Annotated in this window: 52 protein-coding genes (1 of these 52 running past the window's edge); 33 read left to right on the forward strand and 19 right to left on the reverse strand. The window is 72.0% G+C overall.

What is annotated here, in order from left to right:
- Positions 1-168: 168 nt before the first annotated feature.
- Positions 169-1,182, forward strand: coding sequence for a hypothetical protein (locus ACFPCY_RS35295; RefSeq protein ID WP_378262711.1), 1,014 nt, complete (start codon positions 169-171; stop codon positions 1,180-1,182).
- Here ACFPCY_RS35295 and ACFPCY_RS35300 read toward each other — a convergent pair.
- The 7 genes from ACFPCY_RS35300 to ACFPCY_RS35330 form a co-directional block, all read right to left on the reverse strand.
- Positions 1,156-2,259, reverse strand: coding sequence for an SDH family Clp fold serine proteinase (locus ACFPCY_RS35300; RefSeq protein WP_378262713.1), 1,104 nt, complete (start codon positions 2,257-2,259; stop codon positions 1,156-1,158). The two genes, ACFPCY_RS35295 and ACFPCY_RS35300, sit on opposite strands and share 27 nt — an antisense overlap.
- A 181-nt stretch (positions 2,260-2,440) precedes the next feature.
- Positions 2,441-3,064 carry a response regulator transcription factor gene (locus ACFPCY_RS35305; protein ID WP_378262715.1) on the reverse strand — a complete coding sequence of 208 codons (624 nt, stop codon included), beginning with the start codon at positions 3,062-3,064 and terminating at the stop codon, positions 2,441-2,443.
- Positions 3,061-4,143, reverse strand: a complete 1,083-nt coding sequence (locus ACFPCY_RS35310) for a sensor histidine kinase (protein ID WP_378262717.1) — start codon at positions 4,141-4,143, stop codon at positions 3,061-3,063. The genes ACFPCY_RS35305 and ACFPCY_RS35310 overlap by 4 nt, the downstream gene beginning before the upstream one ends.
- Positions 4,144-4,210: 67 nt before the next feature.
- Positions 4,211-4,966 carry an SDR family NAD(P)-dependent oxidoreductase gene (locus ACFPCY_RS35315; protein ID WP_378262719.1) on the reverse strand — a complete coding sequence of 252 codons (756 nt, stop codon included), beginning with the start codon at positions 4,964-4,966 and terminating at the stop codon, positions 4,211-4,213.
- A gap of 73 nt (positions 4,967-5,039) precedes the next feature.
- Entirely contained in the window at positions 5,040-5,618 is a 579-nt protein-coding gene (locus tag ACFPCY_RS35320) for a TetR/AcrR family transcriptional regulator (protein ID WP_378262721.1), read from the reverse strand.
- An 18-nt stretch (positions 5,619-5,636) separates the two neighbouring features.
- Positions 5,637-6,278 carry a hypothetical protein gene (locus ACFPCY_RS35325; protein ID WP_378262723.1) on the reverse strand — a complete coding sequence of 214 codons (642 nt, stop codon included), beginning with the start codon at positions 6,276-6,278 and terminating at the stop codon, positions 5,637-5,639.
- A 227-nt stretch (positions 6,279-6,505) separates the two neighbouring features.
- On the reverse strand, positions 6,506-7,018 hold the full coding sequence (locus tag ACFPCY_RS35330) for a hypothetical protein (RefSeq protein ID WP_378262725.1): 513 nt from the start codon (positions 7,016-7,018) through the stop codon (positions 6,506-6,508).
- A 251-nt stretch (positions 7,019-7,269) separates the two neighbouring features.
- Between ACFPCY_RS35330 and ACFPCY_RS35335 the strand changes: the two genes are divergently transcribed.
- The 13 genes from ACFPCY_RS35335 (at position 7,270) to ACFPCY_RS35395 (ending at position 20,390) form a co-directional block, all read left to right on the forward strand.
- On the forward strand, positions 7,270-8,538 hold the full coding sequence (locus tag ACFPCY_RS35335; protein WP_378262727.1) for a sensor histidine kinase: 1,269 nt from the start codon (positions 7,270-7,272) through the stop codon (positions 8,536-8,538).
- Positions 8,526-9,176: a LuxR C-terminal-related transcriptional regulator gene (locus ACFPCY_RS35340; protein ID WP_378262729.1), complete on the forward strand. Its 651-nt coding sequence runs from the start codon at positions 8,526-8,528 to the stop codon at positions 9,174-9,176. The genes ACFPCY_RS35335 and ACFPCY_RS35340 overlap by 13 nt, the downstream gene beginning before the upstream one ends.
- Positions 9,173-9,985 (forward strand): DUF4097 family beta strand repeat-containing protein, encoded by an 813-nt coding sequence (locus ACFPCY_RS35345; protein WP_378262731.1) that lies wholly within the window; start codon positions 9,173-9,175, stop codon positions 9,983-9,985. The genes ACFPCY_RS35340 and ACFPCY_RS35345 overlap by 4 nt, the downstream gene beginning before the upstream one ends.
- Positions 9,986-10,517: 532 nt before the next feature.
- Complete coding sequence (locus ACFPCY_RS35350; protein ID WP_378262733.1) at positions 10,518-11,525, forward strand: methionine ABC transporter ATP-binding protein; 1,008 nt, start codon at positions 10,518-10,520, stop codon at positions 11,523-11,525.
- Positions 11,522-12,178 (forward strand): methionine ABC transporter permease, encoded by a 657-nt coding sequence (locus ACFPCY_RS35355; protein ID WP_378262735.1) that lies wholly within the window; start codon positions 11,522-11,524, stop codon positions 12,176-12,178. The genes ACFPCY_RS35350 and ACFPCY_RS35355 overlap by 4 nt, the downstream gene beginning before the upstream one ends.
- A gap of 25 nt (positions 12,179-12,203) precedes the next feature.
- Positions 12,204-13,004, forward strand: coding sequence for a MetQ/NlpA family ABC transporter substrate-binding protein (locus ACFPCY_RS35360; protein WP_378262738.1), 801 nt, complete (start codon positions 12,204-12,206; stop codon positions 13,002-13,004).
- Positions 13,005-13,198: 194 nt separating this feature from the next.
- The gene (locus tag ACFPCY_RS35365; RefSeq protein WP_378262740.1) at positions 13,199-14,131 is read left to right on the forward strand and encodes an STM4015 family protein; all 933 of its coding nucleotides are present in this window, start codon (positions 13,199-13,201) and stop codon (positions 14,129-14,131) included.
- A gap of 4 nt (positions 14,132-14,135) precedes the next feature.
- On the forward strand, positions 14,136-15,056 hold the full coding sequence (locus ACFPCY_RS35370; RefSeq protein ID WP_378262742.1) for an STM4015 family protein: 921 nt from the start codon (positions 14,136-14,138) through the stop codon (positions 15,054-15,056).
- A 12-nt stretch (positions 15,057-15,068) separates the two neighbouring features.
- Complete coding sequence (locus ACFPCY_RS35375) at positions 15,069-16,241, forward strand: STM4014 family protein (RefSeq protein WP_378263152.1); 1,173 nt, start codon at positions 15,069-15,071, stop codon at positions 16,239-16,241.
- Complete coding sequence (locus ACFPCY_RS35380; protein ID WP_378262744.1) at positions 16,229-17,029, forward strand: STM4013/SEN3800 family hydrolase; 801 nt, start codon at positions 16,229-16,231, stop codon at positions 17,027-17,029. The genes ACFPCY_RS35375 and ACFPCY_RS35380 overlap by 13 nt, the downstream gene beginning before the upstream one ends.
- Positions 17,026-18,315, forward strand: a complete 1,290-nt coding sequence (locus ACFPCY_RS35385) for an STM4012 family radical SAM protein (RefSeq protein ID WP_378262746.1) — start codon at positions 17,026-17,028, stop codon at positions 18,313-18,315. Before ACFPCY_RS35380 ends, ACFPCY_RS35385 begins: the two co-directional genes overlap by 4 nt.
- Positions 18,315-19,223: an STM4011 family radical SAM protein gene (locus tag ACFPCY_RS35390; RefSeq protein WP_378262748.1), complete on the forward strand. Its 909-nt coding sequence runs from the start codon at positions 18,315-18,317 to the stop codon at positions 19,221-19,223. Before ACFPCY_RS35385 ends, ACFPCY_RS35390 begins: the two co-directional genes overlap by 1 nt.
- A 57-nt stretch (positions 19,224-19,280) precedes the next feature.
- Positions 19,281-20,390 carry an LCP family protein gene (locus ACFPCY_RS35395; RefSeq protein ID WP_378262750.1) on the forward strand — a complete coding sequence of 370 codons (1,110 nt, stop codon included), beginning with the start codon at positions 19,281-19,283 and terminating at the stop codon, positions 20,388-20,390.
- Positions 20,391-20,429: 39 nt separating this feature from the next.
- On the opposite strand, the gene ACFPCY_RS35400 is transcribed toward ACFPCY_RS35395, so the two are convergent.
- From ACFPCY_RS35400 to ACFPCY_RS35425, 6 genes are all read right to left on the reverse strand, one after another.
- Positions 20,430-21,506 (reverse strand): DUF6745 domain-containing protein, encoded by a 1,077-nt coding sequence (locus ACFPCY_RS35400; RefSeq protein ID WP_378262752.1) that lies wholly within the window; start codon positions 21,504-21,506, stop codon positions 20,430-20,432.
- Between the two features lie 44 nt (positions 21,507-21,550).
- Entirely contained in the window at positions 21,551-21,877 is a 327-nt protein-coding gene (locus ACFPCY_RS35405; protein ID WP_378262754.1) for a hypothetical protein, read from the reverse strand.
- Between the two features lie 42 nt (positions 21,878-21,919).
- Entirely contained in the window at positions 21,920-23,293 is a 1,374-nt protein-coding gene (locus ACFPCY_RS35410) for a threonine/serine exporter family protein (RefSeq protein WP_378262756.1), read from the reverse strand.
- Between the two features lie 43 nt (positions 23,294-23,336).
- Positions 23,337-26,087 (reverse strand): glycoside hydrolase family 95 protein, encoded by a 2,751-nt coding sequence (locus ACFPCY_RS35415; protein WP_378262758.1) that lies wholly within the window; start codon positions 26,085-26,087, stop codon positions 23,337-23,339.
- 207 nt (positions 26,088-26,294) lie between these two features.
- On the reverse strand, positions 26,295-26,618 hold the full coding sequence (locus tag ACFPCY_RS35420; RefSeq protein WP_378262760.1) for an L-rhamnose mutarotase: 324 nt from the start codon (positions 26,616-26,618) through the stop codon (positions 26,295-26,297).
- A complete protein-coding gene (locus ACFPCY_RS35425; RefSeq protein WP_378262762.1) occupies positions 26,618-27,334 on the reverse strand; it encodes a FadR/GntR family transcriptional regulator in 717 nt (238 codons plus the stop codon). Before ACFPCY_RS35425 ends, ACFPCY_RS35420 begins: the two co-directional genes overlap by 1 nt.
- 173 nt (positions 27,335-27,507) lie before the next feature.
- Here ACFPCY_RS35425 and ACFPCY_RS35430 point away from each other — a divergent pair, with 173 nt between their 5' ends.
- From ACFPCY_RS35430 to ACFPCY_RS35495, 14 genes are all read left to right on the forward strand, one after another.
- On the forward strand, positions 27,508-28,359 hold the full coding sequence (locus ACFPCY_RS35430) for a fumarylacetoacetate hydrolase family protein (RefSeq protein ID WP_378262764.1): 852 nt from the start codon (positions 27,508-27,510) through the stop codon (positions 28,357-28,359).
- Positions 28,356-29,639 carry an enolase C-terminal domain-like protein gene (locus ACFPCY_RS35435; protein ID WP_378262766.1) on the forward strand — a complete coding sequence of 428 codons (1,284 nt, stop codon included), beginning with the start codon at positions 28,356-28,358 and terminating at the stop codon, positions 29,637-29,639. Before ACFPCY_RS35430 ends, ACFPCY_RS35435 begins: the two co-directional genes overlap by 4 nt.
- Positions 29,639-30,388 (forward strand): SDR family NAD(P)-dependent oxidoreductase, encoded by a 750-nt coding sequence (locus ACFPCY_RS35440; RefSeq protein WP_378262768.1) that lies wholly within the window; start codon positions 29,639-29,641, stop codon positions 30,386-30,388. The genes ACFPCY_RS35435 and ACFPCY_RS35440 overlap by 1 nt, the downstream gene beginning before the upstream one ends.
- Positions 30,389-30,458: 70 nt before the next feature.
- The gene (locus ACFPCY_RS35445; protein ID WP_378262770.1) at positions 30,459-31,505 is read left to right on the forward strand and encodes a sugar ABC transporter substrate-binding protein; all 1,047 of its coding nucleotides are present in this window, start codon (positions 30,459-30,461) and stop codon (positions 31,503-31,505) included.
- Positions 31,505-33,040, forward strand: coding sequence for a sugar ABC transporter ATP-binding protein (locus ACFPCY_RS35450; protein WP_378262772.1), 1,536 nt, complete (start codon positions 31,505-31,507; stop codon positions 33,038-33,040). The genes ACFPCY_RS35445 and ACFPCY_RS35450 overlap by 1 nt, the downstream gene beginning before the upstream one ends.
- Complete coding sequence (locus ACFPCY_RS35455) at positions 33,040-34,140, forward strand: ABC transporter permease (RefSeq protein WP_378262774.1); 1,101 nt, start codon at positions 33,040-33,042, stop codon at positions 34,138-34,140. Before ACFPCY_RS35450 ends, ACFPCY_RS35455 begins: the two co-directional genes overlap by 1 nt.
- Before the next feature lie 31 nt (positions 34,141-34,171).
- Positions 34,172-35,077, forward strand: a complete 906-nt coding sequence (locus ACFPCY_RS35460) for an aldo/keto reductase (RefSeq protein ID WP_378262776.1) — start codon at positions 34,172-34,174, stop codon at positions 35,075-35,077.
- A gap of 59 nt (positions 35,078-35,136) precedes the next feature.
- Positions 35,137-35,946: an amidohydrolase family protein gene (locus ACFPCY_RS35465; protein WP_378262778.1), complete on the forward strand. Its 810-nt coding sequence runs from the start codon at positions 35,137-35,139 to the stop codon at positions 35,944-35,946.
- Positions 35,947-35,953: 7 nt separating this feature from the next.
- Positions 35,954-36,658 (forward strand): (Fe-S)-binding protein, encoded by a 705-nt coding sequence (locus ACFPCY_RS35470; RefSeq protein ID WP_378262780.1) that lies wholly within the window; start codon positions 35,954-35,956, stop codon positions 36,656-36,658.
- Positions 36,655-38,067: a lactate utilization protein B gene (locus tag ACFPCY_RS35475; protein WP_378262782.1), complete on the forward strand. Its 1,413-nt coding sequence runs from the start codon at positions 36,655-36,657 to the stop codon at positions 38,065-38,067. The genes ACFPCY_RS35470 and ACFPCY_RS35475 overlap by 4 nt, the downstream gene beginning before the upstream one ends.
- Positions 38,064-38,660, forward strand: a complete 597-nt coding sequence (locus ACFPCY_RS35480) for a LutC/YkgG family protein (RefSeq protein WP_378262784.1) — start codon at positions 38,064-38,066, stop codon at positions 38,658-38,660. The genes ACFPCY_RS35475 and ACFPCY_RS35480 overlap by 4 nt, the downstream gene beginning before the upstream one ends.
- Positions 38,661-38,842: 182 nt before the next feature.
- The gene (locus tag ACFPCY_RS35485) at positions 38,843-40,702 is read left to right on the forward strand and encodes an alpha-L-fucosidase (protein ID WP_378262786.1); all 1,860 of its coding nucleotides are present in this window, start codon (positions 38,843-38,845) and stop codon (positions 40,700-40,702) included.
- Between the two features lie 144 nt (positions 40,703-40,846).
- A complete protein-coding gene (locus ACFPCY_RS35490; RefSeq protein ID WP_378262788.1) occupies positions 40,847-43,066 on the forward strand; it encodes a RecQ family ATP-dependent DNA helicase in 2,220 nt (739 codons plus the stop codon).
- A gap of 101 nt (positions 43,067-43,167) precedes the next feature.
- Positions 43,168-43,830, forward strand: coding sequence for an HAD family hydrolase (locus ACFPCY_RS35495; protein WP_378262790.1), 663 nt, complete (start codon positions 43,168-43,170; stop codon positions 43,828-43,830).
- A gap of 46 nt (positions 43,831-43,876) precedes the next feature.
- Here ACFPCY_RS35495 and ACFPCY_RS35500 read toward each other — a convergent pair whose 3' ends face one another.
- Together ACFPCY_RS35500 and ACFPCY_RS35505 are read right to left on the reverse strand one after the other, a co-directional pair.
- Positions 43,877-44,803 (reverse strand): aminoglycoside phosphotransferase family protein, encoded by a 927-nt coding sequence (locus ACFPCY_RS35500; protein WP_378262792.1) that lies wholly within the window; start codon positions 44,801-44,803, stop codon positions 43,877-43,879.
- A gap of 40 nt (positions 44,804-44,843) precedes the next feature.
- Positions 44,844-45,767 carry a carbohydrate kinase family protein gene (locus ACFPCY_RS35505; RefSeq protein WP_378262794.1) on the reverse strand — a complete coding sequence of 308 codons (924 nt, stop codon included), beginning with the start codon at positions 45,765-45,767 and terminating at the stop codon, positions 44,844-44,846.
- 198 nt (positions 45,768-45,965) lie between these two features.
- On the opposite strand from ACFPCY_RS35505, the gene ACFPCY_RS35510 reads away from it, so the two are divergent.
- The 4 genes from ACFPCY_RS35510 (at position 45,966) to ACFPCY_RS35525 (ending at position 51,977) form a co-directional block, all read left to right on the forward strand.
- A complete protein-coding gene (locus tag ACFPCY_RS35510) occupies positions 45,966-48,614 on the forward strand; it encodes a bifunctional acetate--CoA ligase family protein/GNAT family N-acetyltransferase (RefSeq protein ID WP_378262796.1) in 2,649 nt (882 codons plus the stop codon).
- Positions 48,615-49,069: 455 nt separating this feature from the next.
- A complete protein-coding gene (locus tag ACFPCY_RS35515) occupies positions 49,070-49,651 on the forward strand; it encodes a DUF5998 family protein (protein ID WP_378262798.1) in 582 nt (193 codons plus the stop codon).
- A gap of 317 nt (positions 49,652-49,968) precedes the next feature.
- Positions 49,969-50,955 (forward strand): alkaline phosphatase family protein, encoded by a 987-nt coding sequence (locus ACFPCY_RS35520; protein ID WP_378262800.1) that lies wholly within the window; start codon positions 49,969-49,971, stop codon positions 50,953-50,955.
- 182 nt (positions 50,956-51,137) lie between these two features.
- On the forward strand, positions 51,138-51,977 hold the full coding sequence (locus ACFPCY_RS35525) for a sulfurtransferase (protein ID WP_378262802.1): 840 nt from the start codon (positions 51,138-51,140) through the stop codon (positions 51,975-51,977).
- 9 nt (positions 51,978-51,986) lie between these two features.
- Here the strand turns inward: ACFPCY_RS35525 and ACFPCY_RS35530 are convergent, their stop codons facing one another.
- From ACFPCY_RS35530 to ACFPCY_RS35545, 4 genes are all read right to left on the reverse strand, one after another.
- Positions 51,987-54,548, reverse strand: a complete 2,562-nt coding sequence (locus ACFPCY_RS35530) for a CHAT domain-containing protein (RefSeq protein ID WP_378262804.1) — start codon at positions 54,546-54,548, stop codon at positions 51,987-51,989.
- A 40-nt stretch (positions 54,549-54,588) separates the two neighbouring features.
- The gene (locus ACFPCY_RS35535; protein ID WP_378262806.1) at positions 54,589-55,077 is read right to left on the reverse strand and encodes a hypothetical protein; all 489 of its coding nucleotides are present in this window, start codon (positions 55,075-55,077) and stop codon (positions 54,589-54,591) included.
- Positions 55,074-55,784, reverse strand: a complete 711-nt coding sequence (locus ACFPCY_RS35540; protein ID WP_378262807.1) for an RNA polymerase sigma factor — start codon at positions 55,782-55,784, stop codon at positions 55,074-55,076. Before ACFPCY_RS35540 ends, ACFPCY_RS35535 begins: the two co-directional genes overlap by 4 nt.
- Positions 55,785-55,889: 105 nt before the next feature.
- A complete protein-coding gene (locus ACFPCY_RS35545; RefSeq protein ID WP_378262808.1) occupies positions 55,890-57,059 on the reverse strand; it encodes a S8 family peptidase in 1,170 nt (389 codons plus the stop codon).
- Here ACFPCY_RS35545 and lnt point away from each other — a divergent pair.
- Positions 57,015-57,095, forward strand: partial view of an apolipoprotein N-acyltransferase gene (lnt, locus tag ACFPCY_RS35550; protein WP_378262809.1) — the 5' end (the start) only. It continues 2,037 nt past the right edge of the window; the window shows 81 of its 2,118 coding nt (coding positions 1-81); the start codon lies at positions 57,015-57,017; the stop codon falls past the right edge of the window. The genes ACFPCY_RS35545 and lnt overlap by 45 nt on opposite strands.

Consider the following 57,095-nt stretch of genomic DNA (forward strand, 5'->3'; position numbering starts at 1 on the left):
ACGACCTCGCCGGGCGGCTGGAGGGTGTAGACAACTCGATCCAACGCCCGGCGAGGCCCCTGTCAACACCCCGCGCCGCTGCGATCTCACGCCAGGTTACGAACAGAACCTATGGAATGGCGCTTAGGACCCTTACTTCTCCGATGAACGGCCGAAAGACTCGATGGCATGTGGCTACGTCTGGCCATCGCCCTGGACCGTGTCCGGCCACGCCATGTCATCCAGCGCATTCGCCTGAACTGGCCCTATTACACGCTCACCTTCTTCGTCGTCCTGCCTTTGTGGTACATGGCGGCGTCGCTGGCGTGGCGGTCCCATCTCTATTCGTTCCGCGGCGGAAGTCCCAGTCCCGATCAGCTGAAGGTGTTCCTGACGTTCATCGGCGGCGGTCTGGCCACGGCGGTCACCATGTACGGGGCTCTGCTCACGCGCGCCCATAACATGCGGGAGCACAGATCACTCCAGTTGAAGGCCGTGCTGGACAGCCTGGGAACGTTGCCGCCGTCGAGTTCTCCGGAACGGATGTCCGCAGTGTTCTCAGCCATGGTGCTGCTCGGGCAGCAAAGGGTGGCCCTTCGGGCGCTTGATCCGGCCGTTCGGAAAGGGACGCTGGAGATGGCGACGGCGACATGGGTCATCGACCAGGTGTTGACGAGCGCCGACAGCCGCAAACCGCTGGATGGTGGCCGCGTCGACGACCAAGCCGCCGTCGAGGCGGCCATCCTGCTGAGCAACTATGCCCAGCAGGGGAGGTTGACGGCTGACGAAGACGGGGGATACTGCTTCGCCGACCATTTCATGCGAAACTGGAACCGGACCCTTCCGCATGACGCGAGGCTGTGGATCCTGCGGGCGATCTCGCACATGCTCCTGTCGAGGGACAAGAATTGGTGGAGCGTCAGCGGACGCATTCCGGATTTCCCGACGTACACCTTACTCAGATGTGCCGCAGGCGATCTGGAGCCCGTCGTCCGAGCGACCGCCGCGGTTCCTCTGGGCGTGATTCTGGACTGCTTCCGCGCTCCGGCCGAAGGGCCGAAGCGTGATCTTTACGACGAAGCCGATCGTGTCCGTAGGAAGAGGCGGACGACGGCTGCAGCGAGCAGGGTATCCGAGGTGGATCGCGACCTCGCGGCGCGAATAGCGAAGCGATGGTCAGATGGGAGTGCCGGTGCCGGTTGACCCGGCGTCCTGCTCGGGTGACTCGGTGTCCCGCTCCTCCGCTTTGACCGCATCGTTCTGTTCCTTGTTCAGGAATCCGACGAAGGACTTCTTGTGGCAGGCCCTCACCACCTTGATGGCACCTTCGTACACCTTTTCGTCCATCGCATGGACGTTGAGACCCAGGCGTTTCCCCTCGTTCAGGTCGATGGGGAAAAGGTGGTGGGTGTAGCCGTAGACGAGCTCGAAGGCGGTTTCGTCGATCCGGGATGCGTGGCCGTTGACCGCCTTGGCCTCGAGCAGCTTGCGCGCGTAGTGCTCTCCGATGCGGAGGGTGCGGCCCCAACCGCCGAAGTCCAGAGCCGTGACGCTTTGCAGGACCGGACCGATCGTCCCCAGAGCGAAGGTGGACGCTGCGGCCAGGAGCTCGTTCACCGAGATGCGCCGCTCGGTGGCCTCCACGAGTTTGGGCAGCACCGAGATGACCGTCCTGAAGCCGAAGTCGCGGACGTAGTCGACGCTCTGGTAGCAGTCCAGCGCCGACACGTCGTTGGCCGGGTTGCGGGGATTGGGAATCTGCGTGTCCAGCGGTCCGAGCTGTCCGAACGGCGACAGGAACACGCGGTCCGCGCCGACGGCCACCAGGGTGCCCGCACTCTTGGCCCGATCCGGGACGTAGACGTTCAGGGTCTTGGCGTAGGCGGAGAGGTAGAGCACCGTGGTGTACGCGCTGTCCAGGTTCCCGCCGGACGAGTCGAGCAGGACGTTGAGCGTGTGGGCGGGACCGTCCACCTTGGGATAACCGAAGGCAGTGTGCAGGATGTCGCGAACCTGACCTTCGGTGCTGACGTCGCCGTTCGAAGTGAACTCGCCGCTGATGAGGATCCAGATGCCCTCGGTCTGGTCGGTGAAGGCGGCGCCGAGTTCGCTCACCGCGTCGCGTTCGCTGGAGGTCATCTCCTCCCGGACGCGCACGCCGCCGGCGGGCGCGAAGGCCGTCACGGCCTCCCTCGGATGAAATGCTCGCGCGCCCAGATCCTTCCCCGCTCCGCGCAAGTTGGAAATGCCTCCGCGAGTGGGATCGTCAGTGTGGTCCATGAGTCCTCCTCCGCTCGAGGCCTTGCTCTTCGTATTCGACCTCGGACGCTGCGGAAGGCCGAGGGGCATAGGTCCCTCGCCGGTGGGACCATCGTCCGCGTCCACCGGACGGCGGGATGCGCGCGGCGGGTCAGGCGTCGCCGGGGGTGATCAGGCCGGATTCGTAGGCGAAGACGACGGCCTAGACGCGGTCGCGGAGGCCGAGCTTGGTCAGGACGCGGCTGACGTGGGTCTTCACCGTGTACTCGCTGACCACGAGCGACTCGGCGATCTCCAGGTTCGACAGGCCGCGGGCGAGGAGGCGGAGGATCTCGGTCTCCCGCTCGGTCAGGCCGTCCAGGCGGGCGGCGAGGACGGGGGCGACGCCGTGGCCGGGGCGGCGCACCAGGTCCTCGACCAGGCGGCGCGTCACCGTGGGGGCCAGGAGCGAGTCGCCCCGCGCCACGACGCGCACGGCGTTCGCCAGCTCGTCGCGCCGGATGTCCTTCAGCAGGAAGCCGCCCGCGCCCGCGCGCAGGGCGTCGTAGACGTACTCGTCCAGGTCGAACATGGTCAGGACCAGGACGCGCACGCCGGGCAGTTCGGAGCGGATCCGGCGGGTCGCGGCGACGCCGTCCAGGACGGGCATGCGGACGTCCATGACCACGACGTCGGGACGCAGCTCGGCGGCCCGTCCGACCGCCTCGGCGCCGTCGGCGGCCTCCCCGACGACGGACATGTCGGGCTGGGCGTCGAGGATCATGGCGAACGCGGCGCGGAAGAGGTCCTGGTCGTCGGCGACGAGCACGCGCAGCACGCCCTTCATCCAACCGGAAGGACGGCCTCGACCGCGAACCCGCGCCCGCCCGCGGCGGGGGCGGCGCGGAGCGTCCCGCCGCAGGCCGCGGCGCGTTCCCGCATGCCGATCAGCCCGTGCCCCGAGCCGGTCGAAGAAGGCCCGGTCCCGTCGTCGAGGACCTCGACCCGCAGGGCGCCCGCCGTGAGGCGGAGCCGCACCTCGACGCGCGTCGCGCCTGCGTGGCGGACCGTGTTGGTCAACGCCTCCTGGACGATCCGGTAGGCGGCGACGGCGACGCCGGGCGGGACGTCCGGCACCGGGTCCGGCAGGTCGAGGACGGCCTCCAGCCCGGCCCTGCGAGCGCCTTCGACCAGGTCGGGAAGCGTGTCCAGGCCGGGCGCGGGGCCGCTCGGTTCGGCCGGACGCAAGGTGCCGAGGACCGAGCGGAGCTGCGTCAGGGCGTCGCGTCCGGTGTCGGCGATCGAGTCGAAGACCGCCTCGGCCCGCGCGGGCGACGCGGCCAGCACGACCGGCCCCGCCTCCGCCTGGACGACCATCAGCCCGACCGAGTGCGTGACGATGTCGTGCATGTCGCGGGCGATGCGCGCGCGCTCGCGTTCCGCGGCGGCCTCGCGTTCCCCGGCGAGACGGCGTTCGCGTTCGGCCAGCTCGGCGGCGCGCGCTCGGCGGGCGCGCGTGTTGGTGCCGAGCGCGTAGGCCGCGACGAACACCGCCGCCAGCGAGCGGTACACGTCGGTGTCCTCGTGGGGGAGGGCCAGGGAGACGTAGACGTCGGCGGCGATCAGCGGGATCGACGCGATGCGCGTGCGGGTGTCCGACTGCTCGGCGATCGTGTAGACGGCGACGAGCGGCCCGTACGGCAGGAACGGCTTCTCCCACAGGACGAGCCCGGTCATCGCCGCCCCGACGACGATCCCGACCGGGAGCGGCGCGCGCCGGCGCCACAGCACCGGCGCGGACGCCAGCAGCGCGAGCAGCGCCACGACCGGGCCGCGGGGCAGCGCCGGGACGACCGTCGCCGCCGTGACCGCGACGGCGACCGCGAGGTCCGTCCGGTTCGTCCCGCTCAGGGCCCGTTCCGCCATCGCACGAGTATCGGCGGCGGAGCGGGCCGTCCGCATCGTCCGCGGGAGTGACCCGCCGTGTCGTCCGTCAGGCGGTGACGCCGCCGTCGATGACCATGTCGTGGCCCACCACGAACCCGGCCTCGTCGGACGCCAGCCAGAGGACGGCGGCGGCGATCTCCCCGGCCTCGCCGAGGCGGCCGAGGGGGATCGCCGCGCCGAGGCGGGCGGCCCGGTCGGCGCGGGACTCGCCGGGTTGGAAGGACATCGGGCCGTCGGCCGCGCCCGGGCTCACGGCGTTGATCCGGATGCCGTCGCCCACGTGGTCCAGGGCGGCGGCGCGGGTGAGCGCGCTCACCGCGGCCTTGGCGACGGCGTAGCCCGCGAGGCCCGGACGGCGGCCGTGCACGCCGATGTTGGACGCCATGTTCACGATCGCCCCGCCGCCGTGCGCCCGCATGTGGGCGATCTCGTGCTTCATGGACAGGAACGTGCCGGTGGCGTTGATCTCCAGCCCGGCCCTCCAGTCGTCCTCCGCCAGGTCGGCGGCCGGAGCGAACGGGACGAACGCTCCCGCGTTGTTGAACGCGACGTGCAGGCCGCCGAAGCGCGCGACGGTCTCGGCGACCATGCGGGCGGTGTCGGCGGAGTCGGTGACGTCCGCGCGGACGTGCGCGGCGGTCCCGCCCTCGGCCTCGATCAGCCGGACGGTCTCCTTGAGCGCCTCCTCGGTGCGCCCGGCGACCATGACGGACGCGCCCTCGCGGGCGAAGGCGAGCGCGGTGGCGCGGCCGAGGCCGGTGCCGCCGCCGGTGACGAGGACGGCGCGGTCGGAGAAACGCATGGGGGCTCCTATTTGAGAATGATCGGTCTTGAATGAGGGTAAAGAAAAGACCCCGCGAGGGGGCGTAGGAAAGTCAGGCGAGGACGGCGAGGGCCTGCTCGGCGGCGTCGCGGAGGCGCTCCTCGCCGCCCGGGGCCCGGCCGAGCACGCGCATGCCCTGGAAGAGCACCAGGAGCAGCCGCGCCAGGGCGCGCGGATCGCGGTCGGACGGCAGCTCGCCCTGCGCGCGGGCGCGGATGAGCGCCGAGGTCAGGGCCGTTTCGAGGTGCGTCCAGCTGGCCTCGACGTACCGCGCCGCGACGGCGTCGCGGCCCGCCATCTCGACGGCCGCGTTGACCACCATGCATCCCCGCAGCGACGGCCCGGACGACTCGGCCGCGTACCGCTCCACGAGCGCGCGCAGCGCGGGCAGGACGGGGCCGGGCCGGGACAGCTCGTCCAGGAGGCCCGGGTCGGTGGCCCGCGCGTACAGCTCCAGGGCCTTCACGTACAGATCGTGCTTGCCGCCGAAGGTCGCGTAGAGGCTGGCCCGCGCCACGCCGGTGCGTTCCACGAGGTCGGCCATCGAGGTGCCCTCGTAGCCGCGCTCCCAGAACAGCTCCAGCGCGGCGCGCAGGGCGGCGTCGGGATCGAACTCCTTGATCCTGGCCATGCCGGGACTCTAGGGCTTTCAGGAACGGTCGGTCAAATTTGGAGCGGTCCCAACCGGGGCCAGGCGCGGGCCCGAGGGGAACGGGTGCTCCAGGTCGAGCACGCCCCGGACGCCGCCGTCGGCGTCCAGCGCCTCCAGCACGGGCGCGCGGCGGGTGCCCCAGACGATCGCCAGATGCCCGTGCTCGGGCACCCGCAGCAGCCGGGAGCCGACCCGCACCGTGGCCACCCCGGCGGCGGCCCGCAGCCGCGCCTGGTTCACCCACTTGGCGCCCCACGGCAGCAGCCGGTCGGCGTTGCGGACCGTCCGGCCGGAGCCGTAGACGCGCAGCGCGCCGCCCAGCTCCTCCTCGGAGCAGCGGTCGAGCGGGCGCGCCGGCGCCGAGCCCGAGCCGCCGCCCAGCTCCATCCACTCGCCGCCGCGGAACTGGAAGGTCAGGCCCTCGATCATGACCTCGTCCGGCAGCAGCATCCCACCGCCCCGCCGCAGCACGCTCACCACGGCGATGTCGCCGTCGACGTCGTGGGACAGCAGGGCGTCGCCCTCGGGGTCGGCGGGCGCGCCGGGGACGGCCGGATCCGCCGCACCGGGGCCGGACGGGTCGGACGCGCCGTCGCGCAGGAGGCGGAGGCACTGCTCGCGCACTTCGCGGTCGTTCATGATGCGGACCTCAGATCGTGCCTTCAGGTCGAAGGGCCGAGCCTCCGGGAGCGGAGGACCGGCCCTGCGTCCCAGCCATGCTAGAGGCCCGGACGGGATGTCATCACCGATCTTGGGCGAATGTGGCGAACGAGTCGTTATACCCCAGGTCAGCGCCTTGTAACCACGACGTTCCGCCGAGGTCGTCCCGCCGTCGCCCGAGAGGCGCCCGGCCGGGCACCCGCCGGTCAGGCGGACGGCTTCGGGAACGCCCGGACGGCCAGCACCGCGCACACCACCGCCAGCGGGATCTCGATCCCCGCCGCGAGCACCGCCGCGACGGCGCGGTCCGGGCCGGAAGCCGAGGTCAGGACGTCGAACCAGGCGTCCATGAACAGCAGGGCCGAGGTCGCGACGGCGGGCAGGCAGAGCCGCGGGTCCCGGCGGGCGGCCAGCAGGCCGGTGCCGATCAGGCCCGCCGCGAGCGCCGCGTCCAGCCCGATCCAGGCCGCCGACCAGTTCGTCACGTGCGCGCTGGACGGCGTCCGGAACGCGAGCAGGGCCATCCAGGGCAGCAGCGCCACCCCGGCCCCCGCCAGCACGTGGCCCGCGCGCATCCGCCGCAGGACCCGGAGCGCCGAGGGCACGGCGGCGGAACCGGGAAGGACCGCCGGCCGCGGGGCGTACGCGCTCCGACGGCCACGGCCGCGGGGACGGGCGATCGGGCTGACGCTGGCGACCATGACGGGTTCCCTTCTCATCGACGGTCTTCTCGACCTCGTGCGGTCTTCTCGACCTCGTCGGCGGCCTCCGACCGCGTCGGCGATCTTCGGGACCGCTCCGGCGATCTTCGTGACCTCGCCGGCGGTTTCGCCGACGTGATCAAGCCTGGCCGAGCCGGGGCTCCGGGGCAGTAGCGGCGCTTTCCGAAACGGGGTGGTGCTAACACCACCCCCGGAGCGGAAAACCGCTGCATGGCGGCCGGGTCTCCGGCGGCCTTACCGTCTTGGGCATGGTGTCCAGTTCCGTAGGGCGGCGTGTCCTCACCCACGCGCCGTGGTCGCGGGCGACCTGGCGGGAGACCGTCTTCGTCGCCTCGGGGGTGCCGCTCCAGCTCGCCGGCTGGGCGATCGTCGCGCTGCCGTGGGTGGTCTGGCCCGCGTCGGACGTGTCGGTCATCCTCCTGTGGCTGGCCGTCCCCGTGGTCGGCCTCGTGCTGGTGGCGCGCCCGCTCGCGGCCGCGCACCGGGAACGCTGCTGGGCCGTGCTCGGGGTGGACATCCCGCCGCTGCCCCCGCGCGGCGAGGACGCGGGCCCGCTGGACGCCCTCCGCGACCTGCGCTCGCCCGAGCTCTGGCGGCTGGTCCGCTACCACCTGCTCGTCGGGCCGCTGATCGCGCTGGCCGGTCTCGCCACGGTCGCGTGCTGGCTCGCCGGGGCGGCGCTGACGACCGTCGGCGCCTACGCCTGGGCGCTGCCCCCCGACAGCCCGCTGTCGCTGACCGGGCACGCGATCCGCATCGGCGTCCTCACGGCGGGCGGGGTCGTCCTGCTCGTCGGGGCGCCGTGGCTCGCCGACGGCGTCGCGCGCTGGGACGCCGGGGCCGTCCGGTCCCTGCTCGGCCCGGACGTGACCAGCGAGCTGCGGCGGCGCGTGGAGGACCTGGCCGAGAAGCGCGCCAGCGTCGTGGACGCCGCCGACCTGGAGCGCCGCCGCATCGAGCGGGACCTGCACGACGGCGTCCAGCAGCGGCTGGTGTCGCTCGCGATGAACCTCGGCCTCGCCCGGGAGACGATGCGCGACCTGCCGCCGGAGGCGCTGAAGGTGATCGTCGAGGCGCACGAGGAGTCCAAGGAGATCCTCACCGACCTGCGCAACTTCATCCGCGGCCTGCACCCGGCCGTGCTGGAGGACCGGGGCCTCGACGCGGCCCTGTCCGGCGTCGCGGCGCGCGTGCCGCTGCCGGTCCGGCTGACCGTGGACGTGCCGCGCCGCGCGTCCTCCACGGTCGAGGCCGTCGCGTACTTCGTGGTGTCCGAGGCGCTCACCAACGTCGTCAAGCACGCGGGCGCGACGTCGGTGGACGTCGCGGTGCTGCGCCGCGGCGACACCCTGCACGTCACGGTCTCCGACAACGGGAAGGGCGGCGCGTCGTTCGGCGGCGGCACCGGCCTGCGCGGGCTGGCCCGCCGGGTCGGCTCGGTGGACGGTACGTTCCGCATCACCAGCCCCGACGGGGGCCCGACGACCATCGACGTGGAGTTGCCGTGCGCATTGTGATCGCCGAGGACTCGGTCCTGCTGCGAGCCGGACTGATCAAGCTGCTGGAGACCTCGGGCTTCGAGGTCGCGGCCGCGGTGGGCGAGGCCGACGGCCTGCTCGCCGCCGTCGCCGAGCACCGCCCGGACGCCGCGATCGTGGACGTCCGGATGCCGCCCGGCTTCACCGACGAGGGCGTCCGCGCCGCGCTCGTGCTCCGCCGGGAGTACCCGGACGTGTCCGTCCTGCTGCTGTCCCAGTACGTCGAGGAGCGGTACGCCGCCGACCTGCTCGCCGCGCACACCAGCGGCGTCGGCTACCTGCTGAAGGACCGGGTCGCGGACGTGTCGGGCTTCCTCGACGCCCTGCGCCGGGTCGCCGCGGGCGGCACGGCGCTCGATCCCGAGGTGGTCTCCCAGTTGCTCCTGCGCCGCAACACCGATCCGCTCGAACGGCTCACCCCCCGCGAACGGGAGGTCCTCGCGCTGATGGCCGAGGGCCGCTCGAACGCCGGAATCGCCGCCGCGCTCGTGGTGAGCGAGAGCGCGGTCGCCAAGCACATCAACAACATCTTCGCCAAGCTCGACCTTCCCCACGCCGAGGCCGACCACCGGCGCGTCCTCGCCGTGCTGCGCTTCCTGGACGGAGACTCCACATGAGCGTCACCGACGAACGCCCGAGCCGCGCCGCCTCCCCGGAGCGCCCGCGCCGCAGGGGACCCTGGTACGGGCTGGCCGCGTTCACCGCGCTGCTCGTCGCCGTGCCGACCGGCCTGGAGATCGTGGGCGTGCAGCTCCGGCACGGCTCCGACACCACCGAGGGGCTGGCCCGTCCGGTGCGGGCGGTCGAGATCGAGGGGACGTCGGCGAGCGTGACCGTCCGGGCGACGGCGGGGCCGCCGCGGATCCGCAAGGAGCTGCACTGGCTCATGGCGAAGCCGCGCGTCCGGGCCGAATGGGACGGCGCCACGCTGAAGCTCAGGGTCACGTGCGGTGACGGCGGTTTCGTCGGCTTCCAGATGTGCGACGCGACCGTCACCCTGGACGTCCCGAAGGACGTCCCGGTCAGCGGCCGGATGAGCTCGGGCACCCTCGCCGTCACCGGGGTCACGGGGCGGGTGGACGTCCGGAACAGCTCCGGGACGCTGGACCTCGCAGACCTGGGCGGGCCGCTCCGGGCGCGGGTCGGCAGCGGTTCGATCAACGGCGAGCGGCTGAGCGACGGCGAGGCGGAGGTCGCGTCGGGCTCCGGTGCGATCGAGCTGGGCTTCGTGAAGGCCCCCGCGCGCATCGTCGCCCGGACCGGATCCGGGGCGATCGACCTCGGCCTTCCCGCCGGCTCGCACTACCTGGTCAGCGGCCACAGCGGGTCGGGTTCGCGCGACATCGCGGACGGCGTCCAGGGCGCGCAGACGACGAACACGCTGGACGTGACGTCCGGTTCCGGCGCCGTGAGCGTGCACTACTGACCTCCTCCGCCCGTCCCCCCGTTCGTGTGATCTGGCGCACGTTTGTGCAGGTCGTCGGCATGTACCGATTTGCGTCAGGACCCACCACCGGGTTTACTTCTGGACCATGACCGCCGTTCACCCGTGCCAGCCGCGCCGACCGCAGATCATGCGGGCCATGACGCGCGCCCTCGGGTGTCCGCGCCGGTGTCGAATGTGTGACCGCTGAGGGCCCCCGCCGACCCGTCTCGCGCCCCGAAGCGAGCGACCTCCGACGATCTCCGGACCGGAAGCCGCACCTGCACATGATCTTCCAACGCCACCTGCTGAGCCACGCGCCCTACCCGCCCGGCCGCGCCTGAGTCGCCGGGCGAACCCGGGGACCGAGCCCCGGGGCTCCGGGCCGCGCGCCTGACCGGCGTCCCGCAGCCGCCCGCGTCCGACCGCCCCGCCGCGCGCGGGCCGCCCCGCGGACCCGCGCGCACGCGTCACCACCCCTCTTCCGCCATGCCGACGCCCGGACCGGGCGCGGTCGCCTGCACGGACTATCCCTGTGATCCAGATCGAGAAACTTCGAAAAACCTACCGAGCCCGCGGTCGCGAGCTGACCGCCGTGGACGGCGTCGACCTCACCGTCCGCGAGGGCGAGATCTTCGGCGTCCTCGGCCGCTCCGGCGCGGGCAAGAGCACCCTGCTGCGCTGCGTCAACCTGCTGGAACGGCCCGACTCGGGCCGCATCGAGGTGGCCGGCCGGGATCTGCTCGCCCTGTCCGGCGGCGAGCTGCGCGAGGCCCGGCAGGGCATCGGCATGATCCACCAGCACTTCGGCCTGCTCTCCAGCCGGACGGTCGCCGGGAACGTCGCGTTCCCGCTGGAGGTCATGGGCGTCCCGCGCGCCGAGCGGTCCGAGCGGGTGGCCGAGCTGCTCGACCTCGTCGGCCTGACCGAGCACGCCGGGGCCTACCCGGCGCAGATCTCCGGCGGGCAGAAGCAGCGCGTCGGGATCGCCCGCGCGCTGGCGGGCCGTCCCAAGGTGCTGCTCTCGGACGAGGCGACCTCCGCGCTCGACCCCGAGACGACCGCGTCGATCCTGGCGCTGCTGCGCGACCTGCGCGACCGGCTCGGGCTGACCGTCCTGCTCATCACCCACGAGATGGACGTCGTGAAGCGCATCTGCGACTCGGCCGCGATCATGCGGGACGGCCGCGTGGTCGAGTCCGGGACCGTCCGCGAGCTGCTGCTGCGGCCCGGCTCCGAGCTGGCCCGGGACCTGTTCCCGCTGCCCGCCCCCGACGTCCGGCCCGGCACGACCGTCGTGGACGTCACGTTCGAGGGCGACGCCGCCGACCGGCCGTTCGTGTCGTCGCTCGCCCGCACCTACGCCATCGACGTCAACATCCTCGGCGGCGCGGTCGAGGAGGTCGGCGGCACCCGGATCGGGCGGCTGCGCATCGAGCTGCCCGGCGCCCCCGACCTCAACGCCGCCCAGCTCGCGCACCTGCGCGACGCGGGCCTGACCGTCGAGGTCCACCCGACCCCCGGCGCGGAGGTGGCGGCATGACCTGGGACGAGATCTGGCCGCTGCTGCGGCAGGGCACCGTCGAGACGCTCCAGATGACCGTCTGGGCCACCGTGATCACCGCCGTGCTCGGCACGCTGCTCGGCCTCGCGCTCGTGGTCACCGACCGGCGCGGGCTGGCGCCGCTGCCGGCCGTCCACCACCTGATCGGGCTGGTCGTCAACGTCGGCCGGTCCATCCCGTTCATCATCCTGCTGGTGGCGCTGCTGCCGGTGACCCGCGCGATCGTCGGCACCACCATCGGCACCACCGCCGCGATCGTCCCGCTGGCGGTCTCGGCCATCCCGTTCTACGCCCGGCTCGTGGAGACCTCGCTGCGCGAGGTGGACCCCGGCGTGGTCGACGCGGCCCGCGCGATGGGCGCGTCCCGGCCGCAGATCGCGTGGAAGGTGCTGCTCCGCGAGGCGCGGCCCGGCCTGATCGCGGGCCTGGTCGTCACGTTCGTCGCGCTGATCGGCTACTCGGCGATGGCCGGGGCGATCGGCGGCGGCGGCCTCGGCGACATCGCCAACCGCTACGGCTACCAGCGCTTCGAGACCAACGTGACCTACGCCGTCGTCGTGGCGATCGTCGTGCTCGTCCAGATCGTCCAGCTGCTCGGCGACCGGCTCGTCCGGCGCCTCTCCCACCGCTAGAACCGAAATGAAGGGGGCACTCTTCGTGCTTCGCAAGATCACCGCCACCGTGGCCGCCGCCGGACTGCTGTTCGGGCTGGCCGCCTGCGGCTCGGGCAAGGACAAGGACACCCTCGTGGTCGGCGCGACCTCCGTGCCGCACGCCGAGATCCTGGACTACGTCAAGAAGAACCTCGCCGACAAGGCCGGGCTCAAGCTGGAGGTCAAGGAGTTCAGCAACTACGAGCAGCTGAACCCCGCCCTCAAGGACGGCCAGCTCGACGCCAACTACTTCCAGCACAAGCCGTACCTGGACGAGTCGAACGCCAAGCTCGGCGCCAAGCTCGTGTTCGTCGCCGGGATCCACCTGGAGCCGCTCGCCGTCTACTCCAAGAAGGTGCACAAGCTCTCGGAACTGAAGCAGGGCGCGACCGTCGCGCTGCCGTCCGACCCGTCGAACGAGGCGCGGGCGCTGAAGCTGCTGGTCGCCAACCAGCTGATCACCCTCAAGCCGGGCAGCGAGGAGAAGGCCACGCCGAAGGACGTCGCGTCCAACCCGAAGGGCCTGAAGTTCAAGGAGACCGACGCCGCCGCGCTGCCGCGCCAGCTCGGTGACGTGGACGCCTCGGTGATCAACGGGAACTACGCGCTGGAGGCCAAGCTCGACCCGGCCAAGGACGCCCTTGCGACCGAGTCGGCGCAGAACAACCCGTACGTGAACGGCATCGTGACCACGCCGGAGAAGAAGGACGACGAGAAGGTCAAGAAGCTCGTCGAGCTGCTGCGCGGGCCGGAGGTCAAGAAGTTCATCCAGGACAAGTACCACGGTTCGGTGCTGCCCGCCTGATCCGGCTTCGGGTCGTCCACCCGTTCCCCGTAACCCTCGGACGGTTCCGTCCGAGGGTTACGCATTTGCCCGAGGTGTGCGCGTCCGCCCGAGGGCACGCGTTCGTCTGAGAATTACGCATTTGCCCGAGGGTCACGCATTTGTCGGGTGGTCCTGGTAGGAACTGGTCCCGACAGTGATCCGGAAGGGACCCGATGATCATCCTCGACCACCTCACCGACTACGCCGGGCTGCCCGTGGCGGAGTTCGGCGTCGCCGACGACCCGCCCGCCGCGGCGCTGGCGTCGCCCGCGGACCACGCGTGGGCCGTCCGCACCGAGTTCGACGAGGAGCCCTTCGAGGAGGTCTGGTCGCGGTTCCGCGAACAGGTCGACACGAGCGGGATCACGGCGCTGGTCATCGGCTACTGGGGCGCGTCCTACGACGAGCACGACCTGAGGATCGCCGACCTGCTCGCCGAGTCCGCCGCCGGGTTCCCCGAGCTGCGCTCGCTGTTCGTCGGCGACATCGTGATGGAGGAGTCGGAGATCTCCTGGATCGAGCACTCCGACATCACGCCGCTGTTCGCCGCCTTCCCGAAGCTGGAGTGCTTCGAGCTGCGCGGTTCGCAGGAGCTCACGCTCCGGCCGTTCGCCTCGGAGACGCTCCGGACGCTGCGGTTCGAGTCGGGCGGGCTGCCGTCCGGGGTCGTCCGGGCGGTGGGCGCGAGCGACCTGCCGAACCTGCGCCGGCTCGACCTCTGGCTCGGCACGGAGAACTACGGCGGCGACTCGACGGTGGCGGACCTCGCGCCGATCCTGTCCGGCGAGCGCTTCCCGGCCCTGCGCCACCTCGGCCTGGAGGACTCCGAGAACCAGGACGCCATCGCCGAGGCCGTCGCGGGCGCGGCCGTCGTGGCGCAGCTGGAGACGCTCAGCCTGGGCATGGGCACCCTCACCGACCGGGGCGCGGAGGCGCTGCTGTCCGGGCAGCCGCTCACGCACCTGAAGACGCTCGACCTGCACCACCACTTCCTGTCCGACGCGATGATGGAGCGCATCCGCACCGCCCTGGACGGCGTGGACGTCCGGCTCGACTTCCAGCAGAAGCCGCACGGCGACTGGTTCTTCATCGAGGTCTCGGAGTGACGCCATGACCGTCGACCAGCATCTGACCGAGTTCGCCGGCCTGCCCGTCCGGCAGTTCGAGGCGTCCGGCGCGGGCGGCCTGCCGGACGCGGCGTCGGTCGCGTGGCGCGTCGCCTTCGACGGCACGACGAGGTGGCACGACGCGCTGCTCGCCCTGCTGGATTCCGTCGACGCGGAACGCATCACCGCCCTCGTCGTCGGCTGGTGGGGCCACGACGGAGAAGACCGCTACCCGGCGGACGTCCTGGTCGAGGTCGCCGACCGGCTGCCCGGACTGCGCGCGCTCTTCTTCGCGGACGTCGTGGTCGAGGAGAACGAGATCTCCTGGATCCAGCACTCCGACATCACGCCGCTGCTCGCGGCGTTCCCGCAGCTCGAACGCTTCGAGGTGCGCGGCGGCGACGGCCTGACGCTGGAGCCGCTCGCGAGCACGTCGCTGCGGGCGCTGCGGTTCGAGTCCGGCGGGCTTCCGGGCGAGATCGTCCAGGCGGTCGTCGCGAGCGACCTGCCGAACCTCGCGCATCTGGACTTCTGGTTCGGCGAGGAGAACTACAACTACGGCCGCGAGTTCCGCGTCGAGGACCTCGCGCCTCTGCTGTCGGGCGAGCGGTTCCCCGCGCTCCGGCACCTCGGCCTGGAGGACTCCGAGCTCCAGGACGAGATCGCCGCCGCCGTGGCCGGCGCGCCGGTCGTCGCGCAACTGGAGTCGCTGAGCCTCGCCATGGGCACGCTCACCGACGAGGGCGCGGAGGCGCTGCTGTCCGGGCAGCCGCTGACCCACCTGAAGAGGCTCGACCTGCACCACCACTTCCTGACCGACGAGATGATGCGGCGCGTGCGCGACGCGCTCCCCGGCACCGAGGTCGACCTGGACGAGCAGCAGGAACGGGACGAGGACTGGCTCTTCGTCGCCGTCTCGGAGTGAGCCGCCGTGCCCATGCCGTTCGCCGTCGTCGGGTGTCCGGGTGACCGGCGGGTCACGCTCTTCGCGTCCGCCTGCCGGGCCGCCGGGCTCCCCGAACCGCAGGTCATCGGCTGGCCCGCGGTCCTGCGCGGTGACGTCCGGCTGCCGGACGGCGTGCCGGTCCGGATCGACTCGCCGGGCGAGGATCCGGAGGCCGACGCGTTGCTGCGCGGCGGCGTCGCGCCGACCTCCGTCGGCGGCGGAGCCCGCTGGTACGCGGGGTTCGTCGCCGGGCTCCGGCGGATCGAGTCCGCCGCGCGGGACGCCGGGGCTCCGCTGCTGAACGACCCGTCCGAGATCGCGGTCATGTTCGACAAGCGGCTCTGCCACGCTCGGCTCGCCGCCGCCGGCGTGCCGGTGCCGCCCGCGCTGCCCGGGATCACCGGCTACGCGTCCCTGCGCGCGCGGATGGCGGAGGCGGGGGAGCGGCGCGTCTTCGTCAAACCGGCGCACGGGTCGTCCGCATCGGGGGTCATCGCGCTGGAGGTCGCTCCGGCGCGGTCTCCGGGCGTGCGGTCTTCAGGCGCGCGGTCTCCGGGCGCGCGGTCTCCGGGTGTGAGGGCGGGGATGGGAGACGGGGTTCGGATCAAGGCCGTGACCTCGGCGGCGCGGCGTCCGGACGGGTTCCACAACTCGCTGCGCGTCCAGACCTACCGGTCGGAGTCCGAGGTCGCCGAGCTGGTCGACACGCTCGCCCCCGACGGTCTGCACGTCGAACGCTGGATGCCCAAGGCCGCGCTGAACGGTCGCGTGCTCGACCTGCGGGTCGTCGTGGTCGCGGGCGTTCCGACGCACGCGGTCGTGCGGACGAGCACCGTCCCCATGACGAACCTGCACTTGGGCGGACGGCGCGGAGACCTGGCCGCCGTCCGGAACGCGCTCGGCGAGGACGGCTGGCACGAGGCGATGGACGTGTGCGCGCGGGCCGCCGCGTGCTTTCCGGGCAGCCTGATGGTCGGCGTCGATCTGCTCGTCGGCCTCGGCTGGAAGCGGTTCGCGGTCGGCGAGGTGAACGCGTTCGGCGACCTGCTGCCCGGGCTCCCCGGCCTTCCGGACGGCCCCGCCGCCGGAGCCGACACCTACACTGCCCAGGTCAGAGCCGCTTTGTCTGCCTTGTCGGGAACTGGGGCCGTATGCGCGACATGAACGCGGTCGTCGGCACCCACGACGTGGTGCTGGTGACCCTGGACACCCTGCGCTTCGACGTCGCGTCCGAACTGCTCGACGCCGGGGAAACACCGCATTTCGCGTCCGTTCTTCCCGGTGGACGCTGGGAGCGGCGGCACACCCCCGGCAGCTTCACTTACGCCGCGCACGCCGCGATGCTCGCCGGATTCCTGCCGACGCCCGCCGGGCCGGGCCCGCATCCCCGGCTCTTCGCGGCAGCTTTTCCAGGCAGCGAAACGACGGCTTCCGGCACCTTTGCTTTCGACGCCGCGACCGTCCCGGAAGGGCTCGCCGAAATCGGCTACCACACGGTGTGCGTGGGCGGCGTCGGCTTCTTCAACAAGCGGACCGCGCTCGGCTCGGTCCTGCCGTCGCTGTTCGCCGAAAGCCATTGGGAGCCGTCCTTCGGCGTCACCGATCCGACCAGTTTCGACAACCAGATCGATCGGGTCGAGAAGTCGATCGCCGAACTGTCGCCGGATCGGCGGCTTTTCCTGCTGCTGAACGTGTCCGCGCTGCACCAGCCGAACTGGTTCCACCTGGACGGCGCGACGCGCGAGTCCGGCGACACGCGGGCGAGCCACGCCGCCGCGCTGCGCCACGTGGACGCCCGCCTGCCCCGGCTGCTCGGCGCGCTCCGCCGCCCGTCCCTCGTGATCATCTGCTCTGACCACGGCACCGCCTACGGCGAGGACGGCCACGTCGGGCACCGCGTCGGCCACGAGGTCGTCTGGACCGTCCCCTACGGAGAGTTCGTTCTTTCATGATCAGCCCGTATCAGGGTTACGTTTACGCCTACCCCCACAAGACCGCGTATCGGCCGCTGGATCCGGCGCCGTCGTTGCGGTCGGTATGGGCCTACGAGGACAAGAGCGCGCTCTTCCTCTATCTGCACATCCCGTTCTGTGAAATGCGCTGCGGCTTCTGCAACCTGTTCACGCGGACGGGCGCGTCCGAGGACCTGACCTCCGCATATCTGTCGGCCTTGTCGCGGCAGGCTGATGCGGTGGCCGATTCCTTGGGTGACGCTTCCTTCGCCACCGCCGCATTCGGGGGCGGAACGCCGACGTATCTGACGGCCTCCGAACTCGACCGGCTGTGCGACATCGCGTCCCGGTTCGCCCGGCTGGACGCCGTGCCTCTGGGCGTCGAGACGTCCCCGGCCACGGCCACGCCCGACCGGCTGCGGGTCCTGCGCGACCGCGGGACGACGCGGATCTCGATCGGAGTGCAGAGCTTCGTCGACGCCGAAGCGCGCGCCGCCGTCCGTCCGCAGAAGCGAGCCGAGGTCGACGCGGCGCTGGACGCCATCCGGGACGCCGCGATCCCCGTCCTCAACATCGACCTGATCTACGGCATCGCGGGGCAGACGGCGGAGAGCTGGGCCTACTCGCTCGACACCGCGCTGCGCTGGAAGCCCGAGGAGGTCTACCTCTACCCGCTGTACAAGCGGCCCCTGACCGGCCTGTTCCGGCTCGGCCGCGACTGGGACGACCACCGGCTCGCGCTCTACCGGCAGGGACGCGACCACCTGCTCGCCGCCGGTTACGAGCAGGTCTCCATGCGCATGTTCCGCCTTCCCGGCTCCGGCTCCGGCGCCGGCGGGACGGAGTACTGCTGCCAGACCGACGGCATGGTCGGTCTCGGCTGCGGCGCCCGCTCCTACACCTCCGACCTGCACTACTCGTTCGAGTACGCGGTCGGCGCGACCGAGGTCCGCGCGATCATCGACGGCTACGTCCGCGCCGACGACTTCACGACCGCGCGCGTCGGCTTCCGCCTGGACGACGCCGAACGCCGGCGCCGCCACCTCGTCCAGTCGCTGCTGCAAGCGTCCGGCCTCGACCGGGCCGGCTACCGCGCCCGCTTCGGGACGGACGCGATGGACGACTTCCCGGACGACCTCAAAAGCTTCGCCGACCACGACTGGCTCTCCGTCCGGCCCGACGTGCTGCGCCTGACACCCGAGGGGCTCGCGTACTCCGACGCCATCGGCCCCGCGCTCTTCTCCTCCGGCGTGCGCGCCCTCATGGACGCCTACGAGGCCCGCTGATGGCCGCCGTCCCCCTCCCCGACCCGGTAGTGCGCGGATTGCCCGAGGGGTCGGAATCGAGTGGCGAGCACCTCACGATCCTCTATCGCGGGCCGTTGGCGAGCTGCGACTACGACTGCCCGTACTGCCCGTTCGCCAAGCGGCGCGACAGCCCCGAGCAGCTGCGCGCCGACCGGGCCGCGTTGGAACGCTTCACCGCCTGGGTCGCGGCTCAGGACCATCCGGTATCCGTGCTGTTCACGCCGTGGGGTGAGGGGGTCGTGCGCTCCTGGTACCGGCGGGCGCTGGTCGAGCTGAGCCACGTCCCGCACGTCCGGCGCGTCGCGATCCAGACCAACCTCAGCCACCGGACGGCCTGGACCTCGGACGCCGACCTGTCCAGACTCGCGCTCTGGGCGACCTACCATCCCGGCCAGGTCCCCTACGAGCGCTTCCTCGGCAAGGCCCGTGACCTGGCCGAACGCGGCGTCCGGTACTCGGTCGGCGTCGTCGGGCAGCCCGAGCACCTCGCGGACGCCCGCCGCCTGCGCGCCGACCTGCCCGACCACGTCTACCTGTGGGTGAACGCCGCCGAAGGACGTGCCTACACCGACGCCGAAGCCGCCGACTGGACGGCCCTCGACCCGCTGTTCGGCTACAGCCGCGACCCCCATCCCAGCCTCGGCCGAGCCTGCCGCACGGGCGAGAGCGTCGTCTCGGTGGACGGCGACGGGACGGTGCGGCGCTGCCACTTCGTCCCGGCCGTCCTGGGCAACCTCTACGACGGGACGTTCCGCGCCGGACTCCGCCCCCGGCCCTGCCCGCTGGACGTCTGCGACTGCCACATCGGCTACGTCCACCTGGAACCGCTCGGCCTCTACGACGTGTTCGCGGGCGGGATCCTGGAGCGCATCCCGAAACTCGCGTGAACCCGATCGGGCGGCCGTGGCAAGACACTCCCGGAAGATCGTCTTTTGGGAGGCCTGATGACCCTCTGGCGCACGCTCGCCGTGGTCTCCGTCGCCGGCGCGACGCTCGCGGTGTCCGGGAGCCTGGGCGCCTACGGGTACTACTACAGGCTCCAGTCGAGCATCCACCACGAGGACCCGGACACGCTGCTCGGCAAGGACCGGCCGAAGAAGCTGAACCGGTCGGTCAACGTGCTGCTGATGGGCTCGGACTCGCGCGCGGGCGCCAACGCCAAGTACGGGCGCGGCCACCAGAACGAGGCCCCGAAGGCGGACACCGTGATCCTCGTCCACATCGCGGCGGGCGGCGGGCGCGCCTACGGCGTCAGCCTCCCGCGCGACCTGATGGTGCCGATCCCGTCCTGCCCGCGGGAGAAGAGACCGTCCACGCCGCCCCTCGGCCTCGCCATGTTCAACTCGGCGTTCGCCCGGGGCGGCCCCATCTGCACGATCCGGACGGTCGAGAAGTTCTCCGGCGTCCATATCGACCACTTCGTCGAGGTGAACTTCACCGGCTTCAAGGGCCTCACCGAGGCGGTCGGCGGCGTCCCGATCTGCCTGCCCCAGCCCGTCCACGACGCCAAGTCCGGCCTGAACCTGCCCAAGGGGACGAGCGTGGTGAAGGGCGAGACCGCGCTGGAGTTCGTCCGCGCCCGCTACTCGCTCGGGGACGGCACGGACACGCAGCGCATGAAACGCCAGCAGCAGTTCATGGCGTCCTTCGCGCACCAGGCCATGCAGTCGGGCGTGCTCGCCAACCCGTCCCGGCTGAACAAGCTGCTGACCTCGGGCGCGAAGTCGATGACCACCGACCGCGCGCTGAGCCTGTCGGAGATGCTGCGGCTCGCCCAGGGCGTCCGAGGCATGTCGGCGGGCTCGCTGAAGTTCACGACACTGCCCTCGGCCCCGTGGGCGCGGGACAGGAACCGCGTGGTCATGACCCCTGCGGCCACCCCCTTCCTGGCCGCGATCCGCGACGACCGCGACCCGTTCGCCACGCTCAAACCCCAGGGCGGGCCGTCCCAGCCCCGGACGAAGCACCCGGCGGCGAACGCGAAGGCGCCTCAGCCCCCGCAGGGCGATGAGATCCGGGCCAGCGACGACATCTGCCGCAAGACCTGGGGCTGAACGCCGTAGCGGACGAGCGACGGCGGGCGCGGCCGCGCATCACGTCTGCTTGAGGGGGTTGTAGTCGGCGGCGTCGACGCCGAACGTCCAGGCCACGCCCTCGCGGGCGGTGCGGGTGGACGGCGGGACGCGCAGGTAGTACTGCCGGTAGGCGCCGTCCGGCTCGGGGGTGGAGTTGACCACCTCGACCATGACGACCGGTTCGTCACCCGCCAGGTCGATGCGCCACAGGACGCCCGTCTCGTCCCGGTGCAGGGGCTCGGCCCCGGTCTCGGCGAGGTACCGGTCGTAGCCGAAGATCTCCAGCATGACGCGGCGCAGCTCGGCGTTCGACTCCAGGCCGATGCGCTCGGCGGTCAGGCCGCCGAGCGAGGAGACGAAACCGGGCGGGATCGGCATGCCCCGCCACGCGTGCAGCGCGAGGCCGTCGGGGAACGCCAGCGCGGGACCGTCACCCCGGTGCAGCCGGCCCGGCTCGTCGCGGTGCAGCTCCGACGGCCGCTCGGACACGATCACGAGCCGCTCGTACGGCCACCACCAGCCCGCGTTCCGCGCCGCCTCGGCGAGCCCCGGCGGCAGCGCGCCGAGCGCGTCGAACTGCGCCAGCCACGGCGCGTCGTGCTGGCCGAGGACAGCGTCGAGCGTCGCCGAGCGCAGCACCGACTCGGCGCGCGATCCCTCCTCGCCCGCGATCGCGCCGACCGCCTGCCGGACGCGGACGACCAGCTGCTGCACCCGGTCCCACAGCGGCGCGGCCGTCCGCGTCCAGGACCGGGCCCACTCGCGGTTGCCCAGCCGCTCGTACGCGGCCGTGCGCGCGGCCTCCCACGGGCGCGTCCGCACGGCGTCGCGCACGCTCGCGCCCGCGTCGGACGGCACGTCAGGGACGTCGAGCCCGGCATCACGCAGCACCTGCGCGTGTCCGGCGATGACGGCGGCGGCGAGCGCCCCCTGCGCGGGGGAGTCCACCCACAGGAACCGCTCCGGCGCGGCCAGCCCTGCGGCGACGTAGGCGGCGGTGATCCCCGCCTCGGCCCGCGCCCGGTCGCCCGGCCCGGTGGCGAACGCCGCCGACTCCCAGGCCAGCATCAGGTTCGCGTGGTCCAACTCGTTCACGGCACTCCAAAAGGGGGGGTGAGGGGAGGACGTCGCCCGGCCGGTCAGTCGGCGACGACGCGGACGGCGCCGGGCACGTACTCACGCTGCCGGATCACGCGGTACCAGCCCTTGGGCAGGGCGATGGCCGCGTGCTCCTCGTGCCCGAGCCGTCCGCCCGAGGGCAGGTGCAGGTAGTCGGGGGCGAGCGGGTCCGGATCGCGGAGCAGCGTCCCCTCGCAGGTCAGGGCGTGCGCGTGGCCGGTGGCCTCGCCGAGCGCGAGCACCATCCGGCCCCGGCCGTCGCGCGCCGCCGGCGGCAGGTCGCGGACGCGCCGCGGCACCGCGTCCTCGGCCACCGGGACGATGAGGATGTCTCCCTGTCGGTACATGCCGACGACGCTAGACAGCGCCTCCGACAATTCCCGCCGGGGTCAGAAACCGCGCGTCCGGCGCGCGGCGGGACGGGCCCAGCGCCCGGACGCGCTCAGCCCGACGCTCTGGAACGCCCGGACGAGTTCACCGCCGAGGTTGACGCCCGCGCCGAGCGCCAGCGCGACCGACAGCGCCGCGACCAGGCTCAGCGCCCCCTGCTGCGCGGCCCCGGTGTTCAGCTCGACCATGCCGCGATAAAGGAGCGTTCCAGGCAGCAGCGGCGAGATCGCCGGGACGATGTATGGCAGCGACGGAGCGTGCCTGCGCCGCGCGAGCATGCTCCCGAGCATCCCGACGATGACGGCCGACACCGCCGACGCCAGGACGGGCGTGACCTCCCAGTTCAGCAGTAGCGCGTACAGGACCCAGATGAGTCCGCCGCTCACCCCGGCCGGGATCAGCACGTCGCGCGGGACGGCCAGGCAGACCGCGAACGTCAGCGCCACCACCGCCGCCGCGAGGACCGGGAGGGGCTTCAGTAGCGCCGGGGACACCGGAAGGTGCCCGACGTTGATGTCCACGTTCAGCCGGACGGCCGTGTAGACGACGACGCCGAGCCCCGCGACGATCGCGGCGATGATGAAGAAGACCTCCAGCAGCCGCGCCCCGGCGCTGACCAGGTCGCCGGTGATGCCGTCCTGGATGGACGCGACGAGCGGGCGGCCCGGCAGCAGCGCCAGGATCGCGCCGGTCACGATCGTGGAGGCGTGCCCCTGGTGGCCCGCCGCGACGACCAGCGCGGCGGCCGTCGCGGCGATCGCCGCGGCCACCGTGTTCTGGAAGAACTCCGCGATGCCGCGGCGGGCGAGCGCCGCCGCGGCGCGGTCCCCGAACAGCGTCGCCACGAACGCCGTCGCCGCGACGAGCGGCCCGCCGCCGACCAGGATCGACGCCGACCCCGCGATCAGACCGAGGCAGACCACCATCAGCCAGGGCGGATACGGCGCGCGTCCGCGCTTGATGTCGTGCAGCCGCCGCAGCGCGTCGTCCAGCGCCAGCATCCCGATGGACGCCTCCTGGACGAGCTTGTGCAGCTCGGTCAGCCGCCAGTAGGCCGGGGTGCGGCGCCGGATGGACCGCGCGCCGGTGACCGGCGGCGCGCCGTTGCCCGGATGCGCCGACACCAGCAGGCTCGTGAAGGTGACCTGGACCTCGGCGCGCGGCAGCTCGTAGGCGACCGCGAGGCTCAGCATCGCCTCGTTCACCCGCTCGGTGGACTCGCCGCTCGCCAGCAGCAGCTCGCCCACGCGCAGCGTCAGCCCGATCGCCCTGGGGTCGAAGGTGTCCGCGGGCTCGTCCTCGGGCGGTTCGGGCGGCGTCCCGTCCATGAGGACCTGCCAGCTCCGCCGGACCCGCTCCACGGTACGACCCATGCCCGTACAAACCCTCCCGCCCGCGACCAACCTCGCACGCAGGCTACCCAGGCCCCATGCGTGCTATACCGCCCCGGGTGCCCCAAACGGAAAACCGGTAACGGTGATTCGAGCGTGCCCGGAACCCGATCGCCTCCGGGCCCCGCCGCGTCCCGAACGTTGCGCCGTCCGCTGGGTCGATGTCTTCGGTGCTCGCCGTGTGGACGGCTCGGTCGGCCGTCGTTACGCGGACGCGGAAGTCGGTGGCGAACATCTGGCTCGCGACGGTCAGCTCTCCGTCGCGGCCGGTCAGAAGGGTGATCTCGACGGCGCGACCGTCGCGCCACGTCACGTCCACGGTGACGTCGCCTCGCGCGCGCAGGCCCGCGACCGCTCCGTCCGGCCAGCAGGAGGGCAGCGCCGGGAGAACGTCGATCACGCCGTGGTGGGACTGGAGGAGCATCTCCGCGATCCCGGCCGTCGCGCCGAGGTTGCCGTCGATCTGGAACGGCGGATGGGTGTCCCAGAAGTTCGGCAGGGTGGACTCGCGGAGCTGCCGGGCCAGCGTCCGGTGCGCGCGGTCGCCGTTCCGCAGCCGCGCCCAGAAGTTGGTCTTCCACGCCTTCGACCAGCCCGGACCGCCGTCGCCGCGCGCGGTTAGAGATACCTCGGCGGCCTTCGCCTCGGGCGTACCGGGCTTGATCTGCCGTCCGGGGAACAGCGCGAACAGGTGGGACGCGTGCCGGTGCCGGTCGGACGGGTCGTCCAGGTCCCGCTTCCACTCCTGGAGCTGGCCCCAGGAGCCGACGCGGAGGCCGGTGTCCAGCCTGACCAGCGTCTCCGCGATTTCTTCGCGGAATTCGGGATCGACACCCAACGTTCCGGCGGCCTCACTCGTGTTTATGAGTAGGTCCCGGACGATCTGCTGGGACATCGCGGGACCGGCGGAGAAGTCGCCGTGCTCGGGAGAGTAGCCGGGCGAGACCACCAGCGTTCCGTCGCGGGGATCGGGGCGCAGGTTGTCGAGCCAGAACTCGGCCGCCTCCCGCATCGCGGGATACGCGGTCGTCCGCAGATAGGAGGGGTCCGCTGTGAAGAGGTAGCGCTCGTAGAGCTGCCGCGTGAGCCAGGCCGCCGCCTCGGGGAACCAGAACGCGGTCGCCCAGTCGTGCACGCCCGTGAACCCGAACGGGTTCGTCTCGTTGTGGACGACCCAGCCCCGCGTCCCGAACAACTCGCGCGCGGTCACCCGGCCGGGCTCGCGCAGCCCGTCCACGAACGCGTCATGCGCCCCCGCGGTCTCGTCGAGATTCGTCGTCTCCGCAGGCCAGTAGTTCATCTGGAGGTTGATATTGGTGTGATAGTCGGCGCTCCACGGCGGCTGCACCAGCCCGTTCCACACACCCTGGAGATTGGCCGGCAACGACCCGTCGCGCGAAGACGCGATGAGCAGGTAACGCCCGTAAGCGAAGAACAGCGCCTCCAACTCCCGATCCGAGGCGCCGTCACCCTGCCCGTAGGACGCCAGCAGCCGATCAGTGGGGAGGCCGCTGCGGGGCGGCCGGGGCGGCCGGGGCGCGGACGGAGCAGCGGCGCGAGGGGCCGCTGTATCGGACGACGCGAGGGAGGTAGGTGAGCTGGAACTTGGTCGGTGCTCACGTCCGCCGGGAGAAGGTGGCGCGCTCTGGAGATCGTCGGCGCTCAGGGAAAGAGTGACGCGATCGAAAAGGCGGCGATGGTCGCGAACATGCTCGGCACGCAGCCGCGCGTAAATGCCGACCCGCCCCGCCTGAGCCGTGACATCGGCGTCGCCTCGCCCCAGGTGCCCGTCGGCTCGCCTCGCGTGCAGGTCGGCTCGCCCCGTGTGCGGGTCGGCTTGGTCCGCGTGCGGGTCGCCTCGCCCCGCGTGCGGGTCGGCTCGCCCTACGTGCAGGTCGGCTTGTCCCGCGTGCGGAGGGGTGTCGGCTCGCCCCGTGTGCGGAGGGGGGTCGGCTTGGTCTGCGTGGGGTGGGGGGCTGGCTTGGCCGGCGGGGTGGAGGGCGGCGTCGACGGCCTTCGTGACTCGGGCGTGGGGGCCGTCGCCGCGGTAAGCCGGGTAGGCGTTGGCGTAGTCGGTGGCCGCCGAGAGGACGAGCAGCGCGCTGTTCGCGCCGGTGACGGTGACTTCGCCGTCGCCGTCCAGGCGGGTGCCGCCCTCGGTCACGACCTGGATCTGGAGTTCGAAGCGCAGGCCGTTGTCGGCGAGCGCGCCCCGGACGGTCAGGCGGCCGTCCCGGACGGAGATCGTCTGGTCGTCGCGCGGTGAGGTCTCGCGCAGCGTGAACGAGACCGCGCCGGGTGCGTCGGCGCTCAGCCGTCCGACGACCACGTTCGCCGGATGTGAGGCGAAGTATTCGCGCTGGTGACGCACGCCGTCCGAGAGGTAGGAGACCCGGGCCGTGGCGTCCGCGAGATCCAGCTCGCGCCGGTACTGCGCCGCCGCGGAGTGAGGGAAGAGGAGGTGAAGGGTGCCGAGGGGCTGGTAGGAGCCGTAGCCGGTGCGGGGGCGGCCCAGGTGGGCCGCGACCTCGTCGGGCGAGAGGTGCTGCTTCTCGTCGAGAAGGCGTTGGACGGTGCGGAGGGCGTCCGGTCGGTGCCGGTTGCCGAAGTCGTAGCCCTCGCGGGAACCCGGCCCGCCGGTCCAGAGCGTCTTCTCGTTGAGGAGGAGACATTCGGCCTGGACGCCGCCGAAGACGCTCGCGCCGAGCGCGCCGTTGCCGATGGGCAGCGACTCGCTCTCCCAGTCGGTGGCAGGGGAGTCGTACCAGAGCTTCATGCGGCGGTACCGATGATCCTTCGAAGCGGGGAGGAGAGCCTGCACGGAGCGCCGGCCAGCGGAGGCGCCTGCCAGGCGAGCGGGTCGGCGGAGGTGCCTGGCAGGCCGAGCGGGTCGGCGGAGGTGCCTGGCAGGCCGAGCGGGTCGGCGGAGGTGGCTGGCAGGCCGAGCGGGTCGGCGGAGGTGGCTGGCAGGGGAGCGGGTCGGTCATGCGATGGGTGGGAGGTGCCAGACGGTGGGGAGGCCGGCGGTCGCGCCGGATGCGGAGTAGTCGTGGACGACGTCCAGGTAGCCCGCCATGCGGGCCTGCCAGGCGATGTTCACCGGGAGGTCCTCCAGGGCGGCCAGGAGCGCCGGGTAGTCGTCGCAGTCGATGACGTGGAAGAGGTCGAGGCCGCTGCGCCAGATCGTCCATTCGTGGGCGCCGGCGGCGCGGATGGCGGCGGTCAGCTCCTCCGGGACCTCGCGGTGCGCCTGTTCGTAGGCGCGTTCGGCGCCGGGCTTCAGGCGGGTGTGCAGGGCGATGCGCATCATTGCTCCTCGGGTTCGGCGTCGGCCTGGCGGCGCGCCCAGTCCTCGACGGCGCCGATGTGGACGGCGGCGGCGGTGCGGGCGGCCTCGGGGTCCCGTTCGGTGAGCGCGCGGTAGATGGCGTCGTGCTCGTGGAAGGTGCGCGTGAAGGCGTTGGCCTCCTGGAGGCCGCGCCAGACGCGGGCGCGGAAGGTGCGGGTGTTCAGCCCGCGCAGGATGGCGGCGAGCACCGGGTTCCCGGCGGCCTCGTTGATGATCCGGTGGAACTCCATGTCGTGCCCGACGATCTCCTCGGAGTCCACGCCGCGTTCCATCGCGCGCATCTCGGCGCGCAGCAGCGCGAGGCCCGCCTCGTCGATGCGCGCGGCGGCGGTCGCGGTGGCGGCCGGTTCGAGGATCTTGCGGACCTGGACCAGGTGCAGCAGCGTCCGGCCGCGGGACATCTCGGCCACCGCGCCGAACGTCTCCAGCAGGTCGTCCGGGCTGAGCCGGGTCACGTAGACGCCGGCGCCGTGCCGGGCGTCCAGGACGCCGAGCGTGGTCAGCGCGCGGATCGCCTCGCGCATCGAGCTGCGGGAGAGCCCGAGCTCGGCGGCCAGCTCGCGCTCGGTCGGCAGCCGCTGGCCCGGAAGCAGCTCCCCGGCGGCGAGCTTGGCCTTGATCTGCGCGATCGCCCGCTCGGTGACGGTGGTCCTGGCCGTCGTCTCCTCGGTCACGCGTGGTTCTCCCTTCCCCCGATGCCGGGACCATCCTGATCTGGTCGGACCAATCAACGCAAGTAACGACTTCATTACGAGGTATTGCCAGCACCCACCGGACGAGTGGTCTGATGACTTCACGATTGGTCGGATGAATCACCAGCAAGATCGAGAACGAGGGGGACGCCTCAGTGAAGCTGCTGCGCGTGGGACCGGCCGGCGCCGAGCGGCCCGCGGTCCTGGCCGGGGACGGCACGGTGCGCGACCTGTCCGGGATCACCGCCGACATCGACGCCGCCTTCCTCGCCGGGGACGGCCTCGACCGGGCGCGGAGCGCCCTGGCGGACGGCCGCCTCCCGGTGCTGGACGCCCCCGGACGGGTCGGGCCGCCGCTCGCGCGCCCCGGCAAGATCGTGTGCGTCGGCCTCAACTACCGCGACCACGCCGCCGAGACGGGCGCCGAGCCGCCGGCCGAGCCGGTGCTGTTCATGAAGGCGCCGAACACGGTGGTCGGACCGGACGACGAGGTGCTCGTCCCGCGCGGCAGCGTCAAGACGGACTACGAGGTGGAGCTCGCGGTCGTCATCGGCCGCACCGCCCGCTACCTGGACTCGTCCGAGCGGGCCCGCGAGGTGATCGCCGGGTACGCGATCAGCAACGACGTCTCCGAGCGCGCGTTCCAGCTCGAACGCGGCGGCACCTGGGACAAGGGCAAGTCCTGCGAGACGTTCAACCCGTTCGGCCCGTGGCTGGTCACCGCCGACGAGATCGCCGACCCGGGCGCGCTCCCGCTCCGCCTGTGGGTCAACGGGGAGCTGCGCCAGGACGGCTCGACCAAGGACATGATCTTCGGGATCGAGGACGTCGTCCGGTACATCAGCCGGTTCATGGTGCTGGAACCCGGCGACGTGATCAACACCGGCACCCCGGCGGGCGTCGCGATGGGCCGTCCCGGCGAGCCGTACCTGCGCGCCGGCGACGTCGTGGAGGTCGAGATCGAGGGCCTCGGACGCCAGCGGCAGACGGTCGGGAGCGCCGCGTGAAGATCGTCGCGCTGGAGGCGCACGACGTCCGCTTCCCCACCTCGCGTGAGCTGGACGGCTCGGACGCCATGAACCCCGACCCCGACTACTCGGCCGCCTACGTCGTGCTCCGCACCGACGACGGCCTCGAAGGGCACGGGTTCTGCTTCACCATCGGCCGCGGCAACGACGTGTGCGTGGCCGCGATCGAGGCGCACGCGCCGCTCGTCGTGGGCACCGACCTGGACCTCGGCGACCTCGGCGGGTTCGCGCGGCGGCTCGTCCACGACTCGCAGCTCCGCTGGCTCGGCCCCGAGAAGGGCGCGGTGCACATGGCGGCGGCGGCCGTCGTGAACGCCGCGTTCGACCTGGCCGGACGCGCCGCGGGACTTCCCGTCTGGCGGCTGCTCGCCGAGATGTCGCCTGAGCAGATCGTCGACCTCGCCGACTGGCGCTACCTCACCGACGTCCTCACCCCTGCGCGCGCGTTGGAAATCCTTCAGGACGCCAAGACCGGCCGAGCCGAACGCACGGAAAAGCTGCTCGCGACGGGTTATCCCGCCTACACGACCACGCCCGGCTGGCTTGGCTACAGCGACGAGAAGCTCGTCCGCCTCGCGCGCGAGGCCGTCGCGGACGGTTTCACCCAGATCAAGCTGAAGGTCGGCGCGAACCTCGACGACGACATCCGCCGCATGCGTCTCGCGCGCGAGGCGGTCGGCCCGGACATCCGGATCGCCGTCGACGCGAACCAGCGCTGGGACGTCGGTCCCGCGATCGAGTGGACCAAGGCCCTCGCGCCCTACGGCGTGTACTGGATCGAGGAGCCCACCAGCCCCGACGACGTGCTCGGGCACGCGGCCGTCCGGCGCGCGGTCGCCCCGGTGAAGGTCGCGACCGGCGAGCACATCGCGAACCGGGTCATGGTCAAGCAGATGCTCCAGGCGGGCGCCCTGGACGTGCTGCAGATCGACGCCTGCCGGGTCGCGGGCGTCACCGAGAACGTCGCGAACCTGCTGCTCGCGGCCGCGCACGGCGTGCCGGTCTGCCCGCACGCGGGCGGCGTCGGGCTCTGCGAGGCCGTCCAGCACATCTCGATGTTCGACTACGTCGCGGTCAGCGGGACGGCCGACGACCGGGTCATCGAGTACGTGGACCACCTGCACGAGCACTTCACCGATCCGGTCCGGATCGTGAACGGGCGCTACGCCGCGCCCACCGCGCCCGGAATGTCCACCGAGATGCGCGCGGCGAGCCTCGCCGCGCACGCCTTCCCCGACGGCGAGGTCTGGAGGAGCTGATGGAGTTCGACGGGATCAGGGCCATCGTGACCGGCGGCGCGTCCGGCATCGGCCTGGCGACGGCGACGCTGCTGCGCGAGCGCGGGGCGGCGGTCGCCTGCCTGGACGTGAACGACGCGCCCGAGCCGTTCTTCACCGCCAAGGCGGACGTCACCGACGACGCGTCCGTGCGGTCCGCCGTAGCCGCGGCCGTGGAGCACCTCGGCGGACTCGACGTTCTCGTCAACAACGCCGGGATCGGCGCGCAGGGCACCGTGGAGGACAACGACGACGACGAATGGCGACGCGTCCTGGACGTGAACGTCCTCGGCATCGTCCGTGTCACGCGCGCGGCCCTCCCGCACCTGCGCGGGTCGGCGCACGCGGCGGTCGTCAACACGTGCTCCATCGCCGCGACGGCCGGGCTGCCCCAGCGGGCGCTGTACTCGGCGTCCAAGGGCGCGGTCCTGTCGCTGACGCTCGCCATGGCCGCCGACCACGCCCGCGAGGGGATCCGCGTCAACTGCGTCAACCCCGGCACGGTGCACACGCCGTGGATCGGACGGCTGCTCGACAAGGCCCCCGACCCCGACGCCGAACTCGCCGCGCTGAACGCCAGGCAGCCGATCGGCCGCCTCGTCTCCGCCGAGGAGGTCGCCTCCGCGATCGCCTACCTCGCCAGCCCCGCGTCGGGCGCCACGACCGGCGCGTCGCTCGCGGTGGACGGCGGCATGCAGGGCCTCCGGCTCCGTCCCGCGTCCGGCTCCTGAGCCGGCGGCGCGTCCGCCCCCGAGGAGCCGGGCGCGCGACCCACCCCCTTTCCGTGGAGGAGAGTCAACGATGATTCGCAGCAAGATCATGGCCGGGGCCGCCGTCGCGCTGTCGGCCGTCCTGCTCGCGGGCTGCGGCAGCACCAAGGACACCGGTGGTGGCGGCAAGGCCGCCGGGGGGAGCGGGAAGGTGGGCGTGGGCCTGCCCCTGCTGACCTCGCCGTTCTGGCAGTCCTACAACGCCTACGTCCCGCAGATGGCCAGGCAGCAGGGCGTCGAGACGCTGCCGACGGTCAACTCCAACTCCGACCCGACGCAGCAGATCACCGACATCAACAACCTGCTGAACCAGAACGTGAAGGGCCTGGTCGTCGCGCCGCTGGACAGCGCCGCGATCGTGGCCGGGCTGAACCAGGCCGAGCGCAAGGGCGTCCCGGTCGTCGCGGTGGACGTCGCGCCCGACAAGGGCAAGGTCGCGATGGTCGTCCGCGCGAACAACGTCGCCTACGGCGAGAAGGCCTGCAAGTACCTCGGCGACACGGTCAAAAGCGGCAAGGTCGTGCAGATCCAGGGCGACCTCGCCTCGGTGAACGGCCGCGACCGCTCGCAGGCGTTCAGCGACTGCATGAAGAAAAACTACCCGCAGGTCAAGGTGCTGGAGATCCCGGCCGAGTGGAAGTCGGAGAAGGCCGCGTCCGGGCTGGACGCCGTCCTCAACGGCAACCCCGACCTCAAGGGCGTCTACATGCAGGCGGGCGGCGTGTACCTCGCGCCGACGCTCCAGGCCCTGCGCAGCAAGGGGATGCTGCACCCGGCGGGGGACCCGAAGCACATCGCGATCGTCTCCAACGACGGCATCCCGCAGGAGTTCGACGCCATCCGCAAGGGCGAGATCGACGCGACCGTTTCCCAGCCCGCCGACGCGTACGCCAAGTGGGGCCTCTACTACATCAAGGCCGCGATGGAGGGGAAGACCTTCCAGCCGGGCAGGACCGACCACGACAGCGAGATCGTCAAGCTGCCCAACGGCCTGCTGGAGGACCAGCTCCCCGCGCCGCTGGTCACCAAGGCCAACGTCGACGACAAGTCGCTGTGGGGCAACACGGTGGGCAAGTGATGGACGCGCCCTCGAACAAGCGCGCCGCGGACGGGCGTGTTCCCGCGGACGGGCGGGCGCCGATCGTGGAGGCCGAGGGCGTCACCAAGAGGTTCGGCTCGACGGTGGCGCTCGCGGACGCCCGGCTGAAGGTGATGCCGGGCGAGTCGCACGCGCTGGTCGGACGCAACGGCGCGGGCAAGTCGACGCTGGTCAACGTGCTGACCGGCATCTTCCCACCGGACGGCGGCGAGGTCCGGTTCGACGGCCGGCCCGCGCCCGCGCCCGGGGACCGGGACGCCTGGCGCGCCCGCGTCGCCTGCGTGTACCAGAAGTCGACGATCATCCCCGAGCTGACCGTCGCGGAGAACCTGTTCCTCAACCGGCAGCCCGGCACGCGCGGCGTGATCGGCTGGAAGCGGATGCGCCGCGAGGCCGCCGACCTGCTGGCGACCTGGGACGTCCAGGTCGATCCGGCCCGGGAGGCGGGGCGTCTCAGCGTCCAGGACCGGCAGTTCGTGGAGATCGCGCGGGCGCTGTCGTTCGGCGCGCGGTTCATCATCCTCGACGAGCCGACCGCGCACCTCGACAACGCCGAGATCGAGCGGCTGTTCGTCCGGATGCGCGCGCTGCGCGAGAGCGGCGTCGCGTTCCTGTTCATCTCGCACCACCTCCAGGAGGTGTACGAGGTGTGCGAGACGGTGACGGTCTTCCGCGACGCCCGCTGGATCGCCACCGCCCCGGTCGCCGACCTGCCGCGCGCCGACCTGGTCGCGGCGATGACCGGCGAGGCGACCGAGCTCGGCCGGGAGGGCGGGCGGCGCGAGCCGGTGACCGCGCCGGTGCGGCTGGCGGTTTCCGGCCTGTCCGGTCCGGGCTTCTCGGACGTGTCGCTGGAGGTGCGGCGCGGCGAGGTGGTCGGGCTGGCGGGCTCGTCCGCGAGCGGGAAGATCGAGCTCGCCGAGACGCTGGTCGGGCTGCGGCGGCCGGCGTCCGGGACGGCCGTTCTGGACGATCGTCCGGTGCCGTTCGGGGACGTCCGGAAGGCGATGGACGCGGGCATCGGGTTCGTCCCGCGCGACCGGCACGCCCAGGGCCTGGTGCCCGAGCTGTCGGTCGGCGAGAACGCCACCATGACCGTCGCCGGGCGGCTCGGACCGTTCGGCGTGGTCAGGCCCGGTCGGCTGCGCGCCGAGGCCGCGGCCGCGATCGGCGACCTGGACATCAAGACCGCGGGGCCGGACCAGCCGGTGAACGGCCTGTCCGGCGGCAACCAGCAGAAGGTCGTGATGGCGCGCGCGCTCGCCACCGACCCGGGCCTGCTGGTGCTGATCAACCCGACCGCCGGGGTGGACGTGAAGTCCAAGGAGGCGCTGCTCGCGGTCGTGGACCGGGTCCGCGCGGACGGCACCGCCGTGATCATCATCTCCGACGAGCTGGACGACCTGCGCCCCTGCGACCGGGTGCTGGTCTTCTTCCACGGCCGGATCACCGCCGCGCATCCCGCCGGCTGGTCCGACCGCGACCTGGTCGCCTCGATCGAGGGAGTGTCCTGATGGCCGACAAGGCCGACATGGCCGGCATGGCTGAGACGGCCCGGACGGCCGGGACGGCCGCCGCCGCGGGCGGGACCGCGCACGGGACCGCGCCGGCGTCCGGGCCGGAGTCGCATGCCGTCCCGCCCGCGCGCGCGGGCGTGCTGCTCCGCCGGGCCCGCGAGTTCGCGCTCGTGCCCGCGCTCGTCGCGCTGGTCGTCCTGGGAGCGGTCGTCAACGACAGCTTCCTCACCCAGCGCAACATCATCTCCATCCTGGGCGCGTCGGCCGCGCTGGCGCTGGTGGTGCTGGCCGAGTCGCTGATCCTGATCACCGGGAAGATCGACCTGTCGCTGGAGTCGACGGTCGGCATCGCGCCCGGAATCGGGGCGCTGCTGGTGATCCCGGCGGCCTCGGCGGGATTCGGCACGAAATGGCCCGCGTGGGCGGGGATCCTGGCGATCTTCGTGGTGGGCGCGGCGGTCGGCGCGTTCAACGGCTTCCTGTCGGTGAAGCTGCGGCTGAACGCGTTCATCGTGTCGCTGGCCATGCTGATCGTCCTGCGCGGCCTGCTGACCGGCGCGACCAAGGGCAAGACGCTGTTCGACATGCCCGACTCGTTCTTCTCCATCGCGAGCACGACGTTCCTGCAGGTCCCGCTGTCGGTGTGGCTGGCGGCGGCGTGCTTCGCGGTGGCCGGTTTCGTGCTGCGCTACCACCGGACGGGACGCGCGCTCTACGCGATCGGCGGCAATCCCGAGGCGGCGCGCGCGGCGGGCATCCGGGTCGAGCGGGTGACCTTCGCGGTCTACGTGATCGCCGGGGTGCTCGCGGCGGCGGCCGGGCTCTGCCTGACCGGCTACGTCGGCGCGATCAACGCCAACCAGGGGCAGAACATGATCTTCACGGTGATGGCCGCGGCCGTCATCGGCGGGATCTCCATGAACGGCGGCAAGGGCACGATGACCGGCGCGATCACCGGCGTGCTGCTGCTCGGCGTGGTGGACAACCTGCTCACGCTGGCGCAGGTCGCCTCCTTCTGGAAGCAGGCGATCTATGGTGCGATCATCCTGGTCGCGCTGGTGATCTCGCGGGTGACGTCGGGGCAGGCCCAGGAATGAGCCGGTTCGCCGCGAAGGAGGGAGTGTCGGAATGAGGGTTCCGGTCACACCGCTCGCGTTCGGCAGCGCCGCCGTCGGTGGGCTCTATGCCCCGGTGTCGCGGGACGAGGGCGTGCGGACCGTCCGGCGGGCCCTGGACGCCGGGATGCGCTACCTGGACACTGCGCCGCACTATGGCGCGGGCACGTCGGAGCGCATTCTCGGGGAGGCTTTGGCGGACGTCCCGCGCTTATCGTTCACCATTTCGACCAAGGTCGGACGGGTGCTGCGGCCCATGCGTCCCGGCGAGCCCCCGGATTCGGCGGGTTTCGCCGGAGAACCCGCAGTGAAGCGCGAATGGGACTTCACCCGAGACGGCGTGCTGCGCTCGCTGGAATCGTCACTCGAACGGCTCGGCCTCGACCGCGTGGACGTCGTCTACATTCACGACCCGGACGAGCACGAGGCCGAAGTCTACGAGTCGACGTTCCCCGCGCTGGCGGAGCTGCGCGAGCAAGGTGTGGTCGGAGCCATCGGCGCCGGGATGAACCAAGCGGAAATGCTGGCGCGGTTCGTCCGGCGTCTGGATATGGACGTCGTGCTGTGCGCTGGCCGGTACACGCTTCTCGACCGTTCCGCTGAGGCTGAGCTACTGCCTGCGTGCGTGGAGCGAGGGACGTCCGTGGTTGTAGGCGGTGCCTACAATTCGGGGCTTCTCGCCGGCGGGACGACGTACAACTACGAACCCGCCCCCGCCGCCATGCTGGAGCGTGTCGCCGAGTTGGAACGGGTGTGCGCTCGCTACGACGTGCCTTTGCGGGCTGCCGCCTTGCAGTTCCCCCTGCGTCACCCGGCCGTCGAGAGCGTCCTGGTCGGTTGCCGTACGCCCGAGGAGGTCACGGACAACTCTGCTCTGTTCGCTTTGGACGTGCCCGAGGACCTGTGGAAGGAACTCTGATGTCCGGGAGGCAGCTCTGATGTCCGGGAGGCAGCTCTGATGTCCTGGAGGCGGCTCTGATGTTCGACGCTCACCATCACCTCTGGGATACGTCCGTCCGCGACTACGCGTGGATGGACGGTCCCTGGGCAGACCCGTTGCGTGGCCGTTTCGACGTCCCGCGCTACGTGGCGGCTTCAGGCGGGGACGTCACTGGATCGGTAGTTGTGCAGGCCCTTCAAACCGTGGACGAGACCAGGGAACTGCTGGCGCTCGCTGACGGAAACCCCGTCTCGGGTGTCGTCGGCTGGGTGGACCTGACGGCGGAGTCGGTCGCCGAGACGCTGGCCTCGTTTTCCGGGCCGCTTGTAGGAATCCGACACATGGTCCAGGACGAGCCCGATCCCGAGTGGTTGTCCCGTCCGGACGTGCGACGAGGGATCCGGGCTGTGGGCGACGCGGGCCTCGTGTACGACCTGCTGGTCAAGCCTCCGCAGGCGGACGCGGCGCTCGCGGTCGTGCGCGCGCTCCCGGAGGTGTCGTTCGTCCTCGACCATGCCGGCAAGCCGGACATCGCGGGCGGCGCGTGGGACCCGTGGGCGTCGTGGATCAAGGCCATGGCGGCGGCGCCGAACGTGACGGTGAAGCTCTCCGGGCTGGTCACCGAGGCCGCGCCCGGCCGGCGCCCGGACGACGTGCTGCCCTACGCGCGGCACGTCCTGGAGGCGTTCGGGCCGTCCCGGGTGATGTTCGGCTCGGACTGGCCGGTCTGCACGCTCGCGGCGTCCTACCCGCGCGTAGTTGATCTTGTCACCGCTACGCTGGCGGACGAGGACCGCGCCGAGGTTTTCGAGGGAACTGCCCGGCGCGTCTACCGGATCGGGGGGTGACCCGAAGGTGCGCGTCGCGCTTTTCGTGACCTGCGTCAACGACACGCTTTTCCCGGGAACGGGACGGGCGACCGTACGGCTGCTGGAACGGCTCGGCTGCCGCGTCGAGTTTCCCGAGGCCCAGACCTGCTGCGGCCAGATGCACTTCAACACCGGCTACCGCGACGACGCGCGCCCGCTGGCGGAACGGGTCGGGAAGGTGTTCTCCGGCTACGACGCGGTGGTCATGCCGTCCGGCTCGTGCGCGGCGATGGTGCGCGAGTGGTACCCGACGCTCGGCGTAGAGGCGCCCTCCGGCGTGTACGAGCTGACGGAGTTCCTCATGGACGTGCTGAAGGTGGAGGACGTCGGGGCGTACTTCCCGCACACCGTCACCTACCACCCGACGTGCCATTCGCTGCGCTCCCTGCGTTTGGGGGAGCGGCCCTACAAACTGCTCTCCGCGGTTCGCGGACTGACGCTCGTGCCCTTGGGCGGCTCCGACGAGTGCTGCGGCTTCGGCGGGACGTTCTCGCTGAAGAACCCCGCCGTTTCGGCGGCCATGGGAACTGACAAGGTCCGCAACGTGCTGGACACCGGCGCCGAGGTCCTGTGCGCCGCCGACAATTCCTGCCTGATGCACATCGGCGGCACGATGCGTCGCGAACGCGCGGGCGTACGAGTGATGCATCTGGCGCAGATCCTCGCCTCCACAGAGGAGAACCCGGCATGAGCCCCACCTTCGTCGGAATGCCGCCGTTCCCGCAAGCGGCCGGGCGGGCGGTGAACAACGCCCAGCTCCGGCACAACCTGCACAAGGCCACCCACACGATCCGCGACAAGCGCAGGACCGTGGTGGCCGAGCAGCCCGACTGGGTCGCTCTGCGCGCCGCCGGGGCCGCGCTGAAGAACCGCGTCCTCCGGCACCTGGACGACCATCTGGAGCGGCTGGAGAGAGCCGTGGAGCGCGCGGGCGGGCACGTCCACTGGGCCGCCGACGCCGCCGAGGCCAACCGCATCGTCCTCGACCTCGTGCGCGCGACGGGGGAGACTGAGGTCGTCAAGGTCAAATCCATGGCGACGCAGGAGATCGGCCTCAACGAGGCGCTCGCCGAGGCGGGCGTCACCGCCTACGAGACCGACCTCGCGGAGCTGATCGTCCAGCTGGGGGACGACCGGCCCTCGCACATCCTCGTCCCGGCCATCCATCGCAACCGGGCGGAGATCAGGGAGATCTTCCGGCGCGCGATGGCCTCGTGGGGACGTCCCGCCCCCGACGACCTGACGGACGACCCGCGTGCCCTGGCCGAGGCCGCGCGGCTCCACCTGCGCGAACGGTTCCTCTCGGCGAAGGTGGGGATCTCGGGGGCGAACTTCGCCGTCGCCGAGACGGGCACGCTGGTGGTGCTCGAATCCGAGGGCAACGGCCGGATGTGCCTCACGCTGCCCGAAACCCTGATTTCGGTCGTCGGCATCGAGAAGCTCGTGCCCACCTGGCAGGACCTCGAAGTCTTCATGCAGCTGCTCCCGCGCTCCTCCACGGGCGAGCGCATGAACCCGTACACGTCGATGTGGACGGGAGCGGCCGAAGGCCAGGACTTCCATCTGGTGCTCCTGGACAACGGCCGTACGAACGTCCTTGCCGACACCGTGGGGCGCCAGGCGTTGCGCTGCATCCGCTGCTCCGCCTGCCTGAACGTGTGCCCCGTGTACGAGCGCGCGGGAGGCCACGCCTACGGGTCGGTCTATCCCGGCCCCATCGGCGCGATCCTCACCCCCCAACTCCGCGGGTTCGGCTCGGAACTGGACGAGTCGCTTCCGTACGCGTCCACGCTCTGCGGGGCCTGCTACGACGTCTGCCCCGTCGCCATCAACATCCCGGAAGTACTCCTGCACCTGCGCGCGGAAGTCGCGGAGTCGGGCGCGCACAAGGGCGAGAAGCTGGCCATGGGGGCGGCCCGCCGCGTGCTGTCGTCCCCGGGGCTCCTGGCCGCCGGCCAGCGCACCGCGGGCCGCCTCCGGAAACTCACCCCGCGCCGCCTGCCCGGACCGTTGGCCGCCTGGACCGATACCAGGGACATTCCGGCGCCCCCGCCCCAGTCGTTCCGCGACTGGTGGGCCTCCCGGGAGGAGAAGAAGTGAGCTCGCGAGAGAAGATCCTCGCGCGCGTGCGTTCGGCACTGGCCGACATCCCGTCTGCCGAGACACCGGACGACGTGCAGGTACCGCGCGACTACCAGCGCAGCCGTTCCGGCCCCGACCTGGTGGAACTGCTCGTCGACCGGCTCGTGGACTACCGGGCCGTCGTCCACCTCGACCCCTCGGTGGCCGACCTCGCGCGCGTGCGCGGACGGCTCATGGTGCCGTCCGGCGTGCCCGCCGAGTGGCTCACGGGCGTGGACGTCGTGCGCGACGACCCGCCGCTGACACCCACCGAGCTGGACGGCCTGGACGGCGTCATCACCGGCTGCGCTGTCGCGATCGCCGAAACCGGGACGATCGTGCTCGACGCCGGCGAAGACCAAGGCCGCCGTGCCCTGACCCTCGTCCCCGACTACCACCTCTGCGTCGTCCGGCGCGACCAGATCGTCCGGACCGTCCCGGAAGCGCTGGAACGGCTGGTCCCGGCGCGTCCGCTCACCTGGATCAGCGGACCGTCCGCTACGAGCGACATCGAACTCGACCGCGTCGAGGGGGTGCACGGGCCGCGCACCCTGGAAGTCGCCATCCTGTAAGCGCCTCCAGCGTTTCCTGACGCTGACGTGATTCCGCCTACGACCTGACCGGCTTCGCGAACCGGTCATGCCGTCGCGCCCTGTTGCGACGTCTCTTCACCGACCGCGCCGTACGCGGTCCCTCCTGGCTCCCGTACGCCCTCGTACGGGTGAACCTCAAGTCCCCCCGCAAGAGGAGACCCATGCGTCATCCAACGCTGCGCGCGAGCCTGCTCGCCGCCACGACCATGGCCGGACTGGCCGTTCCCGCCACCGCCGCGTCCGCCGGCACTGCCTCCACCCCTGCCGCCGACTGCTCGGGCCCCGTGCGCCCGGCGTCGGTGATGAGGATCGAGGCGTGCGACACGCCCTCCCGGATCATCGACAAGGCGGCCAACATCGTCCCGCGCGCGGGGCAGATCGACTGGCAGCGCAAGGAGGTCACCACATTCACGCACTTCGGCATGGACACCTTCACCAACCGTGAATGGGGCTCCGGCGCCGAGGACGAGGACACGTTCGCACCCGCGAGCATGAACGTCGACCAGTGGATGCGCGCCTACAAGGCGGCCGGTGCCAAGCAGGCGATGTTCACGGTCAAGCACCACGACGGATTCGTCCTCTACCCGACCCGGTACAGCAACCACTCGGTCATCGCCAGTCCATGGTGGGTGCGCACGTCCGGCTGCAAGGCCGCGGACAAGACCAAGGCGGCTCGTGCGCGCGCGGAGGCGGGACGCGACTCCGACCCGTCCGCCTACTGGCAGGTGCGCGCCGCCGGATGCGAGAACAAGCAGGGCGACATCCTGGCCCAGTACGTTCAGGCGGCCCGTCGCGCCGGCCTCAAGGTCGGGATCTACATCTCCCCGGCGGACGGCGCGGAGCTCCCGCGCGCGTGGCACCGCGACTGGGTCAAGCAGATCGTCGCCAAGCACGACGCGGGCCAGTGGCTCAGCATCGAGGAGCAGGCGACCTACGACGACCGGAACCGCGACCCGAGCGGCCAGGGACGTTACGGAAGCGGAAGCGCCGTCGCGCCGCGCACGATCCCGACGCTCGTGAAGAACGACGATCGCGCCAAGGCCGTCGCCAAGGGCGAACTCCCGAGCTTCAAGTTCGCGATGGACGACTACAACGCCTACTACCTGAACCAGCTCTACGAACTGTTCACGCAGTACGGGCCGATCGACGAACTGTGGCTCGACGGAGCCAACCCCTGGTCCGGCGAGGGCATCACCGAGAAATACGACTTCGCCGCCTGGTACCGGCTCATCCACAAACTCTCGCCGAACACGCTCGTCTTCGGCGGTCCCCAGGGTATCCGGTGGATCGGCAACGAGAAGGGCATCGCGCGCGAAACCGAGTGGAGCGTGATGCCCGCCAAGGAGGACCCGGACGTCAGCCACAGCACCTTGCCCTGGGACGACGGCGAAGCCGACCTCGGCTCACGCGCGCGCCTGACGGACCCGGCCACGAAATACCTCCAGTGGTACCCCGGCGAGGCCGACGTCTCGCTGCGTCCCGGGTGGTTCTTCCACCCCGACCAGAAGCCCAAGACCCCGGCGCAGCTCGTCGGCCTGTACGACCAGTCCGTGGGACGGAACGCGTCGCTGCTGCTGAACGTCCCGCCGGGGACGGACGGCCGCGTCGCCGACGAGGACGTGGCGAGCCTCACCTCGTTCGGACGCGCGATCCGGGAGACCTACGGCAGGAACCTCCTCGCGGGCGCGCGTCCCGCGCGGACCGCCCGCGCCCTCACCGACGGCCGGTTCGGCACGTCCTGGCACGGCGGCACCCTGGACCTGCGCGGCCGGACAACCTTCGACCGCATCCGCCTCGGTGAGGACATCACCCGAGGCCAGCACGTCGAGGGCTTCAAGGTCGAGGCGTGGGACGGCTCGGCCTGGAGCACCATCGCGACCGGCACCACGATCGGCTACAGCCGCATCCTGGCGCTGCCCGCTCCGGTGACGGCCTCGTGGCTCCGGGTCACGGTCACGCAGACGCGCGCCACCCCGTACATCACGACCCTCGGCCTCTACCGGACGGCCGCCCCGAGGTAACCGCCACTAAGTGACCTCCGGCTCGCTCGCCCGCCGCCGAACGCGGCGGGCGAGCGCGGCGGGGTGGGCGAGCGCGGTGGCCGAGTTTTCCACAGAACGCGGTTCTATTCGGGGGGCGTCGGCGGCGGCTGGTACCAAGGAGGCATGACTGACGCATCGACGACCGACGCGCTCCGCGACGACGCGGAGCGCTGCCTGCGCGGCCTGGCGGGGGAGAACGCCCGGCTCCGCGACGACCAGTGGACCGCCATCCGCGCGCTGGTCGTCGAACGCCGCCGCGCCCTGGTCGTCCAGCGCACCGGCTGGGGCAAGTCCGCGGTCTACTTTGTCGCCACCCGGCTGCTCCGCGACCGCGGCGCCGGCCCGACGGTGATCGTCTCCCCCCTGCTCGCGCTGATGCGCAACCAGATCGAGGCCGCCGAGCGCGCCGGCATCCGCGCCCGCACCGTCAACTCGGCGAACACCGACGCCTGGGACGCGGTCTTCGCCGAGGTCGAGGCGGGCGAGGTCGACGTCCTGCTGGTCAGCCCCGAACGGCTCAACAACCCCGACTTCCGCGACCAGGTCCTGCCCAAGCTCGCCGCCGGCGCCGGCCTCGTCGTGGTCGACGAGGCGCACTGCATCTCCGACTGGGGCCACGACTTCCGCCCCGACTACCGCCGCCTGCGCACCCTGCTCGCCGATCTCCCGCCCGGCATCCCCGTCCTCGCCACCACCGCCACCGCCAACGCCCGCGTCACCGAGGACGTCGCCGAGCAGCTCGCCGGCGTCCGCCCCGCCGACACCCGGCCCGCCGAGGGGGACGGGCGGGCGGCGGTTTCGGCGGACGCCGCGGCGACGCCGGCCTCGACGGAGGCCGCGGCGGCGACGCTGGCCTCGGAGGGCGCGCTGGTGCTGCGCGGTCCGCTACAGCGCGAGTCGCTGCACCTGTCGGTGGTCGAGCTGCCCTCCGCCGACCAGCGGGTGGCCTGGCTGGGCGAGCAGCTGGAGACGCTGCCGGGCTCCGGCATCGTCTACACCCTCACCGTGGCCGCCGCCCACGAGATCGCCGGCTACCTGCGCGACCGCGGCCACGCCGTCGCCGCCTACTCGGGCCAGACCGACCCCGACGAGCGCCTCCAGGCCGAGCGCGACCTGCTCGACAACAAGCTCAAGGCCCTGATCGCCACCAGCGCCCTCGGCATGGGATTCGACAAGCCCGACCTCGGCTTCATCGTGCACGTGGGCGCGCCCCAGTCGCCCGTCGCCTACTACCAGCAGATCGGCCGCGCGGGCCGCGGCGTCGACCGGGCCGAGGTGATCCTGCTCCCCGGCCGCGAGGACCGCGACATCTGGGCCTACTTCGCCGGCCTGGCCTTCCCGTCCGAGCCGGTCGTCCGCACCACCCTGGACGTCCTGGGCGCCGCGGGCCGGCCGCTGTCCACCTCCGCGCTGGAGCCCATGGTCGACCTCGGCCGCTCCCGCCTGGAGATGATGCTGAAGGTCCTCGACGTGGACGGCGCCGTCCACCGGGTCAAGGGCGGCTGGGAGGCCACCGGCCGTCCCTGGGCCTACGACCGCGCCCGCTACGAGCGCGTCGCGGCCGAGCGCGAGCGCGAGCAGCGCGCGATGCTCGACTACATCGCCACGACCGGCTGCCGCGAGGAGTTCCTCCGCCGCCAGCTCGACGACCCGGCCGCCGCGCCCTGCGGCCGCTGCGACAACTGCACCGGCGTCCACCGCCCGGCCGAGGTCTCCGCCGAGGGCACCGCCGGCGCCCGCGACCGGCTGCGCCGCCCCGGCGTGGACGTCCAGCCCCGCCGCATGTGGCCCACCGGCGTCAAGGACGACCTCGGCGTCTCCGGCCGCATCCCCGCCACCGACCAGGCCGAGGAGGGGCGCGTGCTCGGCCGCCTCACCGACATCGGCTGGGGCAACCGGCTGCGCGTCCTGTTCGCCGACCGGGCTCCCGACACCGACGTCCCGGACGACATGTTCGAGGCCATGGTCAAGGTCCTGGCCGCCTGGAACTGGGAGACCCGCCCCGCCGCCGTGGTCTCCGTCGCCTCCCGGAGCCGTCCCCGGCTGGTCACCAGCCTGGCCACCCGCATCTCCCAGATCGGCCGCCTGCCCTACCTCGGCGAACTCGCCGCCCTGGGCGAGCCGGCCCCGCGCCGCCACAACAGCGCCCAGCGCCTCCGCACCGTCTGGGACGCCCTGACCGTCCCCGCCGAACTGGCCGCCGCCGTCTCCCGAACTCCGGGCCCGATCCTGCTGGTGGACGACCGCATCGACACCGGCTGGACGATGACCGTCGCCGCACGCCTCCTCCGCCAGGCCGGAGCCCCGGCCGTCCTGCCCCTGGCCCTGGCGGTCCCGTCGTGAGGCCCGCATCCGTGCCCGGTCGCCGTCAGGCCGGGAGTCGAACTCGCCGGACGATCAAGGTGATCGTCGGTGGAGGGGGTGGGTGACTGTAGCTTTCCCTCATGGCAAATGACGTTGAACTGGTGATTTTCGACTGTGACGGCGTGCTCGTGGACAGCGAGCCGATCGCGGTGCGGACGCATTCCGCGGTGCTGACCGAGCTGGGCTGGCCGGTCAGCGAGAAGGAGGTGATGGAGCGCTTCGTGGGACGGTCCACCGCGTCCATCAACGAGATGATCGAGGCGCGGCTCGGGCCGGAGCTGACCGTCGAGGCCGAGCGCCGGTTCAAGCGCTTGCACGCCGAGGCGGTGGACGCCGAGCTCGTCACCGTGGAGGGCATCGAGGAGGCGCTGGACGGCATCGGGCTCCCGTTCTGCGTGGCGTCCAGCGGCAGCCACGACAAGATGCGGCACACGCTGGGGCGCACCGGCCTGTACCCGCGTTTCGAAGGGCAGATCTTCAGCGCGACGCAGGTCGCCCGCGGCAAGCCCGAGCCCGACCTCTTCCTGTTCGCCGCGGCGGAGATGGGCGTCACGCCGGAAGCGTGCGTGGTCGTCGAGGACAGCCGGTACGGCATCCAGGCCGCGCGCGCCGCGGGCATGCGCTCGTTCGGCTACGCGGGCGGGCTCACTCCGGCCGAATGGCTGGAAGGCCCCGGAACGGTCGTCTTCGACGACATGCGCAAGCTGCCGGAGCTCATCGAGCAACTGAACCTGCTCGCCTGACCGGGAGTGTCCACAAGCTGGAAGCGCTTGGAAGCCGGCGGGAGCGCTAAGGGGTGGTGAGGAGAGAGGCGAGGTGGTCGGCCAGGGCGGCGATGGCTTCGAGGTCCGGGCCGGTGCGGGCGACGTGGAAGCCGTGGCGGCGGGCGTGGAAGGCGGCCTGGACGGCGTGGAGCTGCGCCCAGCGGTGGACGCGGTCGCGGTCGAGTTCGGCCGACTCGGCGAAGACGTCCAGAGCGCGGTTGAAGGCTCTGGCGTGGTCGTCCGCCCGGAGCAGGGAGAGCGCCCTCGACTTGAGGAGGGCGCCCACGTCGTAGGCGGGGTCGCCCGCGTAGCCCTTGGGGTCCACGGCCAGCCAGGGTTCGCGGTCGGCGCGGAGGATGTTGCCGGGGTGCAGGTCACCGTGGACGAGGGTGTCCGGCTGGCCGTGCGCGAGGTCCTCCGCGGAGGCGATCGCGGCGCCGATCACGCGATCGGGCATCGTGTGGGGGAGCTGCTCGGCGTCCTTGCGCAGCTGGTCGGCCCAGGCGGGCGCCCGGTCCCGCAACCGGGGCAGGTGTGCGGGGGCGGGGACGGCCAGCCTGCGGCTGAGGCGGCCCGCGATCCGGATGATCTCGTCGTCGTCCCCGATCTCGGCCGGCGTGGACGGACGCGCGCGTTCCAGAAGCATCGCGAAACGTTCGTCGGCGCGCTCGTGGAGGAGGACGGCGCCGCGCCCGCCCCAGGCCGCGAAGGCGTCCGGTTCGTGCACGTTCCCGGGGTGGGGGAAGGATACCTTGAGGACGGCCGGTCCGGCGGGCGCCCGCACCGGGACGATGATCCCCACGCCTCCATGCGTGACCTCGCCGTCCGGGCTGCAGGACCAGCGGTCCAGCAGCCCGTCCACGATCAGGGGGAGTTCGGCGATCCAGCGCGAGCCGGGTTCGCCCTCGCGCGCGACGGTGCTGCGCGCGAACGCCTCGGGCACTCTGATCATCCGGGCAGCCTACGCGTCCGGCCGGGGCGGGGCGGCCGGATCAGTGGATGGGGTTGTCCAGGACGTCCAGGGACGGGCGGGCGCCCAGGTGCTGCAGGGCCTGCGCGGCCAGCCGGTTGCCGGCCGCCAGCGCCTCGGCCGGAGGCTTGCCGTCCAGCCAGGCGGGCAGGAAGCCGGCCACGAAGGCGTCGCCCGCGCCGGTGCCGTCCACGATCTTCTCGACCGGGTCGGCGGCGACGATGACGGCGTCGGGACGGCCGTTGGTGTACCAGAGCGACCCGTCCGCGCCGTTCTTGATCACGACCTGGGGGTACCAGGCGGTGAGCACCTTGGCGGCGGCCTCGGGGTTGTCGCGGCCGGTGAGGACCTCGGCCTCGGCGGCGTTGAGGACCAGCAGCCGGGCGCCCTGCGTCCACTCCAGGAACGGCTCGGCGCCCATGCGCTTGAGCGGCGAGGAGGACGCGCCGTCCACCGACACCGACATCTGCGCCTTGCGGGCGAGGTCGAGCGCGTGGATGGCGGCCTTCCGCGACCCCTCGTTGATCAGCGAGTAGCCGGACAGGTGGAGGTGTACGCCCTGGGTGAACAGGTCCTTGCAGCGCTCGACGTCCTCGGGGAGCAGCGCGCTGTTGGCCCCGGGGTCGGACAGCATCGTGCGGTCGCCCTTGTGCGTGACCAGCACCACGCAGGTTCCGGTGGGGCGCTCGGAGTCCATGACGAGGCGGGCGTCCACGCCGTAGCCCATCAGCTCCATGTCGCGGTTGCGGCCGGCGATGTCGGAGCCGCGGCGGCCGACGAACGCGACCTCCGCGCCTTCGAGCGCGAGCCAGGAGGCGACGTTGGCACCGGAGCCGCCACCATGGGTGGTGACGGCCGCGGGCGTGTCGCTGCCCTTGGCGAGGGGGTAGGCGGCACGTGCCACGGTGTCGGTCATCAGGTCGCCAACCACGACTACCCGGGTCATGGGGTCATCACCTCGATCAACACGGCCCGCGTGAGCGGCGGAGTGGGCGTAGGCACGACCGTAACAGCTCTTGACCTCCGATGAGGTCTCGAACGCGCGGCGAGGCCGCGGACGCGTGGCTTCCCGCCGCCCGGACCGGGACGTTCCCGGTCGAGGCGGGCGCGAGGTCACGCCGTCCCGTGGCCTAGTCTCGGTGGCGTGAGCGGGGAGAGCAAGCGGGACTATCCGGACCATTGGGAGGCCGACGTCGTCCTCGCCGACGGCGGGACGGCGCATCTGCGCCCGATCCGTCCCGAGGACGCCGACCTGCTGCGGTCCTTCTACGCCCGGCTGTCGGCCGAGACGATCTACTACCGGTTCTTCTCGCCGCGCCCCCATCTCTCGGACCGTGAGATCCAGCACTTCACCACCGTGGACTACGACCGACGGGTCGGGCTGATCGCCACGATCGGCGGCGACATGGTGGCGGTCGTCCGGTACGACCGGCTCACCGACCGGCCGGGTACGGCCGAGGTCGCCTTCCTGGTCGAGGACGCGCATCAGGGCCGCGGCCTCGGGGCCGTCCTGCTGGAGCACATCGCCGCCGCAGCGCGCGAGCGCGGCGTGCACCGCTTCGTGGCCAGCGTCCTGCCCGACAACCGGCGGATGACGCGGGTCTTCCGGGAGGCCGGCTACCGCGCCGAGCAGCGTTTCGAGGACGGCGTGATCGAGCTCGTCCTCGACCTGGAGCCCACGGAGACCTCCGTGGAGGTCACGGCCGCGCGCGAGCACCGCGCTGAAGCAAGGTCCATCCAAAGGCTCATGACGCCCCGTTCGGTGGCCGTCGTGGGCGCGAGCCGGGCGGAGCACAGCGTCGGGCAGACCGTCCTGCGGAACCTGCTGGGAGGCGACTTCAGCGGGCCGGTCTATCCGGTGCATCCGACCGCTACGGCGGTGGCGGGTGTACGGGCCTACACCTCGGTGCTGGACATCCCCGATGACATCGACCTGGCCGTGGTGGCCGTGCGGGCCAACACTGTGCACGAGGTCGTGGAACAGTGCGCCAGCAAGGGCGTCCATGGGCTGGTCGTGGTTTCGTCGGGATTCGGTGAAGCCGGTCCTGAAGGACGAGCACGGCAGGAAGAGCTCGTTCGCCTAGCCCGCGCCTACGGAATGCGTGTTGTCGGCCCCAACTGTCTTGGCATCGCCAATACCGACCCGGACGTCCGACTTAACGCGACCCTCGCGCCGACCCTGCCCGGACGCGGTCCCGTGGGGTTCTTCTCGCAGTCGGGCGCCCTGGGCACCGCCATCCTCCAGCGGACGGCCGAACGCGGGCTCGGCCTTTCCACGTTCGTCTCGGCGGGAAACCGAGCGGACGTCTCCGGCAACGACCTCATGCAGTACTGGGAGGAGGATCCGGCTACCAAGGCCGTCCTGCTCTACCTCGAATCGCTGGGAAACCCGCGCAAGTTCGCCCGCCTGGCCAGGCGGCTCTCGCGCCGCAAGCCAATCGTCGCGGTCAAGAGCGGGCGCAGCACGCAGGGTGTCCCGCTAGGGCACGCGGCGCGCGCCCTGAGCCTGCCGGACCACGCCGTAAGCGCCCTGTTCGCGCAGGCGGGAGTCATCCGCGTCGAGGACCTCTCCGAGCTCTTCGACGTCGCGCAGCTGCTCGCCTACCAGCCCCTACCGGCCGGTGACCGGATCGCCATCATCGACAACTCCGACTCGCTGGGGCTTCTCGCGCAGGATGCCGCTGTGGCGCTGGGACTGCGCGTACGGCCGCCGGTGGACCTCGGTCCTCTGGCGGATGCGGACGCGTACGAGGACGCCCTCGCCAGCGCGTTGCGCGACGAGAACGTGGACGCCGTCGTCGCGCTGTTCACCCCGCCCACGATCGGCGGCTACGACCTGCGCGTCCCGCAGAAGATCCTCCGCTTGGCGGCCGGATCGTCCAAGCCGATCGTCGCCACCTACCTCGGATTCAAGGGAATGCCCGCCGACCTGCGGATCAACGCGCCGGACGGGAGCGCCGCCGCCGGGTCCGTGCCGTCCTACCCGGCTCCCGAGGACGCCGTCCGGGCGCTGGCCTACGTGATCCGGTACGCGCAGTGGCGGCAGCGCCCGCCCGGACGCGTCCGCGACCTGGTCACGGCCGAGGACCGCCGCCGCGCCCGCGCGCTCGTCGGCGGCTGGCTGGACGCCGTGCCCAATGACGCCGCCCCGGTCGCCGCCTCGCGCGCGCAGGCGGCGGAGCTGCTCGCCTGCTACGGAATCCAGCTCGCCGAGCCGGAAGCCGCGTCCAACCTGAAGGCCGCCTCCGACCTGGACGCCGCGTCTGATCTTGACGCCGTGTCCGAGTTGAGAGCCGTCTCCGAGCCGGTGATCTCCGAGCTTGAGGCCGAACTCCTGCGCAGCGAGGAGACCTGGGAGGCTCAGAGGGCTCCAGAGAGCCCTGAGGACGACTGTGGCGGCTCCGGAGTGCCCGTTCGGATCGTGACCTCGGAGGACCCGTCGTTCGGCGCTGTGGTGGCCTTCGGGCTCGCGGACGAGACCGCCGCGCTCCTCGACGACCGCGCCTACCGGCTGGCGCCGCTCACGGACGCCGAGTCCGCGGCGATGATCCGGGCCATCCGGACCGCGCCGTTGCTGCTCGGCCACCGAGGCGCGGAGCCGGTGGACGTGTCCGCCGTCGAGGACCTGCTGCAGCGCGTCTCGAAACTGGGCGACGACCTGCCCGAAGTGGCCCGCCTGGAGCTGGACCCGGTGATCGCGGACGCCTCCGGGGTGTCGGTCCGAGGTGTCCGGTTGCGGCTGCAACGTCCCATGGGGCCGCGGCCCGAACTCGGGCCGCGCCGCCTGGGTTAGAGCCCGCCTGGATTGAGGCGGACCTGACGGGTTCCGGTCAGGACGGTGGTCCGGGTGGAGCCGGCCCGGGTTCCGGCGGAACCGGATCGGGCGCGGGCCCGGGCGGGTACGGATCCGGTGCCGGACCAGGCGGAATGGGATCGGGAGCCGGGCCGGGCGGCACGGGCCCCGGGGGCGGCTGCGGCGGTCCCGGAGGCGGTTCGGGCGGCGGCACGGGCGGTTGCGGGGGCGGCGCCGGCTCCGGCCCGGGGCGCGGGATCGGCTGTGGCGAAGGAAGTGGATCTCTGTCTGTCACGTCCTCATCCGTACCCAGGACGGACGGTGCACGACCCTTCGCCCTATCCGCCCGTTCGCGCGGGGGACGGGAGCGCACGCGCGCGTGCGGACGGGCGGAGCACCGCGCGGAACGGGCCGCCCGTGTGCGGGCACGGGCCCGGACAGGGCAGGATGGAGACATGAGGGAAACCCGAGCGACGGTTCACGGGTTGCGCACCGCCATCGAGCGCAGCGGTTACTACCCTGGCCTGGTCGCGGACGCGGTCGAGTCCGCCATCGGCGACGAGCGCGTCGTCGCGTACGTGGTCCACCACGAGGCGGCGTTCGATCCCGCCATGGAGGTGCGCCGCCACGTCACCGTACTGGCGCTGACCGCGACCCGGCTGCTGCTCTGCCACACCGACGAGCACCCGCCCGGCGATGGGATGACCCGTCCGCACGCGTCCACCACCACTGAAGCCGTGAAACTGGAGCGCGTCCAGTCGGTCGCGCTCACCCGCGTCGTCCCCGACCCGGAGACGTACGTGCCGGGGATGCCGCCCAGCGAGGTCGTGCTGACGATCGGGTGGGGCGCGATCGCGCACATCGACCTGGAACCGGCGACCTGCGGCGATGAGAACTGCGAGGCCGACCACGGCTACACCGGCAGCGTCACCGCCGACGACCTGTCGCTGCGCGTGAGCGAGGCCGCCGACGGCGCCGACGCGGTCGTCCAGGTCCTGGCCTTCGCCGAGGCCCTGTCCGCCGCCACGGCCCGGTGACGCCCGAGCCCGCCCCGCCGCCCGGCCGCCTGCCGGGCGCGGAGGCGCTTTCCGGTGCGGACGGGACACCGGGCGCCGACGGTATGCGGGGGCGGAGCGCGTTTTCCAAGCAGACTTCGTCGTCCGATTCCAAGCAGAGTTCGTCGTCCGAGCCGGCCCGTTCGTCCGAACCTTCGTCCGACCCGGAGACGATGGCTCCGCCGGTCCCGCCGTACGGGGCGCGTACGTTGTCGGATCTCACGGCGTCCGTCCTGGGGACTCTGGACGTTCCCGGTGCTGCGAACCCCCTGGGGCTGCCTTCCGTCCCGCGCGTGTGCGTGCTCGTCATCGACGGCCTTGGCTGGGACCTCCTGCGCGCGCATCCGGAGGAAGCGCCGTTTCTGAACTCGCTGTCCGGAGGTCCGCTTTCAGCGGGGCTTCCCGCGACGACCGCCACCAGCCTCGGGTCACTCTCCACCGGATTGCCTCCGGGCGGGCACGGCCTTCTCGGAGTGCAGGTCGCCGTTCCCGGTACCGGACGACTGCTGAACTGTCTCAGGTGGCAAGACGAGCTAGCTGAGCCTGCCGAATTCCAACCGGCGCCCACTGTTTACGAGCGGGCGGCTGAGGACGGCGTCGCCACGTCCTACATCGCCCTTGGGCTGTACCGGGACACCGGGCTCAGCCGTGCCACCACGCGCGGCGCGAACCACATCGCTGCCAGCGGCCTGGGGCAACTCGTCGCGCAGGCCGAACATGCGCTCCGCCTAGGCGATCGCTCATACGTGACCGTCTACCACGCGGACCTCGACTCGACCGGCCACCAGTTCGGATGCGGCTCCCCGCACTGGCGGCACCAGCTGCGCTTCATGGATCTGCTCGCCGAACGGATCGCGGCCGTCCTGCCGCCCGGAGCGGCGCTGTACGTGACCGGTGACCACGGCATGACCGATCCGACCGAGCGGGTGGACGCCGACACCGTTCCGGAGCTTGCCGCCGGGGTCGCGATGCTGGGCGGGGACGCGCGTTGCCGCTACGTCTACGCCGAGGCGGGCGCGGAGCACGACGTGCTCGCCGCATGGCGCGAGACGCTCGGAGACCAAGCGTGGGTGGCGTCCCGCGAGGAGGCAGTGGCGGCGGGCTGGTTCGGACCGGTCGTCCCGGCTTTCCTACCGCGCATCGGCGACATCGTGGCGATCCCCTTCACCGACCTCGCGATCGTTGCGAGCGAACGGGAACCCTGGCTGGACCGGATGGTCGGCATGCACGGCTCCCTCGTCTCGGCCGAACAGCTCGTCCCGCTGGTGACCGCCGTCCGCGAGTAGCCGCCCTCCTGCGTACGCAGGCTGCGTGACGCGTCCCGCGCCCGGCACGCACGCCCCGCGTGCCTCGTGCGTGCGCGTGTCGCGCGTCACGTGTGGGCGACCTGGTGCTCAATAGACTCGGGGCCGTGACGAACCTGCCTTCGGCCCTCCCTAATTCGGGCGATGCCGGTCAGACTGGCGATGTGCGCCCTCTCATCGACGTGTCCACGCTGGAACGGATGTTGAAGCGCGGGGGCCCCGCGCCGGTGCTGCTCGACGTGCGATGGCACCTCGGCGGTCCGCCGGGCGTCGAGTCCTACCGGAAGGGCCATCTGCCGGGCGCGGTCTTCGTGGACCTGGACCGCGACGTCGCCGGGACGCCCGGCTCCGGCGGACGGCATCCGCTCCCCGAACCGGCGGCGTTCGAGGCTGCGATGCGGCGCGCGGGGGTCTTCGCCGACCGTCCCGTGGTCGTCTACGACGGCGCCGACTCCACGGCCGCCGCCCGTCTCTGGTGGACGCTGCGGTACTTCGGGCACGAGAACGTCCGCGTCCTGGACGGCGGCTACCACGCGTGGACGACGGCTGGGAACGCCGTCGCGGTAGGCGATTCCTACGAGGAGGTCGAGCCGGGGGACTTCCAGGCGCGCCCGGGCAACCTTCCCGTTCTGGACGCGGCGGGTGCGGCGGCACTGGCGAAGGCCGGAGTGCTGCTGGACGCGCGCGCGTCCGAGCGTTACCGGGGCGAGGTCGAGCCGATCGACCCCGTGGCAGGGCACATTCCGGGCGCGGTGAACGCGCCGACGCTCGGGAACGTGGGCGTGGACGGCCGGTTCCTGCCTTCTGAGCTGCTGCGCGAGCGGTTCGCCGGGCTCGGCGCTACGGACGCGGTGGATGTGGGCGCGTACTGCGGCTCAGGGGTCACCGCCGCGCACGAGATCTTGGCCCTGCATCTGGCCGGAATCCCGGCCGCGCTGTATGTCGGTTCGTGGTCGGCCTGGGTGGCGGACCCGACGAACCCCGTGGCGACGGGCGAAGCCTGACGGACCGGTCTATCCCGCGCCGAAGCAGGTGAGGCCGAGCAGCCCCGTTGAGCGGGGAAGGGCCGCCAAGGCTCGGGAGGGGCTCGTACCGGACGCCATGAGCGCGTGCAGATCGGCCATGAACGCCGGGGACGCCGCGTCGCGCAGCGGTGAGGCACTCGCGACCACCGTGCGCGCGCCGAGGGCGAGCAGGACGCCGACCATGCCGATGACCGCGTCGTCCGCTCCACCGCGTCCGACGTCGCACGCGGACAGGATGACGGTTCTTGGCGGTGTGGCCAGGTCTTCCAGGTCGTGCACTGTAAGCGGGCCGTCTGCTAGCAGGAGCCGCGAGAACATCGGGTTGTCCGTGCGGAATTCCCCGTGGGTGGCCATGTGGACGAGATCGGCTCCGTCCATGGCCTGCCGGACGGTTTCGGCTCGCGCTCTGGGACCGGCCAGTGTGAGCGCGTTCGGATGCACGCGGCGCAGGATGCGCGTCTCCCGCTCCGCGTGCACGAGGCCAGGTCCCGCGACGAGTACGACGCGTGAGGAGCTGTGGTCAACGCTCGTGCGCGCGCGTAGCCAAGCCGTGGCCGAGGGCACTGCGGTGCATGGATGCCCTTGCACCGACGGAAGGACGTTCCAAGGCAGCGTGTGAAGGCTTCCCGTAGGCGCGATGACGAGCTCGGACGCCTGGATCGCGAGCGGGGCCATGAGCTGGTCGTCGAGGCGTTGGGTCGCTTGGGCGAGGCTGCGGAGGGCGGCGGAGTCCTGCTCGTCCTCCACGAGGGTTCGCAAGGTTGAGTGAAGCAGATGCACCTGCTGGGACGCTCGTGCGTAAGAGCCGAGCCGGTGCCGTTGCGGACGGCCGTCCACGAGGGTCACGCCCCAGAGCGCGTCGTCTATTCGGACGAGCTGGAGCAGCATGCGGTCGCCGAGCGCTTCGCTCAGCTCCCGGAGGCCGGGCACGTTCTGGGCCGCGCTCCGGCTGGATGGGGAGATGCTGTGCGCGCCCGCGCGTATGGAGGTCTCCAGTTCGGCCATCCGCTCGTTCAACGCCACAGCCGGTTCCCCGCGAGAGGTCGCAAGCGCGTGGGCGCTGCTGAGCAGCCGGAGCTCGGCCAGGGCAGCGGCCCGCCGCGGATCTCTTGGCGGACGCACCGCGACCGGACGGCGCGCGAGCGCTCGGCGGCGTTCGTCGGCGATCAGCAGCTCACGCGCCGAACGAGACAGCCGCAGAGCGAGCTCGGTGAGGTCCGCTCCCAGACGGGCCGTGCGCGCCCGCAGGTCGTGGGCGGTGAACGCGTCGGCGTGTTCGGCGAGAACCGAGAGGCCCGACCATACGGCGGCCAACGCGCCTCTGAGGTCGCCGCGCGCCTGCCGCTCCAGTGCGGTGGCATGCCATGCGACAACGCGGAGCGCGGCCGGGCCGTGCGCGCGCGCACGAGCGACGCGCACAAGCATCTGCTCGGCAGGGCGTCCCAGGTGGAGCGCCAAGCGTGCTCCGATGATGCGCGCTTCGGCGGAAGCCTCGGACCAACCTGCGCTCGCGAGTCGATCAGCGGTTGCCATGGCGGTGCCGAGCAGCACGGCTGAGCGCTCGCCCGTCTCCCATCGCGCGCGCAGGAGGAGATGCTCGGTGAGGGGGAGCCAGCCGAGGCGTCCCTGCCGGGTGAAGGCGTCGGCGGCCTTCCCTGCCGTTATGACGGCGGTCTCGGGATCGTCGTCGGTGAGTTCGGCGTGCGCCTGCAGAAGCAGCCCGTCGGCGAGGTCGCATCTGTAGCCGCTCGCCTCGGCGTCCCGCAAGGCGGACGTCAGGAGCTTGCGGGCTTCACCTGGGAGGCCGGCATGAATGAGCGTCTCGGCGCGGTCGAACCGGCACTGCGCCATCCGCTCGCCGGTCAGGTCCGGTTCAGCCTTCTCGTAGAGGCGCAGGGCCCGCGGGATGTCGCCGCGCCTGGACGCCACGAATGCGAGATTCGCACGGGCCATGGCCTTTTGCAGCCCCAGTTGATGCTTCTCGCTGGTCACGCTTGCCTCGTTAAGGAAGCGCTCCGCTTCGTTCAACTCGCCGCGCAATGCCCTCGCCAAACCGAGGTTCGAGAGCATTCCCGCAAGCGCCACCGGGTCGTCGCCTTGGCGGAGCTTGGTAAGGGTGGATGCGGCAAGAGTGTCCGCGTCCGCGATTCTCCCTGCGCGCGCGAGGGCGCAGACAGTGTTGGCCGCGAGTCTGTACGCGTCCGCGCCGCGCAAGATTCCCTGGGCTCGCCCTGCTTCGGCTAGGGCACGGTTGGTGTCGCCCCGCGCGGCGAGGAGACCGACGAGGTTCATACGGACCTGAGCCACGGCGTACACCGAGGGACCCGCATGGACCAGAGCCTGTTCCAGATGCGCAATGCCGTCCTCTAGGAAACCGAGTTCTTTGGCAGCGACACCTGCCGCGCGAAGGGCTACGACCAGATCGCTGGTGTCTCCCGAGGTTTCAGCCCAGGCGATCCGTTCGGTAGCGCTGCGGTAGGCGACGGCCGGATGCGTCGTCGCCAGACGCAACAAATCCCGTCCCGTCACGTCGGGCGGATCCTGAAGCATGCGGCTCCGTTTCGGAGGGCGGGGAGTTCGGGAACCTGTCTCAGAGCCGGATCCAGCTCGTGACTACACAACTGGCGTCCGGTAGGTGGAAGACCAGGCTGATCAGGCCGTCCGGGACGGCTGTGAGGACGAAGCATCCGGTCTCGTCCGCGCGCGCGAACAGCTCGTCGGTGTGCGGATGCCTGAGGCGGATGTCGGCTGCGGACGCCGGTGCGAGGCGTCCGCTCAGCGCCAGGTCCCGTCCCGTACCGGAGACCTGAAGTTCGACTGTGCGGCCCGACGCGCGGAAGGTGAGCAGCCGCGGGCCGCCCGCGCCGCCCTCACTTGCTGCACTGCCCGCGCTACCCGCGTTGCCCGCGCCACGTGCGCCGACGAGCCCGTGATCTCGCTCGTCCGTGAGTTCTGCCAGGTCGGCGTCCGGATCGCGCCAGGTGAGGGCGGACCGCCCGGCGGCGAGCACATCGTCCGGCACGGGATCGAGGCGTTCGAAAGCGACACGCAGTTCGTCCAGGAGGGGCTTGTCGTTCATGCGGCGAGCCTCCTGCGCAGTTGGTCGAGGCAACGCGCGCGAGCGGATCCGATGCTGCCGACCGGGACGTCCAGGGCGGCAGCCAACTCGGCGTAGCTGTGCGCCAGCGCATGCATCCGCAACAAGTCCCGGCAAAGTCGGGGGAGCGTCCGTAGGGCTTCTCCGACCCTGCCGACCTGCTCGCGCGCGAGCGCGGTGTCCTCCGGACCGAAAACGCCGCTGCCGAGGGGAGTCGCCGGGGCGAGGTCGGTGAAGCACGACGGATCCGCGGAACTCTCGCGTCCCCGCCGCCGGGCCAGCGCCAGAGCCTCGCGGCGTGCGGTGACGGCCAACCAGCGTGGAGTGGCCTGGGGATCGCGGACGGTGTCGATCCGCTCGACGAGCCTCAACCACGTCGTCTGGACGACATCGCCGCAATCGGCATCGTCCAGACCGCACGACCGGGCGATCGCCCATAGGAGCGGCGCATGGCGGTTCACCAGAAGGACCCATGCGGCCCTGTCACCGAGGCGTGCACGGATCAGCAGTTCACCCGACTCGACGTCGGCGGCTTCCGGGATCGGCGGAAGGTGCACGCTTCGACGCGCCGCACGTGTCGCCTCGTCCGCGCGCGCGTGCGGCACCACCCCTTCCTCCGCCTCGCCCGCCATCACCCCGGGAAGGACACGTCCGCTCTCGGACGGAGCAGGACGTTCGTTCAAGGCCACCGGCACTCCTCCAAGAGGCCCCCGCTGAACGACGACACTAGGGCCGCGTGCGGACACGTACAGTGCTCAGTCGATTACGGTTACCGCATCGCGTCCGGGCCGTGCTCAAGCCCTGATGATTACGCCGAGGTCCGGGCGGGTAGGGGAAGCCGCCGGATCGAGGATCCGGTCGGCGGCGGCTACGGGAGACAGATTCTCGGTCGCTGCCAAGGCGGCGATGCGACCGGCTACAGCGGGCGCGGCGAACGACGTGCCGCTCCAGGTCGCGTAGCCGGAGAACAGGTCCGGGTCGATTCCGTTGACGCGCTTACGAGGCCCGTCGAACCGTACGAAGCAGCTCGCCACGTCCACGCCCGAGGTGCTGGCGTCCACCCACCATCCGTAGTTGGAGAACCAGGCACGATCCTCCGCGCGCGCGTCGAGGGCGGCCACGCCGACCACGGACTTCAGGGCGGCGGGCCAGAACGGCCGGTCGCCCGCCGCGTTCCCCGCGCACGCGACCACGACCGTCCGGCGGCCGAGAGCGCCCAACGCGCGCGCGAGCACCGGAGACGGACGGTCGTCGAACGTGTAGCAGCCGAGCGACAAGTTGACCACGTCCGCACCGCCCCAAGCGGCGAGCCAGTGCAGCGCGCGGATCACGTCCAGTTCGTCCCCGACCCCGTCGCCGCCGATCACGCGCCGCGCGCGTATCCGGGCGGACGGTGCGTGCCGCAGCACGACACCGGCGATGAACGTGCCGTGCCCGGCCTGCGCGTCCAGCTCGAAGTCGAGATCGGCGTCCAGGACCTCAGCGACCTCGGCGCGCTGCTCGGCGAACCACTCCGTCCCCTCGTACCAGGGGTGCGGGTCCAGTCCGGTGTCCAGCACGGCGACCGTCACTTCGCGCCGCACCGCGGACGGCGCGGGCGCGGGCAGGGCCGAGGCGGCCCGGGGCAGGTCGGCCGGGCCGCTCCACCACAGCGGCTGACCGTGGACGAGATGATTGGGGGAGACGCTCAGGCTCCGGTGCGGCCCGTCACCGGACAGCTGCGCGGCCAGCTCGCAGACGTCCACCTTCGCGGGCGCGCGCAGCCGGAGGCGCGTGACGCCGTGCTCGTCCTGGCGCGAGTCGTACCACCGCCGGACCAGGTCCTGAGCGGCCGCCGCGTCGTCGCCCGCGACGAGCACCTGGTCACGCCGCACCAGTGCCGGACGTCCCGCGACCGGCTCCACCACCACGGCGTCCCGATGCCGCGCGAGCAGCCGTTCCAGCCGAGCCTGCTGATCGAACATTCGCCCTCACCTTCGCGAACCGATCGCTCCCGTGCT

The sequence above is a fragment of the Actinomadura gamaensis genome (assembly GCF_042652125.1).
Taxonomy (GTDB): domain Bacteria; phylum Actinomycetota; class Actinomycetes; order Streptosporangiales; family Streptosporangiaceae; genus Spirillospora; species Spirillospora gamaensis.

Coding starts and splice junctions, on each gene's coding strand:
- ACFPCY_RS35445 (WP_378262770.1), top strand. CDS start 30,459: ATGATTCGCAGCAAGATCATGGCCGGGGCCGCCGTCGCGCTGTCGGCC.
- ACFPCY_RS35395 (WP_378262750.1), top strand. CDS start 19,281: ATGACCCTCTGGCGCACGCTCGCCGTGGTCTCCGTCGCCGGCGCGACG.
- ACFPCY_RS35320 (WP_378262721.1), bottom strand. CDS start 5,618: ATGGCCAGGATCAAGGAGTTCGATCCCGACGCCGCCCTGCGCGCCGCG.
- ACFPCY_RS35545 (WP_378262808.1), bottom strand. CDS start 57,059: ATGTTCGATCAGCAGGCTCGGCTGGAACGGCTGCTCGCGCGGCATCGG.
- ACFPCY_RS35345 (WP_378262731.1), top strand. CDS start 9,173: ATGAGCGTCACCGACGAACGCCCGAGCCGCGCCGCCTCCCCGGAGCGC.
- ACFPCY_RS35490 (WP_378262788.1), top strand. CDS start 40,847: ATGACTGACGCATCGACGACCGACGCGCTCCGCGACGACGCGGAGCGC.
- ACFPCY_RS35515 (WP_378262798.1), top strand. CDS start 49,070: ATGAGGGAAACCCGAGCGACGGTTCACGGGTTGCGCACCGCCATCGAG.
- ACFPCY_RS35380 (WP_378262744.1), top strand. CDS start 16,229: ATGCGCGACATGAACGCGGTCGTCGGCACCCACGACGTGGTGCTGGTG.
- ACFPCY_RS35405 (WP_378262754.1), bottom strand. CDS start 21,877: ATGTACCGACAGGGAGACATCCTCATCGTCCCGGTGGCCGAGGACGCG.
- ACFPCY_RS35420 (WP_378262760.1), bottom strand. CDS start 26,618: ATGCGCATCGCCCTGCACACCCGCCTGAAGCCCGGCGCCGAACGCGCC.
- ACFPCY_RS35355 (WP_378262735.1), top strand. CDS start 11,522: ATGACCTGGGACGAGATCTGGCCGCTGCTGCGGCAGGGCACCGTCGAG.
- ACFPCY_RS35325 (WP_378262723.1), bottom strand. CDS start 6,278: ATGAACGACCGCGAAGTGCGCGAGCAGTGCCTCCGCCTCCTGCGCGAC.
- ACFPCY_RS35375 (WP_378263152.1), top strand. CDS start 15,069: ATGCCGTTCGCCGTCGTCGGGTGTCCGGGTGACCGGCGGGTCACGCTC.
- ACFPCY_RS35535 (WP_378262806.1), bottom strand. CDS start 55,077: ATGAACGACAAGCCCCTCCTGGACGAACTGCGTGTCGCTTTCGAACGC.
- ACFPCY_RS35385 (WP_378262746.1), top strand. CDS start 17,026: ATGATCAGCCCGTATCAGGGTTACGTTTACGCCTACCCCCACAAGACC.
- ACFPCY_RS35505 (WP_378262794.1), bottom strand. CDS start 45,767: ATGACCCGGGTAGTCGTGGTTGGCGACCTGATGACCGACACCGTGGCA.
- ACFPCY_RS35310 (WP_378262717.1), bottom strand. CDS start 4,143: ATGGCGGAACGGGCCCTGAGCGGGACGAACCGGACGGACCTCGCGGTC.
- ACFPCY_RS35315 (WP_378262719.1), bottom strand. CDS start 4,966: ATGCGTTTCTCCGACCGCGCCGTCCTCGTCACCGGCGGCGGCACCGGC.
- ACFPCY_RS35495 (WP_378262790.1), top strand. CDS start 43,168: ATGGCAAATGACGTTGAACTGGTGATTTTCGACTGTGACGGCGTGCTC.
- ACFPCY_RS35335 (WP_378262727.1), top strand. CDS start 7,270: ATGGTGTCCAGTTCCGTAGGGCGGCGTGTCCTCACCCACGCGCCGTGG.
- ACFPCY_RS35455 (WP_378262774.1), top strand. CDS start 33,040: ATGGCCGACAAGGCCGACATGGCCGGCATGGCTGAGACGGCCCGGACG.
- ACFPCY_RS35370 (WP_378262742.1), top strand. CDS start 14,136: ATGACCGTCGACCAGCATCTGACCGAGTTCGCCGGCCTGCCCGTCCGG.
- ACFPCY_RS35530 (WP_378262804.1), bottom strand. CDS start 54,548: ATGCTTCAGGATCCGCCCGACGTGACGGGACGGGATTTGTTGCGTCTG.
- ACFPCY_RS35475 (WP_378262782.1), top strand. CDS start 36,655: ATGAGCCCCACCTTCGTCGGAATGCCGCCGTTCCCGCAAGCGGCCGGG.
- ACFPCY_RS35305 (WP_378262715.1), bottom strand. CDS start 3,064: ATGAAGGGCGTGCTGCGCGTGCTCGTCGCCGACGACCAGGACCTCTTC.
- ACFPCY_RS35485 (WP_378262786.1), top strand. CDS start 38,843: ATGCGTCATCCAACGCTGCGCGCGAGCCTGCTCGCCGCCACGACCATG.
- ACFPCY_RS35415 (WP_378262758.1), bottom strand. CDS start 26,087: ATGAAGCTCTGGTACGACTCCCCTGCCACCGACTGGGAGAGCGAGTCG.
- ACFPCY_RS35465 (WP_378262778.1), top strand. CDS start 35,137: ATGTTCGACGCTCACCATCACCTCTGGGATACGTCCGTCCGCGACTAC.
- ACFPCY_RS35440 (WP_378262768.1), top strand. CDS start 29,639: ATGGAGTTCGACGGGATCAGGGCCATCGTGACCGGCGGCGCGTCCGGC.
- ACFPCY_RS35295 (WP_378262711.1), top strand. CDS start 169: ATGTGGCTACGTCTGGCCATCGCCCTGGACCGTGTCCGGCCACGCCAT.
- ACFPCY_RS35500 (WP_378262792.1), bottom strand. CDS start 44,803: ATGATCAGAGTGCCCGAGGCGTTCGCGCGCAGCACCGTCGCGCGCGAG.
- ACFPCY_RS35410 (WP_378262756.1), bottom strand. CDS start 23,293: ATGGGTCGTACCGTGGAGCGGGTCCGGCGGAGCTGGCAGGTCCTCATG.
- ACFPCY_RS35365 (WP_378262740.1), top strand. CDS start 13,199: ATGATCATCCTCGACCACCTCACCGACTACGCCGGGCTGCCCGTGGCG.
- ACFPCY_RS35300 (WP_378262713.1), bottom strand. CDS start 2,259: ATGGACCACACTGACGATCCCACTCGCGGAGGCATTTCCAACTTGCGC.
- ACFPCY_RS35330 (WP_378262725.1), bottom strand. CDS start 7,018: ATGAGAAGGGAACCCGTCATGGTCGCCAGCGTCAGCCCGATCGCCCGT.
- ACFPCY_RS35450 (WP_378262772.1), top strand. CDS start 31,505: ATGGACGCGCCCTCGAACAAGCGCGCCGCGGACGGGCGTGTTCCCGCG.
- ACFPCY_RS35390 (WP_378262748.1), top strand. CDS start 18,315: ATGGCCGCCGTCCCCCTCCCCGACCCGGTAGTGCGCGGATTGCCCGAG.
- ACFPCY_RS35460 (WP_378262776.1), top strand. CDS start 34,172: ATGAGGGTTCCGGTCACACCGCTCGCGTTCGGCAGCGCCGCCGTCGGT.